The 54987-nt window shown below is 69.9% G+C and carries 53 protein-coding genes; 31 read left to right on the forward strand and 22 right to left on the reverse strand.

What is annotated here, in order from left to right; genetic code table 11:
- The 6 genes from MKK82_RS28885 to MKK82_RS28905 all read left to right on the forward strand — a co-directional run.
- Positions 1 to 160: DMT family transporter (locus MKK82_RS28885; RefSeq protein ID WP_243987078.1), on the forward strand; the 160-nt coding region annotated here is incomplete at its 5' end.
- A 179-nt stretch (positions 161 to 339) separates the two neighbouring features.
- Positions 340 to 714, forward strand: coding sequence for a DUF4440 domain-containing protein (locus tag MKK82_RS28890; protein WP_238291170.1), 375 nt, complete (start codon positions 340 to 342; stop codon positions 712 to 714).
- Positions 715 to 824: 110 nt separating this feature from the next.
- Entirely contained in the window at positions 825 to 1013 is a 189-nt protein-coding gene (locus tag MKK82_RS28895) for a hypothetical protein (protein ID WP_238291169.1), read from the forward strand.
- A gap of 624 nt (positions 1014 to 1637) precedes the next feature.
- The gene (locus MKK82_RS34085; protein ID WP_279603335.1) at positions 1638 to 1772 is read left to right on the forward strand and encodes a hypothetical protein; all 135 of its coding nucleotides are present in this window, start codon (positions 1638 to 1640) and stop codon (positions 1770 to 1772) included.
- Between the two features lie 363 nt (positions 1773 to 2135).
- Positions 2136 to 2300, forward strand: a complete 165-nt coding sequence (locus tag MKK82_RS28900; RefSeq protein ID WP_238291168.1) for a Flp family type IVb pilin — start codon at positions 2136 to 2138, stop codon at positions 2298 to 2300.
- A gap of 395 nt (positions 2301 to 2695) precedes the next feature.
- Positions 2696 to 2890 carry a hypothetical protein gene (locus MKK82_RS28905; protein WP_243987637.1) on the forward strand — a complete coding sequence of 65 codons (195 nt, stop codon included), beginning with the start codon at positions 2696 to 2698 and terminating at the stop codon, positions 2888 to 2890.
- A 776-nt stretch (positions 2891 to 3666) separates the two neighbouring features.
- Here the strand turns inward: MKK82_RS28905 and MKK82_RS28910 are convergent.
- Both MKK82_RS28910 and MKK82_RS28915 read right to left on the reverse strand, forming a co-directional pair.
- Positions 3667 to 4761 carry an NAD(P)/FAD-dependent oxidoreductase gene (locus MKK82_RS28910; RefSeq protein WP_238291167.1) on the reverse strand — a complete coding sequence of 365 codons (1095 nt, stop codon included), beginning with the start codon at positions 4759 to 4761 and terminating at the stop codon, positions 3667 to 3669.
- A 327-nt stretch (positions 4762 to 5088) separates the two neighbouring features.
- Positions 5089 to 5340 carry a hypothetical protein gene (locus MKK82_RS28915; protein WP_238291166.1) on the reverse strand — a complete coding sequence of 84 codons (252 nt, stop codon included), beginning with the start codon at positions 5338 to 5340 and terminating at the stop codon, positions 5089 to 5091.
- A gap of 170 nt (positions 5341 to 5510) precedes the next feature.
- Between MKK82_RS28915 and MKK82_RS28920 the strand changes: the two genes are divergently transcribed.
- Together MKK82_RS28920 and MKK82_RS28925 are read left to right on the forward strand one after the other, a co-directional pair.
- The gene (locus MKK82_RS28920) at positions 5511 to 5663 is read left to right on the forward strand and encodes a hypothetical protein (RefSeq protein WP_238291165.1); all 153 of its coding nucleotides are present in this window, start codon (positions 5511 to 5513) and stop codon (positions 5661 to 5663) included.
- A gap of 4 nt (positions 5664 to 5667) precedes the next feature.
- Entirely contained in the window at positions 5668 to 5874 is a 207-nt protein-coding gene (locus MKK82_RS28925) for a hypothetical protein (RefSeq protein ID WP_238291164.1), read from the forward strand.
- A gap of 198 nt (positions 5875 to 6072) precedes the next feature.
- Here MKK82_RS28925 and MKK82_RS28930 read toward each other — a convergent pair whose 3' ends face one another.
- Complete coding sequence (locus MKK82_RS28930; RefSeq protein WP_238291163.1) at positions 6073 to 6276, reverse strand: hypothetical protein; 204 nt, start codon at positions 6274 to 6276, stop codon at positions 6073 to 6075.
- A 1151-nt stretch (positions 6277 to 7427) separates the two neighbouring features.
- On the reverse strand, positions 7428 to 10577 hold the full coding sequence (locus MKK82_RS28935; RefSeq protein ID WP_238291162.1) for an efflux RND transporter permease subunit: 3150 nt from the start codon (positions 10575 to 10577) through the stop codon (positions 7428 to 7430).
- 135 nt (positions 10578 to 10712) lie between these two features.
- Here MKK82_RS28935 and MKK82_RS28940 point away from each other — a divergent pair, with 135 nt between their 5' ends.
- The 3 genes from MKK82_RS28940 (at position 10713) to MKK82_RS28950 (ending at position 12734) form a co-directional block, all read left to right on the forward strand.
- Positions 10713 to 11924, forward strand: a complete 1212-nt coding sequence (locus tag MKK82_RS28940; RefSeq protein WP_238291161.1) for an efflux RND transporter periplasmic adaptor subunit — start codon at positions 10713 to 10715, stop codon at positions 11922 to 11924.
- Positions 11925 to 11988: 64 nt separating this feature from the next.
- Positions 11989 to 12291: a DUF3862 domain-containing protein gene (locus MKK82_RS28945; RefSeq protein WP_238291160.1), complete on the forward strand. Its 303-nt coding sequence runs from the start codon at positions 11989 to 11991 to the stop codon at positions 12289 to 12291.
- Positions 12292 to 12407: 116 nt separating this feature from the next.
- Positions 12408 to 12734 (forward strand): hypothetical protein, encoded by a 327-nt coding sequence (locus MKK82_RS28950; RefSeq protein ID WP_238291159.1) that lies wholly within the window; start codon positions 12408 to 12410, stop codon positions 12732 to 12734.
- Positions 12735 to 12975: 241 nt separating this feature from the next.
- On the opposite strand, the gene MKK82_RS28955 is transcribed toward MKK82_RS28950, so the two are convergent.
- The 4 genes from MKK82_RS28955 to MKK82_RS28970 form a co-directional block, all read right to left on the reverse strand.
- On the reverse strand, positions 12976 to 15411 hold the full coding sequence (locus MKK82_RS28955) for a putative bifunctional diguanylate cyclase/phosphodiesterase (protein WP_243987639.1): 2436 nt from the start codon (positions 15409 to 15411) through the stop codon (positions 12976 to 12978).
- Complete coding sequence (locus tag MKK82_RS28960) at positions 15401 to 16798, reverse strand: cytochrome P450 (protein WP_243987641.1); 1398 nt, start codon at positions 16796 to 16798, stop codon at positions 15401 to 15403. Before MKK82_RS28960 ends, MKK82_RS28955 begins: the two co-directional genes overlap by 11 nt.
- 655 nt (positions 16799 to 17453) lie before the next feature.
- Positions 17454 to 18665, reverse strand: a complete 1212-nt coding sequence (locus MKK82_RS28965) for an MFS transporter (RefSeq protein ID WP_243987643.1) — start codon at positions 18663 to 18665, stop codon at positions 17454 to 17456.
- A gap of 19 nt (positions 18666 to 18684) precedes the next feature.
- Entirely contained in the window at positions 18685 to 19893 is a 1209-nt protein-coding gene (locus MKK82_RS28970) for an MFS transporter (RefSeq protein ID WP_238291156.1), read from the reverse strand.
- Positions 19894 to 20011: 118 nt separating this feature from the next.
- Here MKK82_RS28970 and MKK82_RS28975 point away from each other — a divergent pair, with 118 nt between their 5' ends.
- From MKK82_RS28975 to MKK82_RS28990, 4 genes are read left to right on the forward strand one after another with little or no spacing between them, the layout of a single operon-like run.
- Positions 20012 to 21220 carry a glycosyltransferase gene (locus tag MKK82_RS28975; RefSeq protein ID WP_243987645.1) on the forward strand — a complete coding sequence of 403 codons (1209 nt, stop codon included), beginning with the start codon at positions 20012 to 20014 and terminating at the stop codon, positions 21218 to 21220.
- A complete protein-coding gene (locus MKK82_RS28980; protein ID WP_373323373.1) occupies positions 21213 to 21722 on the forward strand; it encodes a DNA polymerase ligase N-terminal domain-containing protein in 510 nt (169 codons plus the stop codon). Before MKK82_RS28975 ends, MKK82_RS28980 begins: the two co-directional genes overlap by 8 nt.
- Before the next feature lie 14 nt (positions 21723 to 21736).
- A complete protein-coding gene (locus MKK82_RS28985) occupies positions 21737 to 22879 on the forward strand; it encodes an acyl-CoA dehydrogenase family protein (protein WP_243987648.1) in 1143 nt (380 codons plus the stop codon).
- On the forward strand, positions 22876 to 23472 hold the full coding sequence (locus tag MKK82_RS28990) for a class I SAM-dependent DNA methyltransferase (RefSeq protein ID WP_238291153.1): 597 nt from the start codon (positions 22876 to 22878) through the stop codon (positions 23470 to 23472). The genes MKK82_RS28985 and MKK82_RS28990 overlap by 4 nt, the downstream gene beginning before the upstream one ends.
- Positions 23473 to 23621: 149 nt before the next feature.
- On the opposite strand, the gene MKK82_RS28995 is transcribed toward MKK82_RS28990, so the two are convergent.
- Positions 23622 to 25517 carry a potassium transporter Kup gene (locus tag MKK82_RS28995; protein WP_238291152.1) on the reverse strand — a complete coding sequence of 632 codons (1896 nt, stop codon included), beginning with the start codon at positions 25515 to 25517 and terminating at the stop codon, positions 23622 to 23624.
- A gap of 487 nt (positions 25518 to 26004) precedes the next feature.
- Between MKK82_RS28995 and MKK82_RS29000 the strand changes: the two genes are divergently transcribed.
- Positions 26005 to 26409: a thioesterase family protein gene (locus MKK82_RS29000; RefSeq protein WP_238291151.1), complete on the forward strand. Its 405-nt coding sequence runs from the start codon at positions 26005 to 26007 to the stop codon at positions 26407 to 26409.
- A 343-nt stretch (positions 26410 to 26752) separates the two neighbouring features.
- Here MKK82_RS29000 and MKK82_RS29005 read toward each other — a convergent pair whose 3' ends face one another.
- The 9 genes from MKK82_RS29005 to MKK82_RS29045 form a co-directional block, all read right to left on the reverse strand.
- Complete coding sequence (locus MKK82_RS29005; protein WP_238291150.1) at positions 26753 to 27520, reverse strand: Crp/Fnr family transcriptional regulator; 768 nt, start codon at positions 27518 to 27520, stop codon at positions 26753 to 26755.
- Between the two features lie 82 nt (positions 27521 to 27602).
- Entirely contained in the window at positions 27603 to 27851 is a 249-nt protein-coding gene (locus MKK82_RS29010) for a hypothetical protein (protein WP_238291149.1), read from the reverse strand.
- Positions 27848 to 28627, reverse strand: coding sequence for a Crp/Fnr family transcriptional regulator (locus MKK82_RS29015; RefSeq protein ID WP_243987650.1), 780 nt, complete (start codon positions 28625 to 28627; stop codon positions 27848 to 27850). The genes MKK82_RS29010 and MKK82_RS29015 overlap by 4 nt, the downstream gene beginning before the upstream one ends.
- Before the next feature lie 557 nt (positions 28628 to 29184).
- Complete coding sequence (locus MKK82_RS29020) at positions 29185 to 29607, reverse strand: DUF6894 family protein (RefSeq protein ID WP_238289829.1); 423 nt, start codon at positions 29605 to 29607, stop codon at positions 29185 to 29187.
- Positions 29608 to 30939: 1332 nt separating this feature from the next.
- The gene (locus MKK82_RS29025) at positions 30940 to 31491 is read right to left on the reverse strand and encodes an inorganic diphosphatase (RefSeq protein WP_238289828.1); all 552 of its coding nucleotides are present in this window, start codon (positions 31489 to 31491) and stop codon (positions 30940 to 30942) included.
- Positions 31492 to 31605: 114 nt separating this feature from the next.
- Positions 31606 to 32538 carry a hypothetical protein gene (locus MKK82_RS29030; protein WP_243987651.1) on the reverse strand — a complete coding sequence of 311 codons (933 nt, stop codon included), beginning with the start codon at positions 32536 to 32538 and terminating at the stop codon, positions 31606 to 31608.
- Between the two features lie 290 nt (positions 32539 to 32828).
- Positions 32829 to 33227, reverse strand: coding sequence for a cupin domain-containing protein (locus tag MKK82_RS29035; RefSeq protein WP_243987652.1), 399 nt, complete (start codon positions 33225 to 33227; stop codon positions 32829 to 32831).
- A 34-nt stretch (positions 33228 to 33261) separates the two neighbouring features.
- On the reverse strand, positions 33262 to 34008 hold the full coding sequence (locus MKK82_RS29040; RefSeq protein WP_238289825.1) for an SDR family NAD(P)-dependent oxidoreductase: 747 nt from the start codon (positions 34006 to 34008) through the stop codon (positions 33262 to 33264).
- Positions 34009 to 34125: 117 nt separating this feature from the next.
- Entirely contained in the window at positions 34126 to 35040 is a 915-nt protein-coding gene (locus MKK82_RS29045; protein ID WP_238289824.1) for a LysR family transcriptional regulator, read from the reverse strand.
- A 603-nt stretch (positions 35041 to 35643) separates the two neighbouring features.
- Here MKK82_RS29045 and MKK82_RS29050 point away from each other — a divergent pair.
- The 4 genes from MKK82_RS29050 (at position 35644) to MKK82_RS29065 (ending at position 40653) form a co-directional block, all read left to right on the forward strand.
- Complete coding sequence (locus MKK82_RS29050; protein ID WP_243987653.1) at positions 35644 to 36618, forward strand: helix-turn-helix domain-containing protein; 975 nt, start codon at positions 35644 to 35646, stop codon at positions 36616 to 36618.
- 279 nt (positions 36619 to 36897) lie between these two features.
- Positions 36898 to 37167, forward strand: coding sequence for a hypothetical protein (locus MKK82_RS29055; protein ID WP_238289822.1), 270 nt, complete (start codon positions 36898 to 36900; stop codon positions 37165 to 37167).
- Positions 37168 to 37812: 645 nt separating this feature from the next.
- Positions 37813 to 39738, forward strand: a complete 1926-nt coding sequence (locus MKK82_RS29060; protein WP_238289821.1) for a heavy metal translocating P-type ATPase — start codon at positions 37813 to 37815, stop codon at positions 39736 to 39738.
- Between the two features lie 102 nt (positions 39739 to 39840).
- Complete coding sequence (locus tag MKK82_RS29065; protein ID WP_238289820.1) at positions 39841 to 40653, forward strand: universal stress protein; 813 nt, start codon at positions 39841 to 39843, stop codon at positions 40651 to 40653.
- A gap of 255 nt (positions 40654 to 40908) precedes the next feature.
- Here the strand turns inward: MKK82_RS29065 and MKK82_RS34090 are convergent, their stop codons facing one another.
- Positions 40909 to 41031 carry a hypothetical protein gene (locus MKK82_RS34090; RefSeq protein WP_279603336.1) on the reverse strand — a complete coding sequence of 41 codons (123 nt, stop codon included), beginning with the start codon at positions 41029 to 41031 and terminating at the stop codon, positions 40909 to 40911.
- A gap of 102 nt (positions 41032 to 41133) precedes the next feature.
- Positions 41134 to 41994, reverse strand: a complete 861-nt coding sequence (locus MKK82_RS29070) for a universal stress protein (RefSeq protein ID WP_238289819.1) — start codon at positions 41992 to 41994, stop codon at positions 41134 to 41136.
- A gap of 260 nt (positions 41995 to 42254) precedes the next feature.
- On the opposite strand from MKK82_RS29070, the gene MKK82_RS29075 reads away from it, so the two are divergent.
- The 6 genes from MKK82_RS29075 to MKK82_RS34310 all read left to right on the forward strand — a co-directional run bounded on the left by MKK82_RS29075 (position 42255) and on the right by MKK82_RS34310 (position 47681).
- The gene (locus MKK82_RS29075) at positions 42255 to 43805 is read left to right on the forward strand and encodes a PAS domain S-box protein (protein WP_238289818.1); all 1551 of its coding nucleotides are present in this window, start codon (positions 42255 to 42257) and stop codon (positions 43803 to 43805) included.
- Positions 43795 to 44403 (forward strand): response regulator FixJ, encoded by a 609-nt coding sequence (fixJ, locus tag MKK82_RS29080; protein ID WP_238289817.1) that lies wholly within the window; start codon positions 43795 to 43797, stop codon positions 44401 to 44403. The genes MKK82_RS29075 and fixJ overlap by 11 nt, the downstream gene beginning before the upstream one ends.
- 89 nt (positions 44404 to 44492) lie before the next feature.
- A complete protein-coding gene (locus tag MKK82_RS29085; RefSeq protein ID WP_238289816.1) occupies positions 44493 to 44885 on the forward strand; it encodes a response regulator transcription factor in 393 nt (130 codons plus the stop codon).
- Positions 44886 to 45495: 610 nt separating this feature from the next.
- Positions 45496 to 46182, forward strand: a complete 687-nt coding sequence (locus MKK82_RS29090) for a helix-turn-helix domain-containing protein (protein ID WP_238289815.1) — start codon at positions 45496 to 45498, stop codon at positions 46180 to 46182.
- Between the two features lie 161 nt (positions 46183 to 46343).
- Positions 46344 to 46520, forward strand: coding sequence for a hypothetical protein (locus MKK82_RS29095; protein WP_243987654.1), 177 nt, complete (start codon positions 46344 to 46346; stop codon positions 46518 to 46520).
- A 453-nt stretch (positions 46521 to 46973) separates the two neighbouring features.
- Entirely contained in the window at positions 46974 to 47681 is a 708-nt protein-coding gene (locus tag MKK82_RS34310) for a Crp/Fnr family transcriptional regulator (RefSeq protein ID WP_238289813.1), read from the forward strand.
- A 63-nt stretch (positions 47682 to 47744) separates the two neighbouring features.
- On the opposite strand, the gene MKK82_RS29105 is transcribed toward MKK82_RS34310, so the two are convergent.
- Together MKK82_RS29105 and MKK82_RS29110 are read right to left on the reverse strand one after the other, a co-directional pair.
- Positions 47745 to 48860, reverse strand: coding sequence for an acetate/propionate family kinase (locus MKK82_RS29105; protein ID WP_238289811.1), 1116 nt, complete (start codon positions 48858 to 48860; stop codon positions 47745 to 47747).
- A gap of 9 nt (positions 48861 to 48869) precedes the next feature.
- Complete coding sequence (locus MKK82_RS29110) at positions 48870 to 51413, reverse strand: phosphoketolase (protein WP_238289810.1); 2544 nt, start codon at positions 51411 to 51413, stop codon at positions 48870 to 48872.
- A 133-nt stretch (positions 51414 to 51546) separates the two neighbouring features.
- Here MKK82_RS29110 and MKK82_RS29115 point away from each other — a divergent pair, with 133 nt between their 5' ends.
- The 5 genes from MKK82_RS29115 (at position 51547) to MKK82_RS29135 (ending at position 54601) form a co-directional block, all read left to right on the forward strand.
- Positions 51547 to 51747: a hypothetical protein gene (locus tag MKK82_RS29115; RefSeq protein WP_238289809.1), complete on the forward strand. Its 201-nt coding sequence runs from the start codon at positions 51547 to 51549 to the stop codon at positions 51745 to 51747.
- A gap of 26 nt (positions 51748 to 51773) precedes the next feature.
- The gene (locus MKK82_RS29120; RefSeq protein ID WP_238289808.1) at positions 51774 to 52418 is read left to right on the forward strand and encodes a BON domain-containing protein; all 645 of its coding nucleotides are present in this window, start codon (positions 51774 to 51776) and stop codon (positions 52416 to 52418) included.
- Positions 52419 to 52575: 157 nt separating this feature from the next.
- The gene (locus MKK82_RS29125) at positions 52576 to 53391 is read left to right on the forward strand and encodes a universal stress protein (protein WP_243987655.1); all 816 of its coding nucleotides are present in this window, start codon (positions 52576 to 52578) and stop codon (positions 53389 to 53391) included.
- The gene (locus MKK82_RS29130; protein WP_238289806.1) at positions 53391 to 53726 is read left to right on the forward strand and encodes a c-type cytochrome; all 336 of its coding nucleotides are present in this window, start codon (positions 53391 to 53393) and stop codon (positions 53724 to 53726) included. The genes MKK82_RS29125 and MKK82_RS29130 overlap by 1 nt, the downstream gene beginning before the upstream one ends.
- A 14-nt stretch (positions 53727 to 53740) precedes the next feature.
- The gene (locus MKK82_RS29135; RefSeq protein ID WP_238289805.1) at positions 53741 to 54601 is read left to right on the forward strand and encodes a universal stress protein; all 861 of its coding nucleotides are present in this window, start codon (positions 53741 to 53743) and stop codon (positions 54599 to 54601) included.
- The last annotated feature ends 386 nt before the right edge of the window (positions 54602 to 54987 follow it).

Genomic DNA, 54987 nt, shown 5'->3' on the forward strand with positions numbered 1-54987 from the left:
CGCCCCATTCCTCGGCCTCCTCGTCACGGCCGGCGTGGTGACCTCGATCGTGCTGGACAACTTTGGCTGGGTTGGCTTCGAACGACATCCTGCCAGCGTCTGGCGGATCCTGGGTGGCTTACTCATGGTGGCCGGGGTGGCCCTCGTCGCGCTGTTCTGATCGCTGTCGCCCTCGAAGCCGCGGGCGTGATCGTCGTCACGGAAAACAGCGAGCGGCCGCGCGTGCAGCTGCGCGAGGCGTAGGGCAACGGACCCACCCCGTCGTCGCCGGATCGAAAGCGGAACGAACGTGCCGGCCGTCCGCTTTCCTCGACGATTCGAAGAACCAGGGAGAGCGCCGTGGACGATGATCGGGTGTGGTCGTTCGAGAAGAGCCTGTGGACCTGCGACGCTGATCACTATCGCGAGCTGGTCGACGACGAATGCCTGATGGTGCTGCCGCAGCCGCCGTTCGTCCTGAGCGGGACCCAGGCGATCGAGGCGGTCGCCTCCACGCCGCGGTGGTCCCAGATCGAGATCTCCGACGAGCGGATCAGCCGTCCTCAGGAAGGCCTCATCGTGATTGCCTATCATGCGAAGGCGAGCCGCGAGGGCGAGGCATACGAGGCACGCTGCACCTCGACTTACCGACGGCTGGAGCATGAGGTCTGGCGCGTCGTGCAGCACCAGCAGACGCCTCCGCTCGTGACACCGGCCGCGGAAGTCAGCGGCTGATCGGCGGGGTACGGCGCGGCCCGTTCGGGTCGCCCTCGAGGTCGCCCGCATCGGCTTCAACCCTTGGAACGGCGAAGAGCTGGGGCGGCGCGCCCTGATAGGAGCAATCCATGCTGAGCCCGGTCGAGGCCTTGCGGAAGCTACGCGAGGAGATGGTGATGGAACGCCGCAAGCTGGTGGATCAGCAGGAGAGTATCCAGAACGTACAGGCCGAGATTGAGGCGATTGATAAAGCTATCGCAGACGAAGAAGCCATGAAGAGCGGTGTCGACTCAAAATCCGGTCGCGTCTCAGTCTGAACTGTGAGCCCTGTTTGGGCCCTCTCGCAGTCTCGTCCCGCACCCTCGCGCGTCCCTCGCGCCGGCTCCTGCCCGGCGTCAGGCAGCACGCTTCCGTCGCCGATCAAGATCGTGTTCTCATCGACACGCACGGCGGACAAGACAGCGCCGCCCCGACCCCAGCAGGGGCGGCCATGATCCTGGCGTAGCCCTCATCGGCGCCCGACAGGCGACGCGACGTGATCGCGACAGCCGCCGCCATCGAAGCTGTCACGAGACACCCCAGCTTTGAAGAGGTGCTAACCCGGCTTGTTCAGATCAACACTCAGGATGGCGGCGGAGCGCCTCGACCCGACGGGGACAGCGCCCCCCCATGGGCCATGCCATTCGAGCGGCGCGGAGACCGTTCCATCGAAGTCCGCACCTTCGGCGAGGACGACCAGCCGATGGCGGATCGCCTCCGTCGCCGCGACCGCTCCCGGAATGTCGTCGGCTGAGCGTTCTGCGGCGCCGGTTCGTTCCCTCGACATCGCCTCCCGCGCGGCTATCCTGCGGGGATGCGCGATGGCCTACGTCCCTGGACGGCGCGCTGTCGGTCGCCCGGCCCGGGCGGCCTAGGTCAGTGATCTTCACCGGGAGAGACCCATGGCTTCGGAAAACAAGCGCGGCAACCGCGAGGCAAAGAAGCCCAAAGCACCGAAGGTGAAGACGAACGCCTCGGCGCCGTCGACCAAGGGGACTATGGTGACTGCCAAGCCCGCCTCAGCTTCGAAGAAGTAGCCGCAGCAGATCTATCGGCCGGATGACGCATCTCGTCTTCCGGCCCTTCGCTTGTTCTCCGCCATTCACGATTGCGTCGACACAACACCTCACCCCGCCTTCGCCATCTGCCGCCCAGGGTTCTGCACGACATCGCGGAAGCGGTTGCTCGGAGGTGGGCCGAACCTGCCCACAGCTCGCGGCCTTCGGCGGCTGCGATCAGCACATATGTTTGGGCGCAGATGCTCAAATCAATTGCGAACAATTTTCTCGACAAGCGCCCTTTATAACTCTATTTACATATCGCAATAGTCGGACTGAAAAGTAATCGGCCATTAAGACGGACGGCCGCATGCATCCTTGTGGCAAACACTGGGATGGAAGATGCGTCAGCTTGTTCAAAGATTCATGGCCGAGAATGACGGCGCGACGGCGATTGAGTACGGCATGATCGCCGCACTGATCGCGGTTGCCATCATCGGCACGCTTCAAGTTGTCGGAACGTCGTTGAGCACCAAGTTCACCGCCATCGCCGGAAACTTGAACTGAGTACGTCCGTCCTGAATCTGATGCTCTCTCACGCGCATGAGATTGCAGGGAGAGGCGCAGCCGCGACCGTACCGGTGCATGACGGACAGGGAAGCCCACGTCGATGACAGGTCGGGCGGCCTGACCGCTGCGCCGCTCTCGACACCTGCCGCAAGCGGCTCTGCACGCTCAGCCCCGCCCCGGTCTACGCACGGGGCGGCGGAGCAGCGGTAGGACGTCGGTCTGACAGGCGGGTCGCGATGGCCAGGGCCGATGGTCACGCGGGTTGCCGCCGCTCACAACCACGTGGCCGAGGCCGAGTGGAACCATCGTTGTCACGGGAGCATTCAAAGCAGCCAAGTATCAGCCTGCATGCCGGTACTGGCCTTTGTTAATACAGCGATTGAAATTAACTTATGCTAGGCAGCGCTGAAAATGAGGGCGGTCGAACTCAGCTCCCGCCCCCCGAGCAGAAGCGCAGCCTCCGTCTTAGATGGCTGAACCAATCCCTGCTCACGTCGCTGGTGTTGATCGCCCTCCTCGTCACCATCGCGTTCTGGTGCTGGGCCGTTTGGTGGGGCGCATCGAAGCTGATCGGCCTGATGATTTGACGGACCAGTCTTCGAGAACGATCGACCCCATAGATCCGATCTTGACGGCTGCTTACCCAGCGCCTCTCGGAAGCGCGGATCGGAGACCAACACCTCGCGCAGGGATCAGATCGAGCCGTTTCGCGCCGCGCTGTCGGCGCGTCTGCGACGTGCACGCGGATGATGCGGGCGCCCCACCGGCATCGGTCAGAGCCGCCACGCCGCAGTGGCGCCGGTCAGATCTGGAGCGCGGGGACCGCGTACGTAAGAGCCCGCCGCGACGGGGCCGGGCGGGCTTCTCTGAATCCAAGTGTCGAGGGGAATGAGCCTCGATCCAGATCGGACCGATAGCCGCTCCAGTCGAAGAACAGCCCACCGCGGCAAACTGCCAGGTGGGCTGAGTCGGGGTTGAGCTTGGAGCTCGCTCCATTGGTAGCAACGGCAGACGTCTCAGCACATCCCCCGTTCGGAGGAGGCCTGAAACGGAAAAGCCCCGCGCGGCGGCCGCCGGCGGAGCTCAGTTGTCCTCGTTCACGGGATGTAGAGGCTGTAAGGAGGCAGGTTGATCCGGCGCCCCCCGCCTCTCCTGAACGATCCCGGCGATGATGACGCCGATAAGTGCGCCGGCTCCAATCCACATCGGAGGCTCGCCGGCCTGTGTGCGGAGCATCAGGCGTCTTCGTCCGGCGCGGGCGGCATGCCGATCCCGCGCGCAGGCCGTGCCGCTCCAACTCCCAAGCGTAGGCCTTCCGTCGGCCCGCTCTCGCTCCGCGTCCCGCGTGCAGAGACCGGGTGTTTCAGGCCTCCAACCGGTCCGCTACGTCCTCGGCGATAGACAGGCTCGAGGTCAGTCCTGGGCTCTCGATGCCGAAGAGGTGAACCAGCCCGGATAATCCGTGCTCGGCCGGACCATCGATCCGGAAGTCGGCCGCGGGCTCGCCTGGTCCCGTGAGCTTCGGACGGATGCCGGCATAGTCGGGGAAGAGCGCGCCGTCAGGCACGCTGGGCCAGTAGCGTCGGATCGCCTGGCGGAAGGCCGCTTCGCGGGCGGGGTCGACCTCGTACATGTGGTCGTCCACCCACTCGACGTCGGGGCCGAACTTCATCCGCCCGGCCAGATCGAGCGTGAGGTGGATCCCAAGGCCACCCTCCACCGGGGCGGGATAGATCAGCCGCGTGAAGGCAGGACGGCCCATGCAGCCGAAGTAGCTCCCCTTGGCGAGAACGAGTTTAGGCACGCGTTCGGGCGGATAGCCGTCGGTCTCTCGCGCCAGTGCCTGAGCGCCGAAGCTCGACGTGTTCACGACCGCGTCGACCGGTATCTCGCCCGGATCCGGGCCGCCGAAGCGGGCGAGCCAGCCGCGGCCCTCCCGATCGAGGCGCAGGATCGGCGTGTGGAAGGCCATCGATCCGCCGGCGTCTTCGATCGCGCCCTGGAGCGCCAGCATCAGCGCGTGGCTGTCGACGATGCCAGTCGCGGGCGAGTGCAGGGCGGCGAAGCAGACGAGGTTCGGTTCGAGCGTCCTGGCGGCCGAACCGTCCAGCATCGCGAGATCCTCGACGCCGTTCGCGAGACCTTGACGGTGGATCGCCTCGATCTTCGGCACCTCGGCTTCGGCGGTCGCCACTATCAGCTTTCCGCACAGCCGATACGGCACACGATGGCTCTCGCAGAAGGCGACGAGCAGGCGCCGCCCCGCCACACAGTGCCGGGCCCGGAGCGAGCCCGAAGGATAGTACATCCCGCCGTGGATGACCTCGGAGTTGCGCGAGGAGACACCCGATCCGATGGCGCCGGTCTTCTCCGCGACGATGACGCTGTGACCGCGGCGCGCCAGTGCGCGCCCCACGGCGAGACCCACGATTCCAGCGCCGACGACGAGGACTTCCATAGCGCTGCGATAGCGGGGACGCGGTGCGTGCGGCAAGGGCCGAGCAGCGACGGACGCGAGGCGTCGGCCGATCCGTCAACTGGGCGAGCGTTCGGGGAGCGGGTCAGCGCGGAGGATGGCCGATGACCCGGAGCGCTCCACAGATTCGGCCCGGCGTCGAGCGTCCGCAGAGCGCGGACTGGGATTGCGGGTTCGGCCTGCGACCGGGCCTCGATCCGGTGCCTCGACGGCCCGGGTCCGAGACGCCTGGGTCCGAGACGCCTGGGTCCGAGACGCGGCCCAGTTCGGCTGCGGCATGCGGTGCCCCGCTTGCAGGGATACCGCGCCTCAGCTTCCTATGAAGAGGACGCCGAAACGGGCCCCTGTGCGCCTGACCACCCTGCAGCGCCGCGAGGTCTGGTCGATCGCGGTCAGGAGCGTGAAGGCCTCCGGAACGCCGTCTTCCTCGCCGGCCTCGAGCAGCGCGCCCGTATCGGACATATTCCACACCAAGCACCGCAGTCGCTTGCCGGTGTCCTCATCCACGATGTGGGCTGCGCTGAAGCAGTCCGTCCGCCCGGAGAACCGTTTCTCGTCCATCGCAAGCATCCCAGCCAGATCTACGATCACACTAATAGGACCGCTTATTGCCAAGGAATTGCGCACGGTTTTGGCAGTTCAAAGCCTTTCAATACATGCTTACTGCCGACTGAAAGACTGGGTTCGAATTGCTCGCGCCCCCGCCTCGCCCCCGCCGCCGGGCGACGAGGATGCGGGGCGACAAGCGCTCCTGCCCCGACGCCAATGCCCTGCGCCGCCTCGACCGGCTCTACGTCGGCAGCCTGATGGGCCTTGTCCAGGCTAGGATCACCGAGGCCGGGCACGCGGCGATCGACGCCGCTTGCAGCGCGTCCGGGGAGTAGCTCCATGGCCCGCCGCCTTACCAGCCTCGACCAGATCAGCCTCGACCTGATGGTTGCCGGAACCAGGGCGGCCGGCGTCCGCCGCACGAAGGCGAACGTGCAGGCCTGTGCCGAGCTGCAGATCGCCATCCGCGAGGCCCTGCGGGCCGTGCTGCCGCCGGACGATCCGCGACGCGACCCCGACTACCCGTTCGATCAGGCTGGTGCCTGAGCCATGGGCAGATCGCCGCCCCGTACCGCGACGGCACGCGCGGCATCGCGACCGGGGCGTCCCTGCGCGAAGCCGTGGGATACCCGCGGACCGGGCGCGATGAGCAGGCGGAGGCCTGGGCGACGCGCCCCCGCGAGCGCCGGGAGCGGTCGACGACTCGCGCCGCTCCCGCGACGGGAGGAGCCCGTGGCTGAGGGGCTACGTACCCTTCGGCCGATCGACGGGACCGGTCTCTTCGTCTTCGGACACGGTGCCGGTCGGACGATCCTTCCCCAAGGGTTCTCCGGCCGGGGGCGGCTGATGCGGGCCGCCGCCCTCGATAAGCTTCTTCCGGCTGGTCGCCTCGCCCTCGCCAACCTCTTTCCAGGACGGGGCCGCGCCGTCTTCCTCGTCGTCTGGCATCGCGCTGTCCCGGTCTTGCGTGGATGCGGCGGACGAGCAGGACCATTGTGTGCCCTGTCGCCCCTGGGCAGCAGAAACGCTGCCCGATTCGATCAGGTCTCTAGATGCTCATCGACAAGCATCTCCTCGAGCGCACGCCGCACCGCGCTGAAGCCAGCGGCGGCTGCGATCTCGCACGGTCGCAGCCTCGGAAGGCGCGGCTCCGGCTCGGCGCGAGGAAGCACAGCCGCCTCTTGGCCCGACCGCTTGACGCGCACGGCTACAGCGAAGGTGTGCTTTGGGACGCTGCCGCTCATCGCCGATTGCCCCCTAGACACGGCCTAAAGCCGGTTGGCACCCGCTTTTTTCAAGATGACTACTCGGATTGCAAGCGCAGCCGGCCTGCACAAACTACTGAATTCAGGCCATGCCAGCTTGTCAATAGTCTATTGGCCCGGGCAGGCGCGGACGAGATCGCGGGGGCTGCATGAGTGCGATCGCCGGCATCGGGCGGGCTTTCGCCGGCATCGGGCGGGCGATCGCCGCACGGGCACGTGCGGCCCGACAGGGTTGGTGCCGACATGACCGGCAGCCCGTTGGCGATCCCTTCGTACGGCCGGGGCGGAACTGGCGCACCGCCGAGCAACTCTACCGCTGCCGAAAATGCGGGGCACTGCACCAGGAAAGCATATTCTGATGCCCCGCCGCGGCTACGCCGAGGACACGTCGATCCCGATCGCGCAGAGCCGCCCGCAGAGCCACCCGCAGAATCCCGCCGGCGGCCAGCGAGCCGGCATGGGTCGACCCGGCGCTTGCCGCGGTTCTCCTCCACGACGGGGGAGAGTCCGGCGGCGGGGCGCTCCGACCCGGTGAGCGTCTGGTCCGTCCGCACCGACGGCCGCATGATCGCGCGCCCTCCATCCACCAACCCCACCGGGATCGCGGCGGACCACATCGGAGCGGCACGGACCGATCCGCCGGGATCGGCCGGCGGGTGTCGGTATGGCACGATGCCCAGCAGGTCGCTTGCTGTGGTGGCGACCGGGTTTATCGTCGCCAGCGCGGTGGCGGGCGCGCTGAACGGGCTTCCCGAGCGGGCCGGGGCGGTGTCGGCCCTGGTCGGCGCGATCCACCGCGGCAGCGGGATCTTGCGAGCCGTTCGAACCCGCGTGTCACTCGGCGGGCTGAGAGGCCGCGCTCTCGTACGCCCCTGAGGCGACGGGCTTGCCCAGGAGCCGCTCGAACGCGACGTAGAAGGTCGGCGTGACAAACAGGGTGATGAAGGTCGCCACCAGCAGGCCACCGATCACCACGGTGCCCATCGAGACCCGGGCATTGGCCCCGGCGCCGCTGGCGATGGCGAGCGGCACCGAGCCCATGATGAACGCGAACGAGGTCATCAGGATCGGGCGCATGCGCAGCCGCGCCGCGTCCTGGGCCGCCTTGAGGACGTCCTCGCCCTGTTTGCGCAGATCTTCGGCGAACGCGACGAGCAGGATCGAGTTCTTGGCTGCCAACCCGACCAGAAGCAGGAGACCGACCTGTCCGAAAATGTCGAGGGCGAGCCCCCGGATGGCCAGGAAGCCCACCGCGCCGAAGATCGCGATCGGCGTGCCGAGCAGGATCACGAAGGGCAGGCGCAGGGACTCGTACTGCCCGGCCAGCAGCAGGAAGATCATCAGCGTGCCGAGGCCGAAGATCAGCGGCGCGTAGCCGCCGGCAATCTTCTCCTGGTAGGCGACGTCGGTCCATTCCACCGCGTAGGCGGACGGCAGTTTGGCTTCGGCCAGGGACTCGATCGCCGCGATGGCGGTGCCCGAACTGGCATCGGCCGCCGTGTCCACCGCGATCTCGATGGTCGGGTAGGTGTTGTAGGACAGGACCGCGGTCGGGCCGGTGACGAAATGCGTCTGGATCAGCGAGCCGACCCGCACGGGCTCGCCGCGATTGTTGAGCACGGTGAGCGCCTCGACGTCCTCGATCGTCCGGCGGCCCGAGGCCTCGCTCTGCACGTAGACCTGGTAGACGTAGCCGAAGCGATTGAAGAGGTTGACGAAGCTCGAGCCCACATAGGTCCCGAGGGCGTCGAACAGGTTCTGGAGCGGCACGCCGAGCTGCTCGGCCTTGGCCCGGTCGATCTCGAGCCGCATTTGCGGGACGCCGTAGCTGGTCGTCGGGATGGCACGGCCGACCGAGGGCAGCTTCTCCATCTCGGCGATGAAGCGCTGGGCCGCCTCAGCGAGCCTGAGCCCGCCGGTACCACTCCGGTCCTGCAATTCCAGGGTGAGGCCGCTGCGTGAGCCGAGCCCGGGGAGCGGCGAGGGGTTCACCACCCGGATCTGGCCATCGGGATCGTGCTTGAAGCCCTTCTGCACCGTGGCGATGACGTCGGTCACGCTCGTGTCGCGCTCGCCCCAGGGCTTCAGCGTCGGGATCTGGAAGCCGTAGAACGGCGCGATCGCATCCGCGAGGATGCTGCGGCCGGTCACCCCGATCGTGTGCTCCACGCTCGGGATCTCCCGCAGGGCCTCGCCGACACGGTCGACCATCTTGTCGGTGCGCGCCACGGAGGCCCCCTTCGGCAGGACCACGTCGGCGAAGAAGTAGCCCTGATCCTCGTCCGGCACGAAGCCCGAGGGGCGCTGCATCGTCATCCACACGGTCAGGGCGGCGAAGAGCACGAAGACGATCGCGACCAGGGCGATGTGGCCCGTCAGCCAAGCGATCGCCGCAACGAGTCGGCGGCTCGCGCCCTCCAGCCCGGCGTTGAACCAGCGCAGGGGCGCGCGCCACCGGCTCTCGTCCTTGGCGCCCGGCGCCCGGTGCCTGAGGATCAGCCCGCACAAGGCCGGGGTCAGGGTGAGCGAGACCACGGCCGAGATCAGGACCGAGATCGCGATGGTCAGGGCGAACTGGTTGTAGAGCTTGCCGGTCAGGCCGGGGATGAAGGCCACGGGGACGAAGAGGGCGGCCAGGACGAGGGTGGTGGCGATGACGGGGCCCGCGACCTCGGTCACGGCCTCGCGCGACGCCTCGGGCGGCGCCATGCCGTCGTCCATCAGGCGCTCGGTGTTCTCGACCACGATGATCGCGTCGTCGACCACGAGGCCGACCGCCAGCACCATGCCGAGGAGGCTCAGGGTGTTGAAGGAGAAGCCGAGCAGGGCCATCGGCCCGAACGTGCCGACCAGGGCCACCGGCACCGCGATGGCGGGGATCAGGGTCGCCCGCCAGTTCTGGAGGAAGAGATAGGTGACGATCACGACCAGGACGAGCGCCTCGAACAAGGTCCGCACCACCTCGAAGATCGCCTCCTTGACGAATTCCGTGCGGTCGAGGGCGATCTTGTACTTCAGGCCCGGCGGGAAGCGCTTGGCGAGGTCCACCATCGTGGCGCGGGCGCCCTCCATCACCTGCACCGCGTTGGCATCGGGGTTCTGGTAGAGCCCGAGCGTGGCCGAGGGTGCCCCGTCGAAGCTCGAGCGGACGCCGTACTGCTCGGAGCCGAGCTCGACCCGGGCGACGTCGCGGATGCGGACCACGGAGCCGTCCGGATTCGCGCGCAGGAGGATGCTGCCGAACTCCTCAGGCTGGCGAAGACGCCCCTGGGTGACGAGCTGCAGCTCGAAGGCGGTCGCCTGATCGACCGGGGGCTTGCCGAGCGTGCCCGTCGTGATCTGGGCGTTCTGCTGGGTGATGGCGGTCGTGACCGCGCCCGGGCTGATGCCGAGCGCTTCCATCTTCAGCGGATCGAGCCAGATCCGCATCGCATACCGCTTGTTGGAAAAATTGACGATGCGGCCCATGCCCTGCACCCGGCGCAGGGGCTTGATCACCTGCGTCTCAGCCCAGTTGGCCAGGAACAGCTCGTCGTAGGGCGCTCCGTCTTCCGCGTAGAGGACGATGTTGCCGAGCCGCTGGCGCGAACTCTTCGTGATCTCCAGGCCCTGCGCGTTGACCGAGGGCGGAAGCTTGGCCTCGGCCCGGTTGGCACGCGTGAGAACCTCCGCCGCTGCGGCGTCGAGATCCGAGCCGACCTCGAAGGTGGCGTCCATGCTGACGCTGCCGTCGGTGTTGCTGGTGGAGTTGATGTAGAGCAGGTTCTGGGCGCCGTTGATCTCCTGCTCCAGCGGGATCGCGATCGCCTCGTAGGCCTGCTGCGCGCTGGCACCCGGATAGGTCGCCTGGATGTTGATGATCGGCGGGGCGATCTCGGGAAACTGCGCGATCGGCAAGGTCAGGCCGGCGACCGCGCCGATCAGCGTGATCAGTACGGAGATGACGCCGGCCAGCACCGGCCGATCGACGAAGCGGGCGAACATGCGGGGTCGTGACTTCCGGTCGTGCACCGCCGTCGTGGAGGCCGCGTTGCAACGTCTGGCCGGTAAGCGTGTTCCTCTGCCGCCGGACGCTCGCGATCGCGGAGGCCGGAGCCGTCGGTCTCGGGAGCGTCAACGGTGCGGACAGCAGTCAAGGTTGGTGTGGGAGCGGGGCTGATCGTCCTTGCGGGCGCGGGGGGCTGGTACGGGGCCGGACGTCCCTCGCCGGAGCGGATCGCCGCCGCGCTGCCTTTCCTCGGCAGGGAGACGCGCAAGGAGCCGGCCGAGCCGCCGCTGGAAGTCCGGGTCATCACCGTCCGCAAGGTGACGGTCCCGATCGCCGTCACGTATACCGGAACGATCATCGCCCAGCAGGATGCCACTCTGCAGGCGCGGGTCACCGGCAACGTGACGGAGCGCCCGTTCGAGCCGGGTGGCCACGTCAAGAAGGGTCAGGTGCTGTTCCGCATCGATCCCCGACCCTTCGACGTGGCGCTGCAGACGGCCAAATCCCAGCAGGCCCAGGCTCAGGCCCAACTCACGTTCGCCCAGGCGGAGGTGGACCGCACCGAGACGCTCGCCGACAAGGGCTACGCTACCGAGCAGCGGTTCCAGCAGCTCCAGGCGAACCGGACCTCGGCCGTCGCCCAGGTGCAGGGGGCGGAGGCCGCCATCGCGCGGCAGAACCTCAACCTGGACTACGCGGTCGTGAACGCCCCCTTCGACGGGCGTGCCAGCCTGTCGATCATCAACCCCGGCGATCTCGTCATCGAGAACCAGACGCAGTTGGTCTCCGTCGTCCAGCTCGATCCCATCGACATCCAGATGGCCCTGTCCTCCGAGGATTCAGAGGCGGTCCGGGCGGCGATGCGGGACGGGGGCGTCACCGTGTCGGTGCTCGGCGAGGACGGGAAGCCGGTGCGCGAGGCCAGGATCTACCAGCTCGACAACCGGTTCGATCCCCGGACGGCCCGCCGCTTGGTCCGGGCCCTGATGCCGAACCACGACGAGCGCTTCCTGCCGGGCCAGTTCGTCCGCGCCAGCATCCGGACGGGCACGAAGGAGAGGCTCCTGGTGCCGACCGCCGCCCTCGACTCGCAGCTCGCCCAACAGATCGTCTATGCGGTCGATGCCGGCGGCACGGTCCAGCAAAAGCCCGTGACAACGGGAGACACCTACGGCGAGAACACGGCGATCCTGGACGGGCTCGCGGATGGCGACCAAGTGGTCGTCGATCACCTCCAGGAGATGCGGCAGAACCTGAAGGTGGTTGCCCGGCCGGCGGGGGAGATCGCGCCGGACGAGAAGCTCGGCCCCGGGGACGCTCCCGCTACGGGCGAGCCCGGCTGAGCTCGACGCGCCCTGCGGTTCCGGGCGCGCCGCATCGGATTCCATCGTCACGGGACCGTTCCCAATGTCGAATCTTCGTCTTGCCCTCGCCGCACTTCTCCTCGGTGTCAGCGGCCTACCCGCCACCGCTCGCTCGGCCGATTGTCGCGTCACCCGGGACGCTTACGCTTCGCTGAAGCACGGAACCCGCTACAGCCGGGCGGTGAAGATCCTCGGCTGCCCGGGCCGACGGGTAACCCACATGGAGATCGGCACAGTTCAGCGGTCGACGTATTCCTGGCGGGGAACCGGCAGCACCGGGGCCAACCTGAATCTGTCCTTCCGCAACGGTCGGCTCACGAGCAAGTCGCAGCTCGGACTGCGCTGAGAGCGCCGGCACGATCCGAGTATCCAGCCCTGAAGCGAAGGGAACGACGGTGGCGCCAACGCATTGCCGGCGTGGCGTGAATGCACAGGCGCCCTTCGAAGGGACACGACCAAGCGATGCCCGCCAAATCCGTCACGGCCATTGTCTGCACTTATCCGCTCGGCCTCGGCCTAATCCTGGGCGCTTTGGCGGGTGGCCTCGCCGTGCCCGCGCCCGCTCTGGCCCAGTCAGCGCAGAGCCGGATCGATCAACCGACGCCGGGGACGATGCCGACAGCGCCGGATCGGGATCAATCCGGACGAGGCAGCGGCAGCGGTCAGGTCTCTCCCCCCCGTGCGATCCAGTCTTCGACCGAGGTGATGCGGCCGCAGGGGGCGGCGCAGGGTCAGGGCGCGCCGAGCCGCGCGAATCCCATGCAGCATCTGCCCGAAAACATGCGGTAGGTTCGGTCTTGGCTTGGCCGATATAGGCGCCGACATCCCGGCGAAGTTGCAATCGATAGCGCAGGCACGTGCAGGCTTGCGGTGCCGTTGCAACATGAGGACCGCCGCGTCGGCCCCTCCCCGCGTCGCCAATGCGGTGAAGCGGTCATTCCGGCCGTTCCTCACGTTACCGCGCCGCCGTCGCCGCGTGCGCGGGTTTGAACGCTCCGGTACGACGACGACATGCTGCCGAGAGACTGTTTCAGGCTGCGTGGCGGCTCGATCGCCGCGTGATTTTGATGTTCTGCGGTATGCTGTCGATCAGCTCCTGCACCTCCTGAGATGGACGAGCAGGGCTGTACAGAAAGCCCTGAGCGGAATTGCAGCGTCTCGCCCGTAGGAGCTCCGCCTGCTGCTCGGTCTCGACCCCCTCCACGGTGACGTCGATGCTCAGATCGCGCGCGATCACCATGACCGCCTTGATCACGGCCAGGCACTCGGGCCGGTTGCTCAGGTCGCGCACGAACGCCCGGTCGATCTTGATCTTGTCGACCGGAAATTGAGTCAAGTAGCTGAGCGATGAGTATCCGGTTCCAAAATCGTCGAGCGCGATCCGCACGCCGAGGGAACGCAGTGCCCGAAGATTGTCGAGCACGTGGGTGGTGTTGACCAGGAAGATGGATTCGGTGATCTCGATCTCGAGACGTTGCGGCTGCAAGCCGATCTCGCCGAGGAGCACCTCGACCTCTCGCGAGAAGTCGGGCAGCCGGAAGTGCGACGACGAGATGTTGACCGCGACGCGCATATGACTCGGCCAGTTCAGCGCTTCAGCGCAGGCCTTGCGAAGCGCCCACTGCCCGATCGCAATGACGAAACCGGTGCTCTCGGCGATCGGGATCAGCTCTGCCGGTGAGACAACGCCATGGTCGGTCCGCGTCCACCGCAGCAGCGCCTCGCACCCGACAACCTCTCCATCCTGCAAGTTCACGAGCGGTTGGTAGTGCAGGTCCATCTCGCCGTTGACGAGCCCGGCGCGCATCGCGACATCCAGTTCCCGCCAGCGGTGAACGCGCCGATCGAGATCGATATCGAACCTGCGCCACCGGCCTTTCCCGGCCTCCTTCGCGCTGTAGAGCGCGAGGTCAGCCTTGCGCAACAGATCCTCGGTGCTCATCGCATCCTGCGGCGCGTGCGCGATGCCGACGCTGACCCCGATCTCGGCCCGCATGCCGTCGATGGTGTAGGGCGCACACAGAGCCGCGACGACCGCTTCGGCCAGCGCCTCCGCCTCCGCCGGCCTCCGTCCGCGATGCACGATCGCGAACTCGTCGCCGCCGAGCCGGAACACCTGCGCCTCCGCCCCGACGGTGGAGCGCAGGCGTTCGGCGACCTGCTGCAGGAGAAGGTCTCCGGTGCCGTGACCGGCCCTGTCGTTGACGGCCTTGAATCCGTCCAGGTCCAGATAGAGGAGGCTGGCCGGCGCGGCCTGCGGGTCCGAGACCGCGGCGGCGCAGGCGATCGAGGTGACCTCATGAAACGCGACCCGGTTGGATAGTCCGGTGAGGGCGTCGCGCGTGGCCAGATAGGCGATGTGGGCCTCAGCCTCCCGGCTCTCCGTCACATCGGAACCGACACCCCGGAAGCCGGCGAAGCTGCCGCTCTGATCGTGGAACGGCTTGCCACAGAGCCTGAACCAGCGGGAACCGCTGGGCGTCTTGATCTCGGCGAGATGGTCGTGGAAGAGCCGAGCTTGTCGCAGGTGCTCGAGGATGTCCTCGGTCTGATCGGCGTCGCTCCGGGCCTCAATGCCTTGTCGTAGCACCACTTCGATTGACGATTGCTGGAGCGCTTCGACCGTGCAGCCGAGCGCTTCGGCAACACGCGGTGAGACGTGCTGGAACGTCCCCCACTCGTTAGTCTCCCAGAGCCAGTCGCTCGTGTTCTCCTCGAACTCATTGAGCAGCAGGCCGATGGTCTCACCCTGATCCTGCACCCGGACGCGGTCGAGGATGCGCTCGCGGGACAGGCGGCTCATGCGGGTCACGCTGAGCGCAACGAAGGTCGAGTAGACCAGGAGCAGGAGTGAGATGCTCAGCGCGATCGGCTCCCCGCAGCGCGCCAGCCCGAAGAAGCTGCCGAGAATGACCGGGACTGCGAAGAGGAAGGAGACCGACAGGAGCGGGCCGATGACATAGACATCTGAGATCAGGCCGGCCGCGATGGCGACAACCAGCAACCGCTCGTTGCTGTCCGCAGGGGCGAACAGCATTACGGGCATGGTCGCCCAGGCCAATCCCAAGACGAGGGCGAGGAGGCCGGCGACCCTGTAGCCGCGCGAGACGCCTTCCTCCGAAACCGCGTCCGCGTAGGCGCGACGGTAGAGCCTATTCGTATGGATCGTCGCCGCGATCGTGACCGCGATCACTGCGAGCAGGCCGACAAGATAGCTCTTCGGCGCCGAGTTCCAGAAGAACCATGTGACTGCTCCCGCTATGATCAGGTGCGTCACGGCCGAGTAGTTCGCCAGCTTCAAGGTCTCATCGAGGAGGCCGGCGCGCACCTGCAGGCGATACCGGGCCGGCAAGCCCTCGACCGTGTCCAGATGGCGGACGCTGGCGAGGAGCGAGGTGGTTTTTCCAGCCAGTTGGTCAGGTGCTCCGATTTTGCCGCGTCTTTCGCGAAGACGTTCAAAGGGCATGACGCGGAACAATCTTCATTGGCATGCCGCCCTTCGGGCGGAGCGTGACGCGAAACTGTGAGGGCGGCATCTCAGCCTTCGCAGGTACGAAGCGGAACGCCGGCAGGAGGGTGGCGAGAATCACGAGGCATTCCGTCAACGCCAGGCCCATGCCGATGCAGACGCGCGGCCCGGCCCCGAACGGCAGGAACGCGTAGCGATCGCGCGAAGCCGCCGCCCCTGGGGCGAAGCGGTCGGGATCGAACATCTGCGGCCTGTTCCAGAGCAGCTCATGGCGGTGAACCGCATAGATCGGGACATGGACCGACTCGCCGGCCCGCACGATTCTGTCTCCCAGGCGGATGTCTGCCGTCGCGCGTCGGACGATCAAGGGCGCCGGTGGATACAGGCGCAGCACCTCCAGCACGACCTGCCGCGTATAGGCGAGCCGGTCGGCAGCATCGGGATCGACGGCGGGATCCTGGTCGAGGCCGGAGATCTCTGCCAGCACGCGCTGCTCGATCTGCGGATGCTCCGCCAACATCCGCAACGTCCAGGTGAGCGCGAGCGCCGTGGTCTCGTGGCCAGCGGCCACGAAGGTCAGCAGATTGTCGACAAGGCTCTCGTCCGACAGAGCTTGGCCCGTCTCGGGATCCTGCGCTTGCAGGAGCAGGCCGAGAAGATCCGTGCCCGGCTCCCCCCGTTCGCGGCGGCGCGCGACCGTTCGAGCCACCTCGCTGCGCAGATAGCGCGCTGCCGCGGCGCCCGCTCGCGCGCCCGGATGGGGGGTCCAGTCGGGGGCATTCAGCATGCCCAGCGCGATCTTCCAAGTGGTCTGACCGAGGTAGGTGTCGATCGCCCGCCCGAAAGGCTCGACCTTCAGTTGGCTGTCCCCGGACACCATCGTCGCCACGATGACGTCGAAGGTCGTCCGCATCATCTCCGGCAGGATATCGCGTTCCCCAAAAGCCGATCCTTCCCTCAGCCACCGCTCGCGCGTGTCCTGTGCAGCCTGGGCGATGACCGGCACGAAGCCGCGCACGCGGTCGGGCCGGAACATCGGGGCCGATGTTCTGCGCTGTCCCCGCCAGTGAGATCCGTCGGCAGTCAGGATGCCGGATCCGAGGGCGGGCCCGAGCGCGCGGAGCATGAAGGATTCGCGCTCCAGCGCGCCGGCGTGATCGACCAGCAAGCTGTGGATGTGGCGCGGATCACAGACGTAGGTCGTCCGACTGCCCAGAAAGCGCGTTGTGACGAGCGGCTGTGAGTAGACGTCGTCCGGCCACGCCTCGATCAGGCTGCGCAGCATCGTGGCGAGCACGGACGGCAGCGCGATCGCTTCGGCGAAAGCTTCCCGGAACGGGATCCCGCCCGGCTCACAGACCCTGAACGTGCCTACGGATGTCATGCGGCAAACCTCACCGGCCCAGCATCCACGCCTGACGTTAAGTTTCTACAACTTTGCCTGGTTGAAGCGTGTCATAACATCGGATCTGCTGTTCGAATCAGGTCGATCCTTAAGGAGATATCACAAAACAGCCAAACGTATGTTGCTAGTGGCTCATGTCCAAGCTCGTGCGCCCCGATCTGAAGTTTCGCGAAGACAGGGGCAGCAGCCTCTGCCCGATGATAATCGTCGACCGCACTATTTCTGGACCGGACTCTCCGCTTTGGGCTCACTCCGGCCGCAAGCTCTGCGCTGCTCCCCAGGCGCTTCGTGGTCCAAATCAGTCAAGGGGATGCGCATCTGGAGGAGGCCTGCGCAACGGATCCCAGCGGGCGCACAGGGTAGCTTCACCATGCTTGTCCGATCCGTCCCCGTTGCAGGGCCCCGCTCTGACGCATGGCTTCCGGTCCCGGACGAGGACGGACGGATGGGAACGAAGCGGCCCGAGCCGGGGGACGGTGTCGCCAAGCGGCGACCGGTGGATGGGCTGGTCACGTAAGGCCAGCGCTCGACAAGCCATGCCAGTCCGCGCGCCTCCTGCTGCGGCGGCTAGTTCCTGGGGAACGAGCGAACGTCCGCCGAGATGCATCGATCAGCCCTCGATGGGAAGGCCGGTTTACGGCACCGATCCGATGGCCTTGGAGGCGCGTGGCAAGCCGATCGCCAGCGGTAGAGCGAGCACGCAGAGGATTGCCATGGCCCAGAACGCACCCGGGCCGAGGCGGCCATAGAGCGCCCCCCCGGCCGCCGTGATCACCGCTGAGGCAATGCCGAGTCCCAGCGTGCCGTAGAGGGTTTGAGCGGTGGCGGAGAGGCGTTCCGGCACGGTCGCGGTGATCAGGTGCATGGCGGCGAGGTGCAGGAGCGCGAATGTCAGTCCATGCAGCGGCTGAATCAGGACCAGCACGGGGACGGAGGCGGTGGTGGCCATCGCCGACCAGCGCAGCGCGCCGAGCCCTGCGGCAAGGAGCGCGGCGCGGGCGACGCCCAGACGCTCCAGCAGCCAGGGACCGGCGAGCACGAAGACGAGCACCTCCGACGCGACCGCCTCCGACCAGAGCAGACTGATCGTGCCCGGCCCGATGCCGGCCTCGCGCCACCGGATCACCGCGAAGCCGTCGTTCAGCGCGTGACTGCCGATGACGAGCGCGGCCACGAGGAGCATACGCCGGAACGGCGCCAGGGCCAGGAGTTCGCGGATGCCGCCACGGCCGAGGCTCGGCGTCACATCGCGTGGAGGAGCCGCCGGGACACGGGCCGCCGCGATCGCCATGACGAGGAACAGGACGCCGCTCGACACGATGATGCTCGCCAGCCCGGCTTGAGCGACGAGCAGCCCCGAGGACAGGGTCCCGAGCACGAACGCCGCCGAGCCGGCGCCGCGGACCCAGCCGTAGGAGAAGGTGCCCTCCCGCTCAGCGGCGGAGAGCGCGAGGGCGTCGGCCAGCGGTGCCAAGGCCGCGATGGCGCTGGCGTGCAGCACGCTCACCCCCAGCAGGGGCCAGAAGCCGAAGCCCGCGAGGTAGGCGAAGGAGATCAGCCCCGCCGCCGCGGCCGCCGTCGCGAGGACGGCCCGGGCGGCGTCGTAGCGGTCCGCGAGATGACCGGCGATGGGGCCTGCGCCGAGGCGCATCAGAGTCCCGGCCGCGAGCGCGATTCCGATCTCGCCCGGCGTCAGGCCCCGCTCGCCGAGGAAGCTCGGCAGGAACGGCGACTCCGTGCCGTAGGCGGCGTAAAGCGCGCCCTGCAGCAGCACGAAGGCCGGGAAGGAGCCCGTCAGGGCTCGGGCCAACGCATTCGAGGTGCTCGGTTCAGGCCGCGCATCCATGCCATCCGCTCCCGGACCGTCATACCGGCTCGGCAGACGCCTCCTCAGTGTGACCCGTGTGCTGTTCCTTGCCCAGAAACCGTCGGCCGACCATCCACACGAGGAGGCCGGCGCCGGCGACGCTCGCGAGGGCGAGGAAGGACGCCGCGAAGCCGAGGTACTGCGCGACGAGACCGGCCAGCAGCGGGCTCACGGTCGCACCCGCGCCGTAGGCGGTCATGACACCGCCGAGCCCGGCATTGGCGTGGCCCGTGCCCTCCATCATCTCGGCCACGAGGGCCGGGATGGCGACGCCGCCGAGCCCCATCGCCAAGCCTTCGAGTATCTGGACCGGGATGACCAGCAACCAGGATGTCGCGAACGCCGCGAGGATGCCGCGGGCCACGACGAGCCCGAGGGCGATGGAGAGGACATTGGCGTGCCCGTGCCCCTTCGCGACGCGGGCGGCGAGGAGCGCGGCTCCGACCATCGTGGCCTGCGCGACGACGGTCATGACGCCGGTGGTCAGGCTCGGGTCCGCGCCGGCCGCGGTGCGCGCCTGCGCCAGGAACGGCAGCATGGCGCCGTTCGCGGTCTGGTAGGCGAAGACAGTGCCCGCCAGGATCAGCAACGGCTTGGTTCCGAACAGAACGCGCAGCGTCGAGCGCTCATCCTGCGCGCCGCCCCGCGCCGTGCCGTGGTCAATGCTGCCCTTGTCGATGGTGAACAGGACGCCGCACGAGGCGACCGCCATGACCACGATGGCGATGGACACGTAGCCCAGCCCCAGCGTGTAGCCGAGCACGCCCGACAACGCGGCATTGGCGGCGTTGCCGGCGTGGTTGAACGCCTCGTTGCGCGAGACCCGGTGTCCGTAAGCCTTCTGCCCGACGATGCCGAGCGTGACGGCCGCGACCAGCGGGGCGATGCTGGTGTCGGCAACGCCGATGAGGAGTTGCGACAGGCCGATCAGCCAGAGGCTGTTCGTAGACACCAAGCCGACCGCGCCCATGGCGATGGCGAGGACGGCGGCCGCCAGGGCGGCACGCTTGTACGCCGTCCGGTCGATCAGCGCGCCGACCGGCGTCGTGGCGAGGAGGCCAGCGAAGCCCGCGAGGCCCATGGCGAAGCCGGTGGCGGCCGGGTCAAATCCTTGTTTCTGCAAGTACACGCCGAGAAACGGCCCGAAGCCCTCGCGCGCGCCGGCCAGGGCGAAGTTCAAGGCACCGAGGCTGGCGGCTGGCTGCATGGAGTTCGGTCTCCGGTCCGTGTGTGCGATGTCGCAGCCCCAGGTAGTGGCGCAGCGTCGCCCTACGTTGTTCTCGGGTCGCCGACAGTCGCGATGCGACCGGTCGGAGATGTGCACGTTGTCCGATACTGTACAATTGGTGCTCTCCCGCGAAGTCGGGAGCGGGGCAGCTCAGGTCCTACAGGCTGTTGTAGCCATCCCAGCCTGCAACGAAGCTGAGCGTATTGAGACTTGCCTGCGGGCCCTCGATCAGCAGGAAGACCTCCGGGGAAGCGGACTGGGGATCGTGCTGTTCCTCAACAATTGTACGGACGGCACCGCCCACGTGGTCGCAGCCCTGCGGCCGACGCTGGGCGTGCCGATCCATATCGTCGAGCGCATCTTCGCGGGCGCGAATGCCGGCTGGGCCCGGCGGGAGGCCATGGAGGCGGCAGCCGCGTGGCTGGAGGAGAGCGGCACACCGGACGGCGTGATCCTGACAACGGACGCGGATAGCCGGGTGCCGGCTGACTGGGTCGCCCGCAACCTCGACGCCATCAGGGCCGGAGCCGACGCCGTGGCCGGCAAGATCGCCCTCGACGCGACGGATGCCGCGCGCCTTCCCGCCGCCCTGCACGCGCGCGGGGCGCTGGAGGGTCGTTACGAGACGCTGCTCACTGAGATCGAGGCGCGGCTCAACCCTCTCGCGCATGATCCGTGGCCGCGGCACTGGACGACCTCGGGTGCCACGCTCGCGGTTCGTCACGCCACCTACCGGCAGGTCGGCGGCATGCCGCCGCTCGCGGTTGGCGAGGACAAGGCCTTCGTCTCGTCGCTGCTGTCGAGTGACGCGCGGGTGCGGCACGATCCGGATATCCTCGTCGTCACCTCCGGCCGGCTCGACGGGCGGGCGCCGGGCGGCGCAGCGGACACGATGAAGCTGCGCTGCGCGGTGCCGGAGAGCCCGTGCGACCCGCGCCTTGAGCCACTGCCGCGTGCGCTGTTCCGGTTCGCTTGGCGCCGTCGACTTCGGCACCTCTCCGTGTCCGGGCGATTGACGCACACACGGCATTGGGCGCCGTGGCTCGGCATCCGGGCGGGCGACGCGCAGGCCATCGTCCGGCTGCCTGCGTTCGGAGCTGTCCTGGCCGCGGTGGAGTTCACGAGCCCTCACCTCGTCTATCGGCCGCTTCGCCCGCGGGAGCTTCCGAAGCACATCCGCCTTGCGAGCTTGGTCCTGTTCCTGATGCGGGGGACGGAAAACCTCCTCCGCGGTGGTGCATCCAAGAACGCGCGTGCCGTGGGTCGGTTGGGCGCGACGTCGGTCGAGGGGCCCGGCAATGCCTGATGGCGGCGGCTTGATCTACCGCGTGCAGAAGCACGCCGCCCGCCGGTTGCACTACGATTTCCGCCTGGAACTCGGCGGCGTCCTCAAGAGCTGGGCGGTGACGCGCGGACCGAGTCTCATCGCGGGCGAGCGTCGTTTGGCGGTCGCGGTCGAGGACCATGGCATGGATTACGCCGACTTCGAGGGCGTGATCGCACCGGGCAGCTACGGGGCCGGCGTCGTGCTGCTGTGGGACCGCGGCACCTGGGAACCGGACGGCAACCCCGCTGCGGCGCTCGCATCGGGATCGCTCGCCTTCACGCTGCACGGCGAGAAGCTGGCCGGCCGGTGGCGCCTCATGCGGATGAAACCTCGGCCCCGCGAACGGCATGTCTCCTGGCTCCTGATCAAGTCTCAGGACGCGGCGGCGCGCCAGCCCGGAGCGCCGGACATCCTGGACGAGCGACCGCGCTCGGTTGCGACCGGTCGCACGGCCGAGGAGATTGCCGCCGCAGCGGCCTGACAGGAGGAAGGCACATGGACCAGAGGACGCCATCCAAGCTGGCCTACGATGCCGTCATGGCGGCGCGTGAGGTCGCCGCGACGTCCGCGACGCGGGCGGAAGCCGAGGATCGTGACGGCGGCTTCCCGGCCGACGATGTCGCCGACCTCGCCCGTTTGGGCCTGCTCGCCGCACCGGTGCCTTCGGCTGAAGGCGGCATGGGCCTCGGCGAAGAGCCGGGGGCAGGCGAACTCCCGGACGTCCTGCGCGTGGTCGGCTACGGCAGCCTCGCTCTGGGCCGCCTATACGAGGGCCACGTCAACGCGGTCCAGCTCGTCGCCCGATACGGTACCCCCGCTCAACGAACACGGCTGTTCGCGGACGCTCAGAAGGGGCACTTGTTCGGCGTCTGGAACACCGACCCGCCCGGCGATTGCCTGAAGCTGGGAGAGGATGGTCGGCTCCGCGGCGTGAAATCCTTCGCCTCTGGGGCGGGCTTCGTCACCCGCGCCCTGGTGACCGTCAAGCGTGAGCCGGGCACACCGCCGCTGATGCTCGTCGTGCCCTTGAGCCCCGGGAGCCGCGCCGACCTGACGGCTTGGCGGGTCCACGGGATGCGGGCGTCCGCCACCGGCACGGTCGACTTCGAGGGCATCGCCATCACGCAGGACGAGATCCTGGGCGGATGGGACGACTACCACCGGCAGCCCGCCTTCTCGGGCGGGGCATGGCGGTTCGCAGCGGTACAGCTCGGGGGCATCGAGGCCGTGTTCGATGCTTGGCGGGGCCACCTCTCGGCGACCGGCCGAGGTGACGACCCGCACCAGCTCGCGCGCTTCGGCGAGGGCGCCATCGCGGTTCAAGGCGCCCGACAATGGGTGGAACGCGCAGCCTTGACCGTCACGGAGGACGCTCTCGCACCGGAGCGCGTGGTCGCTTTCGTCAACTTGGCGAGATTGGCCGTCGAGAAAGCCGGCCTCGAAGTGCTGCAGCTCGCCCAGCGTTCGGTCGGCCTGCAGGGCTTCCTGCGCGAACACCCGCTGGAGCGGCTCTCCCGCGACCTCGCCACCTACCTGCGTCAGCCCGCACCAGATCGGGCCCTCACGACTGCGGCGGCCGAGATCCTGGGAGCCGGCGGCAGCGCCGGCGACCTCTTCGAGGGGTGGGACGCACGATGAACCGGCACACCGCCTCCCTGCCGCCGAGCTACTTCGACGAGCGCTACACCGCCGATCCCGATCCCTGGCAGTTCGCCACCAGCGCCTACGAGCACGCCAAGTACGCCGCCACGCTCGACGCGCTGCCGCGAGACCGATACGCCTCAGCCCTGGAAGTCGGCTGCTCCATCGGGGTGCTGACCGAGAGGCTGGCTCAGCGCTGCGACGCCCTCGTCAGCCTCGATCTGTCGGAACTCGCCCTGGCGCAGGCGCGCGACCGGTGCCGTAGCCTGCCGCATGTCCGCTTCGAGATCGCGCAGGTGCCGGGACAATGGCCGCCGGGCTTGTTCGACCTGATCGTACTGTCGGAGGTGGTCTACTACCTCGACGCCGGCGACGTGACGCGGCTGGTGGAGCGTGTCCGGACGAGCCTGAAGCCGGGTGGGGTCGTCGTGCTGGTGCACTGGACGGGGGAGACGCACTACCCGCTTTCCGGCGATGAGGCGGCCGAGTATTTCATCCACGATGCCGGAACCTTCTTGTACGTCACCCACCAAGGCAGGGATGACAAGTATCGGCTCGACGTCTTGGTGCAATCAGGGAGTTGCGACTGACGGACTTCTGAAAGGCAGCGAAAGGCCGCGCCTCAGATTTGAATGCGTGGAGCGGGATGGCGGCCATCGGCCACGGAAGGAGCCCCGCACCCCTTTCTCGGGCGCCGTCGACGAGTGCGGTCGGTTATCGGTGCTCAAGGCTCAGTCGCCTACATCTCGACCTGTGTTCCAAGCTCGACGACGCGGGGCGGCGGGATGCGGTAGTAGTCCGGTGAGCGCACGGCGTTTCTGGCCATGAAGGCGTAGAGCGGCTCCTGCCAAGAGCTCAGCTCTGGGCGCAGCGACGGGACCGGCTTCTCCCGCCCGATGAAGAACGAGGCCGTGTCCGGATCGACTCCAACCACGTCGCGATGCAGCCGCAGCGCCGCCATGACATCGGGCTTTTCGGCGAACCCAAACGTCAGCCAGACGAGGCTGAATCCTGATGGCAACGGCTCAACCGTCACGCGTTTCGTCTCAGAAACATGCGGCACGCGCTCCGTCGTCACCTTCAGCATCACGATGCGCTCGTGCACCACGCCATTGTGCCGGACGTTCAGCGCCAGCGCCGCGGGGACGATCTGGGTCTGCTTGGTGAGATAGATGGCAGTGCCGCGCATCCGGATCGGCGCGTCCGGTCCATCGAGCCCGGCGATGAAATCCGTCATCGTGACGGCATCCTTGTCGCGCCGCTCGAACGCGATCTCTCGGCCCTTTCGCCACGTGAGCATCAGCGTCAGCGCTACGCTGCCGACCAGGAGCGGAAACCAGCCCCCGGCCGGGATTTTGTGGACGTTGGCACCGACGAAGGTCAGGTCGAGAATCAAGAACAGGCCGGCCGTCGGAAAGACCAAGTAAGGCGGCCAGCGCCAGAGCCCGTTGGCAACGGTGGTCACCAGGAGCGTGGTCACCATCATGTCGCCAGCGACCGCGATGCCGTAGGCATTGGCGAGCGCGTCCGACGAGCGGAAGCCGAAGACGAGACCCAATACCACGGCGGCCAAGAGCCAGTTGAGCTGCGGCACGTATACCTGTCCGATGGACTCCTCGGAGGTCTGCCGGATCTCGAGCCGAGGAATGGCGCCGAGTTGGATCGCTTGCTGCACCAGAGCGAAAGCCCCGGAGAGGACCGCCTGACTGGCGATCACCGTGGCCAGTGTCGTGAGCCCGACGAAGGGGGCGAGCAGCCAGCCGGGAAACAGCAGGAAGAACGGATTGGCGGCCGCAGCGGGGTCAGTGAGGACCAGGGCTCCCTGGCCGAGGTAGTTGAGCACCAGCGCAGGCAGCACGAAGGCAAACCAGTTGATCCGGATAGCGCCTCGACCGAAGTGGCCCATATCGGCGTAGAGGGCCTCGCCGCCGGTGAGCGCCAGAAAGACCGAGCCGAGCACGGCGAAGGTGCTCGATGCCCCAGAATCGCCGACGTAGGCCAGCGCGTAGCGGGGATCGAGGGCGAGGAGCACGCGCGGCTGCTGCAGGAGGTGATACAGCCCGAACAGCGCCAGGGTCAGGAACCAGGCGGCCATAACGGGGCCGAACAGGAAGCCGACGCGGCCGCTGCCGCGGCTTTGGATCGCGAACAAACCAATCAGAACGACTGCGGCGATGGGCACAACGTAGGGCGTGACGACCGGAGTGACGAGTTGCAGTCCCTCGATCGCGCTCAGGACCGAGATGGCCGGCGTGATCATCGCATCACCGAAGAACAGGGAAGCGCCCGCCAGCCCGATGATGGCCAGGGTTGGCCGCAGTCTCCCCGCCACAGGCAATGCCAGCGACAGGAGCGCCATGGTGCCGCCTTCGCCCTGGTTGTCCGCCCGCATGACGAACACGACGTACTTGAGGGCGACGATGAGGAGGACGGCCCAGAACACCATCGAGAGGACACCGAATACGGTCGCCTCGCCAGCGGTCTCACCGGCAGCCTTCAACGACTCCCGGAAGGCGTAGATCGGGCTCGTGCCGATGTCGCCGAAGACCACCCCGAGCGCCCCCAGGAGCAGGGCAGGTCGCACCGGATGCTTAGCGGCGGCCGGGGTCGAGACAGCGCCGGCGGAGGAGATCATCGGGCTTCCTGTCGGGTGTGGGCCGCTGAGAGGCCGTCTCGGTGTCGAACGCCGAACGAGGCGCATGCCCCAGCAAAGCCCGACCGGCTCCTCCGCACGACACGGTATCGTGCTCGACAGCGGGCGGATCGCTGTTTGCAGTAGAGCTCAGGCGATCGTTGAAGCCAAGGTTCAGTCATCCCGCCTCTCGGGTCCCGCTCGGGGTGGGCGGCTCTGAGACTCGACCCGGGTCGCATCATGTGGACTCGATGGCACCAGCAGGTGTCCAGCGATTCTGGCGAAGGGCGACCCGGCGTCAACGGCTCAGCGCGGCCCCCGCGCGCGAGCATGACGGCCGCACGCACGGGAGGAGGCTGTCCGCTTTCCCGGCGAGACTGCTCCGGAGCGGACCGGCCGCTCCCGGCGAAGTCCGGCCGGCGGTTGTGCGGTTCTCCCAGCGCGCTCGGCGGTTCAAACCGGTAGGGTGGAGCGGATCTGGAGCGCGCGTATGCAAGACATCCCGTTGGGCACGAGGGGCAGCTTCGCCATGCTGGTCCGTCCCCCACATTTGGCAAGCCAGTTCAAGGACAGCACCTTGCCGCCGGTTTTTGCCACACCGATGATGATCCTGATGATGGAGAACGCGGCTCTGAACGCCATCCGCCAGTTCCTCGACCCCGGCGAGAGCGCCATCGGAACGAAGGTCGACGTGAGCCATATGGCGGCGACCCCGGTCGGGCACCGGGTGAGAGCGGAGGCCGAGGTCGTGGGCGTCACGGGACGTCAGATCCAATTCCGCGTTGCGGCCTGGGATGAGGCCGAGCAGATCGGGACTGGGACGCACGAGCGGGTGGTGATCGACCTGAAGCGCCTCGAGAAACGTCTCGCCAACAAGCGGCCCGCCTCATCATAGCGCGTGTGGGTGCCTGCCCGCGTTCGGGGCGGATCCGCTCCGACGCGGGCATGTCCCTCTCGGGCAGAGCCCGCTGGCGTCGAGAGAGCGCCGCAAGTCTCAGTCGGGTGGTCGTTCACCGGTCCGCGCTGGGACGGCAATGGACGGCGATGCAGGGACGCGGACGTCGTCTCCGCTCTCGCTTCGGGCCTTCCCGGGCCTCGATGGTGTTCGCCTGTGACCTGTTCGATCCGGCGCGGCGGATGATCGAGCCGCGCGGGCTACACAGCGTGGTTTCATGCCGGCGATCAGCACGGCGATCGCCGATCGAACGGCGTGTTGCCGGGCTGAGCTGCGTCCACCTTCAGGAAGTCGGAAGCTTAGCGCCGTCCTCGCTGCGCAGATGCAGGTAGGCCGGATCGAACTCCGCCGCCGCCTTCAGCCCCTCCCAGTCCTCCACCGTCAGCCGCCTGCCACGGACTGTGACCAAGCCGGCGGCCTTCAGATCCCGCATCGTGCGGTTCACATGGACCGGTGTGATCCCGAGCGCGTCAGCCAGCTCGGGCTGGGTCATGGGCATTGCGCAGGTTCGTTCAGGGGCCAGCCCGACGGCGTCTAGGCGCGTGATCAGCTCGCAGAACAGGTGGGCCAGGCGCGTGTAGGCCTCGCGGCGTCCGATGTTGAGCATCCATTCACGGACAAGGGCGGCATCGATCAGCGTCGAGCGCCAGAACACCTCCAGCAGCTTCGGTTGCTCCCGGAACAGCACACGAAGCGCGTCGTGCTCCACGAAGCCGATCCGGCTCGGGCTGACGGTCGCGATGCTGTTGTCGAGCACCTTCAGGTGCAGGCTCTGGAGGTCCGGCACGTCCCCGACGACGTGATAGGCCATGACCTGACGCTTGCCTGACGGCGTCGTCTTGTAGGCGGCCACAAAGCCCTCCAGCAGGGCGAAGCAGCGGGACGGCCGGTCGCCCTCGCGCACGATGTCCTGGTAGGCGTCGAAACGCGCCACATGCATGGGCAGGGCGCAAAGCGCGGCCCGCTCCTCCCGCGACAGGGGGAAGAGGGCGATGCTCTCCATCTTGCGCACGAACGGATGCGTGTCGGGCGGGTGAAGCGATCCGGTCATCACGTGCCTGCCCTTCGCGTGAGAACACCATGCTTCGGCGGTCAGAGCTCAACGTACCGCCGCCCGTCTACGTTGCGGCAGCTCAGGTGCCCGACGATCCAAGACGCGCGCAGATCCAGGCTTGCGCCTCGTCGATGTCGGCGAAGGTCGGACCCGAGATGTCGGTGACCCGGCCGAACCCGGCTTCCAGGAACCACTTCCCGGCATCCGTCTCATGCAGGTCGGAGAGTCGAACCAGGATCGCGACCAGAAACCCCTCGTGGAACACGAGCTGGCTCTCCTGGTCCTCGCTGCCCGTGGCAACCTGCACGGGCTGAAGCTGCAGGCTCATGCAGCATCCCTCCCGCCCAGATGCAGGTAGTTGGGCTTGAACTCGGCCAGGGTCTCCAAGCCGGCCAGATCCAGGATCCGCAGCTGCCGCCCGGACAGCGCGATCAGCCCCCGCTGCTTCAGGCTTCCGAGCGTGCGGTTGACGTGCACGCTGGTCAGGCCGGTCGTGTCGGCCAGATCCTCCTGGGTGATCGGCAAGGCGTAGCCGTCGCCGGCCGTCCGGCCGACCGCACGCAGCCGCAGCAAGAGCTCACACATGAGGTGCGCGATGCGCTCCTCGGCGGAGCGGCGGCCGACATTGACCAGCCACTCGCGCAGGGTCGCCTCGTCCACCAGCGTGGCGAGGCGCAGGGCATGCGTGATGCCGGGATGATCCCGCAGCAGCGCCTGGATGACGTCGAGGCTGATCCGGACCACGTGGCAGGCCGAGAGCGTGCCGATCGAGTGATCCATGGCCTTCAGCATGGCCACGTCGAGGTCGCAGTAATCGCCCGGCACCAGATAGGCCATGATCTGGCGCGCGCCGCTGGCCCGGAGCTTGTAGCGGCAGGCGATGCCGTCCAGGACCAGGTAGACGCCGTCCGGCTTGTCGCCCTCGCCGATCAGGTCCGTGCCGGCCGGGACGAGGTGCGGCTTGGCGCTGATCCGCTCCAGCACCGCCCGGTCGTCGGCCGAGAGCGGGGCGAGGCTCTCCAGCTTCAGGATCAGGGGGTTGGCGGCCCGGCCGTCCGGGCGTGAGGTGCCGTCCTCGGCACCGGCTGTGTCGTTGTCCTGCATCGCCTCTCACCCAAGTCGGGCCTCTCACCCAAGTCGTGCTTGCGACCGCCGAGGGGTGTGGGGCAGTCATTCCTCGATCCGCGGCGGCTGCCCGCCGGCGCAATCGGCGTCACACAAGCGTAGGCGCCCGCCGCCGGACCATCTCCTGCTGAATGTATAACCTAAATCAAAGTTCCCCAGCGGGATCAGCTTCCGACTGCACCAGTTGCATCGTCGAATTCTGTACAATACCCTTCCGGAGCCCGCGACGAACGGCCGGCGCGCCTCTCGAGCTGGCCACATGTAGCAGCCCGCTTCTGCGCGGACGGCTCGCGACGCCGCGGGAAGATCCGCCGACCGCCCGGCATCGCGACAGACCGGATGCGCACGAGCGGCACGGTGCTGCCGGAAGGCTGGCGTGACGAACGATCCGGTTCCGGCTCGGGCTTCACGGGCTTCTACGGTGAGGTCAGGGGGATTTGTGCCGGTCCGCTTCCACGTCGAAGATTCGGCCGGGCGGCCGCCCATCGAGCCGTTCGCCCCCTCTGAATGCGGCGTGCCCAGTGTCCGCACGGGGACTACCCTTCGGTCCGCCCAGGGTACGCGATCAGCGAGGAGGTGTGCTCAGTCCGCGCCCGCATCTCGGCGGCGGCGGCTCGCATCTCCGCGATTTCGGCACGCATTGCGGCAATCAATGCGCGGCCCTTCCGCACCTCCGCCAGATAGGCCCGCGGCTCCGGGCTCACAGGAGGCCGCTTCGGCTTGCGTCCGTCGTGCAGCCGTTCGCTGAACGGCACCTCCATCAACGCGGAACCGGCCGCATCACAGATCACGAACGCGCAGGCGAGCGGCGCGGTGCCTTCGTGCAGGAGATCCGCGCACAGGTCCGGGATGGTCCGGCACGCCTCCAAGTAGGCGGCGTCCAGGCTTGGCCAATCGAGGCCAACCCGGTCTCGTTCCAGGCCCTTGGGCGTGCAGAGATGGAAGTAGAATTGTGGCATCGGCTCGGCGCACCTGCTCTCAGCCAAACCGAGCGAGGCGCAGATGGTTCGGTCGGAGCCTGCGGAACGCTGCGGTGCGATCCGCGCACATCCCGGAGCGACTGCGCGCTGAGGCGCACGGTACCGCCCTGCCCGCGCGCGACCCGGTGCCGACAGGCACCCGTGGTCCGACGCACCGGGAAACTGCGTTCTGCAGGACGTTCGAGGATGTATCCAGGAAAGCGTTCCGGAGCGATCGCGGCGTCGAGATCCCCCGATCAGGCTGGGAAGGCCGCTCTGCACGAGGCGGACCCGATCTGGCCCGATGACGTCCCATCCGCTTTCGCGGCCTGTCTCGTCCGGAGCAGCCATTCCGCTTCCGGCCGGTGCCGAACGGGGTCCACCGGACGGCCTGGAAGCGGACCTTCGGCTCCGCGCAGCCCGCACCGTGTCCAGGAGGCGGGCCACCTCGGCCGAGAGGTGCTCTGACTGCCGCGAAAGCGCTCCTGCCGCCCCAGCACCTGGTTCGCCGCTGTCCCCGTCCCGTCGGCGGCCGCGAGTTCGGCGACGGTGTGCGTCGCTTCGCTCGTCCCGGATGCGGCGCGGCTGATGCTGCGCACAATCTCCTGCGTCGTGGCACCCTGCTCCTCGATGGCGGCTGCGACGTTCGTAGAGAGACCGCTTACCTCCGTCACTGTGCGGCCGATCTCCTGGATGGCGACCACGACCTGCGGGGTCGAAGGCTGGACCGGGCTCACGCAAGCCTCGATCTCCGCCCGCGGTCTGGGACGCGAGTTCTTTGACCTCCGCGGCGACGACGGCGAAGCCACGGTCCGCCCGCGGCCGTGCCGAACGTCTCGGAATCTCCCGACACGGCGCGCCCCGCGTCCTCCGTCCGACGCGCCTCGTCGGCCGCCTGCGCCGTCATCGCGGAGGAACGCGCCATCTGGCCGGAGATTTCCTGGAGGGTGGACGCCAGCGCCCCGGTCGCTGGTGTCACCGTCTGTACGGTGGCCGGGAGAGGTCGGGAGGGGCTGATCGGCTTCCTTCGCCCGCGCGCTCCGAAGCGGCCCCGCCGCTTTCAATCGACCCGGCTTGGCCGCCCTGCGCCCCGTTCGGCCCTTCAGCCGACCTCATCAGCGTCACAGAAGCGGACGTTGCGGCGGCTGTCCAACCGGGGGCGCCCCTAAACGCGGGATGCGGCGTTTCACGGGTCGCCCCGGCGTGGAGGCAGCCCAGGTCGATCGAGAGCTCGCGACCGGGCCGGCGGCCCCGTATGCTCCTGACGGCGGAGAAGGTTTCCGCTGCCGCGGCCCGCGCCGGTCGCCCCGATGGACGACCTGGAAGCTCCGGTCAGCCTTCCGCCTGCCCGAAGGCATCGGCGCCCCCACGGATGAGCGCGAATGCGGCCTCGGCGTCACCGCGCCGGAGCACCTTGAAGTCCTTGCCGGCAAGTTGGTTGTACTGCGCGAAAAACGCCTCCACCTCGTCGAGCATGCCGGGCCGCAGGTTGGACAGCGCCTCGACATGCGCGTGCGTGCGGGCCTTCACGGCCACGCCGACCAGCCGGTCGTTGCGCTCCCAGCTACCGTCGCGCTCCTTCTGTTCGGCCTCGATCACGCCGAGCAGGCGCGCCTCCAGCACGCAGCCGGGGAAGACCGGGGCATCCATCACCACGAGGATGTCGAGCGGATCGCCGTCGGCGCCCTTCGTGGAGGGGATCATGCCGAAATCGTAGGGGAAGCTCATGCCCTCCGGCAGGACCATCTTGAACTGGAAGGCATTGAAGGCCTCGGAGTAGGCGTACTTGTTCGGACTGCCCTTCGGCGTCTCGATGACCACGCGGACGGCGCCGTCCTCGCCAAGGGTGGGCAGGCGGCTCAGGGGCGGGGCGGGCTCGCTCACAGGGGGGGCTCCAGCGCGGTGCCAGGCAGCGCGACAGATGGGTGAACCGGGACGGAGGCCATCCGGGTCCCGGGCTGCCGCAGGACGCCTGCACGGTCTCCCGCAGGAGACCGCCTAGCGGCGCGTTTCCGCGCCCGGGGCAGGATCTCGGTTTTGCGATGATCGCGTCGCGCGAGCGCGCTCCAGGGAGGCCGCTCCGCGCCGCGCCGCGCGCAAGATCGCGAGGGCCGGCTGCCACCAGCCGCGCGCGATCTCGGCCTGAGTTGCGGCCTCCCGGGCGGGCCACGCGCGCACCAGCTCGTCATGCGTCGGCCGGCGCCACGTGGACCAGATCAACAAGCCGGCCCCGGCTTCCACGGCGGGATAGAACCGGGCGGCGACGACGGGCTCGACGACCTCGCCGCTGATCGCCTCGAACACCACGCATCCCAGATGGGTCTGCAGCACGCGTCCGAGCGGCGGCTGCGCCTCCCCGGGCACCGGGTACCGGTTGCGGCGGCGCTCGGCGGCCTCGGCCAGCCGTTCCGCGTGCTCGGGGGACGCCCTGCGGCTCGCCGCGCGCTTGCGCCGCTCCTCGGGCTCGGCTCGACGGGCGGCATCCTCGATGGCCGGCCACCGCCGGCGGAACTCCTCGAACGACCGGAACGGCACGCGCCACGCCTTCGAGGCCGGGTCCCACCGGGCCCAGGGCACCAGCCGCAACTCGGAGACGACGTCCCGGGAGTACGGCGTGCGCACCACGAGGTCGTCGGCAACCTCCAGGTAGGGGCTCGTGATCGGTTCGAAGGTGCAGGCATCGCGGCCGCGCGCGTCGGCATGGGCCAGAACGCCCGACCACTCGCGGCTCGACCACGCGTTCAGGCGCCGCTCCGCCGTGGCGCCCGGCACGAACCAGGCCCCCAGGTCGTCGCGCCACCGCGCGCGGGGGAACGCGGCCCGAAACCGCTCCACGGTCATGCGGTCGTACGGGAAGGCAGCCGTTGCCCCGGGTGCCCCGTCGCCGGCATCCCGCTGCGTCGCGCTGAACTGCTCCGTTTCTCCGGCCATCGGTCGACCTATGTTGGCCTTCGGCCGTGCCGACATGCCGAAAGCACCAGTCGCAAGTTCGAGAACGGGCAACCGGTTCCCGCCCCGCACGTCCGGCAAGGTCCGATCCTGCAGAGCCCCGGCGGCTGCACCCAGTGCACGCTCGGCGGATGGTGACCCGCATCCCGCCGGGTTTCGGCTTTCCGAAAGCGGCGGCAGTGCCGATGCGCGCAGCTTCCGGAAGGCCGGCGCGATGATGCGGCGCACCGCGGCGGCGCGCGGGCAAAGAATGCGGACCCTGCGGCCCACGTTCACGACCCGGCATACTGCCCTTCGGTGACCGGCTCCATCCACGTCACGGCCTTGCCGTCGAGACGCTCCTGGATCGCGATGTGCGTCATCGCCGTGGTGGCGGTGGCCCCATGCCAATGCTTCTCGTTCGGCTCGAACCAGACGACGTCGCCCGATACGATGTCCGCGATCGGACCGCCCTCGCGCTGAACCCATCCGCGTCCGAACGTGACGATCAGCGTCTGGCCGAGCGGGTGCGTGTGCCACGCGGTCCGTGCGCCCGGCTCGAACGTGACACTGGCCATCGCGACGCGGGCCGGATCGGGCGCGCTGTGGATTGGGTCGATCCGCACCGTACCGGTGAACCAGGCGGACGGTCCTGCGCCCGAGGGCTGACTTCCGCTGCGCTTGATGTCCATGGGATCCATCCTCCGTCCGTTGCGGTAACGCGCGTCAGAGCGACCAGCCGCCGTCGACCGAGATCGACGCTCCGGTGACGAACGCACCGAGGTCCGAACACATCCACAGGACGGCTTCGGCGATCTCCTCGGGCTTGCCCAGCCGCCCGACCGGCTCAAGATCGATCGCCTTCCGGATGTCGCCGCCCGTGAAGCGGTCCATCATGGGTGTCTCGATGTTCCCGGGAAGGACGGCGTTCACCCGGATGTTCGCCTTCGCGTAGTCGAGGGCGGCCGACTTGGTGAGGCCGATGAGGGCGTGCTTCGAGGCGGCATAGTTCGCGCCTCCCGCCACCCCCCTGATGCCCGCGCCGGACGATGTGTTGACCACCACGCCGCCGCCCTGCCGGAGCATCTGCGCGATCTCGTGCTTCATGCACACGAATGTGCCGCGCAGGTTGATGCCGAGGATGCGGTCCCACTCGTCGAGGGGGATCGCGTGGACCGGAGCGGCCCTGTTCTCGACCCCCGCGTTGTTGAAGGCGCAGTCGAGGCGGCCGAACCGCTCGACGGTTTCGGCGACCGCCGCTTCGACGTCCTCCGGCACCGACACGTCGCACCGGATCGCGAGCCCCTCCCCACCCGCCGCTTCGATCTCGGCACGAAGCCGATCGAGCGCAGGCTCGGTCCGATCGGTGATCGCCACCCGCGCGCCTTCCCGCGCGAACGCGATGGCAGCGGCGCGGCCGATGCCGCTGGCTGCCCCCGTGACGAAGGCGACTTTTCCGGTGAAGCGGCGCATGTCTCGATCCCTCGGCTGACCTCGATGGAGCAGACGTAGACGCTGCGCTGTGCGCCGATCAGCCGTTCCTCTCTCAACGGAACGATGAGCGGGGCTCATCGTCGGGCAGCGCGGCCTCTAGAACCCGAGCGGCGCCCTCTCGCGGATCAGGTCGATGAGGAGCCGCAATCCCGTCGGCAGTTGGCGACGGCCGGGATAGTAGAGGTGAAAGCCGGGTCCCAGAGGGGCCCAATCCGCCAGCACGACGCGAAGCTCGCCGCGGGCGACCGAGGGTCCGACGCACGCCTCCGGGAGATAGGTGAGACCGCCGCCCGCCGCCGCGAGCGACAGGGCGAACTGCGTGTTGTCGAGCGTCACCGCCCCGGGAACGTCGAGGGCGATCTGCCCGTCGGCCCCCTCGAACTCCCATCGGTAGAGGCTCTCGTCGCCGAGGCGGATGCGCAGGCATCGGTGTGCCGCGAGGTCGCGCGGATGATCGGGCGTCCCGTGCCGATCGAGGTAAGCCGGAGCGCCCACGACAACCCAGCGCAGATCGGCGGACAGGCGCCGGGCCACCATGTCCTGAGGGATTGTTCCGCCGTAGCGAATGCCGGCATCGGCGCCGGCTTCCACGACATCGAGCAGATCGTTGGACACCCTGACGTCGACCTCGATCATGGGGTGGCGGTCGTGGAAGAGAGGCAGCACGGGGGCGAGCAGCAACGTACTCGCGTGTTCGAGAACGTTGAGGCGGATCCGGCCGGTCGCCTTCGTCGGCTCCCGGTGCTGGTTGAGCACGTCGAGCGCGGAGCCGATCGCCGCGAACGGGGCGTCCAGCGAAGCCAGCAGGTCTTCCCCTGCTGCGGTCAGCGTGACGCTGCGGCTGGTGCGGTTGACGAGGCGGACGCCGAGCCGAGCCTCCATCGCCTTGAGCGCATGGCTGAGCGCGGAGGCACTGACGCCCAGTTCCAGACCGGCCCGCCGGAAGCTGCGGTGGCGCGCGATGGCGAGGAAGGTCCCGAGGTCGGCTAATTCGGCTCGATCGATCCGCATGGAGGCAGTGGCGCGCCTGCTGGCGGGAAAGCAAACCCGATCGCGTCCTGACCGAATTGGACCGGGACCCACCGGCTTTCCCTGCGACCCCGTCGAGTGGCTTTCCGCCCGTCCGCTCCCAGGCGGCCGACGCATCGGAGCAGATGTTGCGGTCCCGCCCCCCCATGACCCCGGTCGGACGCTTAGCTGACCGTGGCGGCATCCCGGAAGCGGAGATCTCGCCAGCGGAAGGCGCCGCTCCGATCACAGTGCAATCGTGTATTGAAATCTATTTTACGAGAAATTCCGCGGACCAATTCGATATTGTGGCACAATATTCCGCCGACCGGCGGACGTCGCCCGCGCGCATCTCCGGCGACGCCGCACTTGTCAGCATACAGGATCCCCAATCTATAACGGGGGATCGCCCCACGACCGCCCGGCGCCGTTCTGGATCTCCATTCTCCGATGCCATCACCGGTCACGACTTTCGGTCTTCAACCCCTGGCCAGCCGCCCATGCCGGCAGGTGACCCGGTTCGATCAGGTGCATTCTACCCCGCAGGGTCGCCGCGACGACGCCGTTCGACCGAATTCCCTTTGAGCCGACGCCCGTTCACACGCGATGCACACCGTATTCTCGACAGACGGGATCCACCCGCACAACACCTTCCGACGCTGGCGGGAAGTGCTCGGCGACCAGTTGGTCCCGGCCGAGATGCGGAGCGTCGGCGACGCGCCCTTCCAGGGTCGGATCCAGGCCTCGACGATCGGGCCGATGGCAGTCACCGAGATCGCGAACGGCGCGATGCGAACCGAGTCCACGGCCGACCACATCCGGCGGAGCGGGCGCGACGATCAAGTGGTCGCTGTCATGAGGCTTTCCGGCGGTTCCGCCTGCCAGCAGGGCGACCGCGAGACCGTATTCGGTGCAGGCGACCTCGTGGTGTTCGACCCCCGCCCGGGCGTGTCGGAGGCGCAGGCGGGCTGCTCCCTGATCGTCACCCTGCCGCGCGAGCGCTTCGAGGCCCTTCTGGGGCCGTCCCGGCTGTACACCGCGCTCACGGTCGGAGCCGACCTCGCCTCGACGACCCTGGCCAGCACCTTCATCCAGGAGCTGGTGCGCGTGGGTGATCGGCTCACCTCCGACGCGGCCGCGCGCATGGCGCTGATCGGGACGGACCTGATCGTGGCGAGCCTGGCCGAACGGATGGCGCAGGGGGTGCCGCGTTCCATCCACGGCACCGTCACGGTCCAGCGCGCCAAGGCCTATGTCGAGGCGAACCTGAGCGACCCGAACCTGGACCCACGGCAGCTCGCCGCCGCGATGGGCCTGTCGCTGCGGCGTCTGCAGGAGCTGTTCCACGAGCGCGGCCGGCACATCTCCGATTACATCTGGGAGCGCCGACTGGAGGCGGCCGCTCAGCGCGTCGCCGATCCGGCATGCGCCCACGTGTCGATCGGCACGCTGGCTTACGACTGCGGCTTCGCCAGCCAGGCCCACTTCGCCCGCCGCTTCAAGCAGCACCACGGCATGCCCCCTCGAGAATACAGGATTGCCTCCCTTCTCAACGGCCGCGGAGGCGGATCGGATTTGTAGATTTCGCCGCTCGAACGTCTGCTCTGTCCTTCGTGTCCCCCGAAGGCATTCCGTCCAAATCCTCCCCGCGCCGACGTTGTCCGACCGCCAACCGATGGCTGCGCATGGGAAGCGCCGGCATCCGCCGGCATGGGTCGGAAGCGGGTCGGAAGCGGGATGGCTGCTCGGGATGGCTGTCGGTTCGTCCGCTGCCGATCAGCCCCCCGTCGAAGCCGCCCTCGTCCCAGCTGACAGGTCAGGTCGATAGCGCCACAGGGGTGGACCTTTGAATCCTGCGACATGTTGATCCCGTATATCCATTCAATGGACCTCCGAGGTGTACAATTGGCAGAGCGACATTCGACCCAGAACGGGCAGCACGACTCGGCACGCCTGCCGATTTATTTCGCGTCGATTGGCAGCGTCGGCTTAATGCTGGCCGCCCTCGTGGTGACGATGACCGGTCAGATGGCGAATTCGCCCGTGATGGGCGAGGCGCTCGCGATCGGCGCGCCGGTCATCAAGAACGTCGCGCTCACGGCACCGTTTCCCGGGCAGATCGCTCGATAGGACGCCCGTCGAACCGGACCACGGCCGACGGGGCCATCGGCCTCGAAGCGCGCCGGTAGCACAGGGCCGTTTCCTGCCGTTCGCGGAAACGCGAGCGGCGTCCGCTGTCCGGTAGCAACGAAGTCACCCTGTCTGGCCGGCTCGGATCAGGACGACGGCGCAGGGGATCTCTGCCGGTACGTCTCCGAGCAGCGCCGCGCGCCTGATCAGCCTCGCAGCCAGGACGCATGACGCGTCATCAAGCGTCATGAAGCATCGCGCGTGCCCCGCGAGCGAGCTCCTGGTCGGCACCGTTGCCGGCCCGGCGGAGGCCCTTCGCACCCGTAAGGACTCCGATCTCGCCCGCCAGGGATCCGAACCTCCCGCCGATGCGACCCGCGGGGCGGGTGTGGATCACCGCCGCCTCGGCGGCAACGGTCGGGGACGCGCCGTCGATGGCGCGGTTCCCGATGACGTGTTCCGGTTCACCGATCCGGTCCGGGGCGATGCGGTGTCCGTCCGGCGGGCGGGTCCGCCATCCCGCGACGACCGGAACCGTGACGGCGGGCGCTTCCCGCGCGGTCCCCCGGGGACGCGTTGATCCAGCGCAAGGTCCACCGAGCCGGACCGGCCGCATCTCGGCGGTGCGAACGCATGGGGGCGCACATGACGACGGCGGCCGCGGGCTTGCCGGGGACGAAACGGCCGGCGCGCGCCGGATGGGTTCCGGGCCTGCGCGGATGGCTGGCCGTCCTGCCGCTAACCGGTCTCTGTACCGGCTTGGCGGCGCAGGCGGTCGGCCGAGCGGACGTCGCGGCGGCGGCCTGGACCCTCGCGACCCTGGTGGTCCTCGGGGCCCTCCTGATCCAGGTCGCGACGAGCCTGGCGCGGGGAGATGTCGGCCTCGACCTCGTCGCCCTGCTCGCGATGGGCGGCGCGCTCGCCCTGTCGCAGCCGCTGGCCGGCGCCGTCATCGCCCTGATGTACGCGGGCGGCCAGTCGCTGGAAGCCTACTCGACCGGCCGCGCCGGGCGGGCGATGACGGCGCTGCTCACCCGGCAGCCGCGCACCGCCCTGCGCGAGGAGGACGGCGGGTTGACGGAGGTGCCCCTCGCGGCGCTGGTCCCGGGAGACCGCATCCTGGTGCGCGTCGGCGACATCCTGCCGGTGGACGGCCGGGTCGCCGCGGGCCGCGCCGTGCTGGACCGGTCGAGCCTCACCGGCGAGGCGCTGCCCGTCACCATCCCGGCCAACGAGCCCGTGCTGAGCGGGACGGTGAATGTGGGCCAGCCGTTCACGCTGATCACGGAGCGGCCCGCAGCCGAGAGCACGTATGCCGGGATCGTCCGGCTCGTGCAGGCGGCGCAGGCCCGGAAGGCGCCGATGGCACGCTTGGCGGACCGGTACGGGCTCGCCTTCCTCGTCCTGACGCTGCTGCTGGCGGGAGGCGCGGGGCTCGCCACCGGCGACCCCCTCCGGGCGCTGGCGGTGCTGGTCGTCGCCACGCCGTGCCCGCTCATCCTGGCGGTGCCCGTCGCCCTCGTCTCCGGCCTCTCCCGCGCGGCCGGCATCGGCGTGCTCATCAAGGGTGGCGGCGCCCTGGAGATGCTGGCCAAGGTCCGCGTGCTGGTGGTCGACAAGACCGGCACCCTGACCCACGGCGCCACCCGGCTGACCTCCGCACGTATCCTCGGGGGCCTCGACGAAGGCGAGGTCCTGGGGCTGGCGGCGTCCCTCGAACAAGCCTCCGGCCACCCGCTGGCGCGGGCCCTGATCGAGGAGGCGGTCCGGCGCGGCCTGACGCTCTCGCAACCCGAGGCGGTCGAGGAGACGCCCGGGGAAGGCCTGACCGGACTGGTTGAGGGGCGGCCCGTCATCGTCGGGGGGGCGCACCTCATGCGGATGCACGGCGTCCCCTTCCCGTCGCGGGACGAGGCGGCAGGAATCCCGGCTGTCGCCGCGACGGTGCTGGTCGCCGTCGACGGCGCGGCCGCCGCCGTGCTGGCGTTCGCCGACCCGCTGCGGGCGGACGGCGGCAACGCCCTCCTGGAACTGCGCGCGTGCGGCATCGAGCGCGTGGTCCTCGCCACCGGGGATCGACGCGCCGTCGCGGAAGCGCTCGTGGCCGGCCTTCCGGTCGACGCCGTCGCCGCCGACCTGGACCCGACGGCCAAGACGGACACGGTGACCGCCGCGCGCCGGCTCGGTCCCGTGATGATGGTCGGCGACGGGGTGAACGACGCGCCCGCCCTGGCCGCCGCCGACCTTGGCGTGGCCCTCGGTGCCCGGGGGGCGGCGGCGGCGGCCGAGGCGGCGGACATCGTCCTGCTGGTCGACAGCCTGGCGCCCCTGCCCCGGGCCATCCGCATCGCCAAGCGGGCCCGCGCCATCGCGCTCCAGAGCGTGTGGGTCGGCCTCGGGCTCTCGCTGGCCGGCATGGTCGCGGCGGCCCTGGGATACCTCTCACCCCTGCGGGGGGCGCTCCTGCAGGAAGCCATCGACATCGCCGTGATCCTCAACGCCATGCGCGCCCTCGGCGCCCCCCGTGACGGGCGCGAGCAGACGGCGCCGATCGTCCCGGGCCGTCCGTGAAACGGGCCGCGCGGCGCCCGCGGGCTTGCGCTGGATCAAGGTGGATCGATCCGGCCCGGGCGAGGCTCCCCGCGTCAGGATCGGCGCACGGTGGAGGGGGCCATGGAGTTCGCGAACATCCTCGTTTCCGCCGACCTCGGCGACGCGGCACCGGACCGGGTGCGCCTCGCCGCCGGGCTGGCCCGACGCTTCGCGGCGACCCTCACGGGCGCGGCGGCCCAAAAGGTGCCGGCTCCCATCCTGGTGCGCGATGTCCACGACGCCGCCCGACAGGAAGCGCGCAACGAGGCGCTGGTCCGCGAGATCCTCGAACAGGCACGCGCCATGTTCGAGCGCAACGCCGGCGACGGGATAAGCACGGCCTGGCAAGCCGCCCTCGCCGGGGCCATCACGCATCTCGTCGAACAGGCGCGGGCCGCCGACCTCGTCGTGGTGGGCCGGCGCGGGCGCGGCGACGAGGACCCGGGTCCGCTGGGCGTGCCGCCCGGGCCTGTGCTGATGGAGGCGGGCCGGCCCGTCCTCGTCGTGCCGCCCCGCCTCGTGCACCTCAGGGCGGCCCGCATCGTCGTCGCCTGGAAAGACGGCGCGGAGGCACGGCGGGCCGTATCGGCGGCGCTGCCCCTCCTCCAGGGCGCCGACGCGGTCGCCGTCGCGACGGTCGGGGCCGACGGGCGCCAGGAGGGTTTGGAGGCCGTGGCCGGCCACTTGGCGCGGCACGGTGCGCCTGTCACCACCCACCTGTTGCGGGCGGCGGGCGGCGAGGGCGGCGAGATTCTCGACTTCGCCCTGCGGCAGGACGCCGACCTCATCGTGATGGGTGCCTACGGTCACGCGCGCCTGCGGGAATGGATCTTCGGGGGCGTCACGCGCGAGGCCCTCGAACGCGCGCCGGTCTGCTGCCTGATGTGCCACTGATGCGCTGGTCCCACGGTCCCCTCGGCGGATCGGCGCCGATCCTCTTGGCGGTCACCGGAAAGGCGGCCTGGGCCGCCCCGGCGGGCCGCGGACTGGCGTCCCTCCGGGCGGGCCGCGGGCGCGGCCCTGGGGTCGGCTCGCAGTCAGCCTGCCCGATGCCCGAGGCGCCGCCGTTCGGCACGCTCTCCGCACGCTCGTCGGCCGATTCCCCATCGGGGACGGACGTCGCGGGCGGCCCGTCCCGCGGCGTGAACGTCACTCGACGAAGCCCCAGCCCGCCTCCAGGGCGGCCCGGTCCTCCGCGTTCAGCGGACCGGGCCACGCGGTCCGGTTCGGTGCCCGCACCTGGGGTGGCGCCGCGTCGGTGGTCGACCGCACCGCAGGCGGTGGAATCGACGGCCCGCGTGTCCGCGATCGCAGGACCCGGGCGGTGGCGGCGCGGCGAGGCGGCTCTCGCTCTGTCATCGTCGGCCTCCATCTTCAGTGGGCGAGGAACAGCGGTGCCGGGCTGCCCCGCAGGAAGGAGCGCGTGACGCCGCCGAAGAAATACTCGCGGGTCGGGGCGTGCCGGTAGGCGCCCATCACGATCATGTCGGCCCGGAACAGACCGGCCTGGGCGCGCAGGGTCGCGGCGACTCCCTCGCCCTTCGGAAGGTCGTTGACGGAGACCTTCACCCCGTGGCGCGCGAGGTGGGGCGCGAACTCGGCCCCGGGCACCGCCGCGTGGATCTCCGCCTCGGTGCCGACGGAGACGATCTCGACCGCCTCGGCCGCGCGCAGGAACGGCAGCGCGTCGTTGGCGGCCCGCGCCGCCTGGGCGCTGCCGTCCCAGGCGACGAGGATCCGCCGTGCCGCGAAGGCGTCGTGTCCCGGCGGGACGGCGATGACCGGACGGCCGCTGTGAAACAGCGCCTTCTCGATCATCTGGCGGTCGAGATCGTAGGTCCGCGGGCCGATGTCCAGGACGGTGAGGTCGTGCAGGCGCGCGCGCTCGGCCAGCCGGTCCACGATCTCCGGATAGGGCAGGCTCGGCGCCTCCGTCGTGCAGACCACGCCGGCCTGCGCGGCGTCCCCGGCCGAGCGCGCCGCCACGGCGCTGGCCAGCGCCTGGAGCCGGTGGTCCGCGGCCGAGACGCCGGCGGAGTCGAAGCCGCCGGGCCAAGCGGCGTCGCCCGAGTGGCGCCAGGCGGACGACTGGAGGGTGAGGTGGGCGCCTGCGGCCTTGGCCAAGGTCAGGCCATAGCCGACGGCCGTGGAGGCCGCCTCGCGCTCGCCCTCGAAGGCGGTGCCGACGAGGACGTCGCGGAGGCCCGCGAGGGGCGCAGGGCAGGGTCCGGGCATGGACTTCTCCGATTCGTGCCGGCCCCATGGTTCGTGCCGTCCTGGGCGCGCGGCCTTGATCCAGCTCAAGCGGCCCGGGCGACGCGGTTTCAGTTTCAGTCCGGACCAAAAGCTATTCGGCGCCGGCTGCGAATACGGGTCGACGGCTGTTCCCTGTACCGGAATCGCAGTAATGACCGGACGCGCGACGCGGCCGACCGAGGCGCGGCGACAGGCGAGTTCCGCGACTGCCGCGCGCAGGGCTTCCCCGGGTGCGGTTGATGACGGACCTTATCGACAGGCCCAGCGCCGACCTGGAGCGTGACATCATGTCGGCGAGCGACGCGCTGCGGCAGACCCTCGACGAGGTGGGCATCTGCGTCTGGTCGCTGGATGTCCCGACCGGACGAGCCACCGTCTCTCCCACCTGCGCCCACCTGTTCGGAGTGCCGCCCGAGCGGCTGACCACCTTCGCGGACTCCCAGGCCTTGGTGCACCCGGACGACCGGCAGGCCCGGGCGGACGCCATCCAGCGGGCCTTGCGAGAGGGGGGCAGCTACGAGGTCGACTACCGCGTCGTGCGGCCCGACGGGCACGTCTGCTGGCTGCGCTCGCGCGGCCGGGTGAGCCCCGACACGGACGGACGGCCGGCACGGCATCGCGGGGTCGTCCTGAGCATCGACGGGCAGAAGCGGGCCGAGGAGGACATCCGGGCACGCGAGGCGCACCTGCGCTCGATCCTCGACACCGTGCCCGAGGCGATGGTCGTCATCGACGAGGCGGGCCTCATCCACTCGTTCAGCGCCGCGGCGGAGCGCCTGTTCGGCTACGCGGCCAGCGAGGCGGTCGGGCAGAACGTCCGCATCCTGATGCCGGAGCCGATGCAGAGCGAGCACGACGGCTACCTCGACCGCTACCGCCGGACCCGGGAGCGCCGCATCATCGGCACCAACCGGGTCGTGACCGGCCGGAGACGGGATGGCTCGATCTTCCCGATGGAGCTCGCCATCGGCGAGATGCGCTCGGGGGAGCAGGTGTTCTTCACCGGGTTCATCGACGACCTCACGGAGCACCAGCGCACCCAGGCCCGCCTCCAGGAACTCCAGTCCGAACTCGCCCACGTCTCCCGGCTGAGCGCGATGGGCGAGATGGCCTCCGCACTCGCGCACGAGCTGAACCAGCCGCTCGGCGCCATCGCGAACTACACCAAGGGCTGCCGCCGCCTGCTGGCGCGCCCCGGGCCCGAGGCCATCGCCAAGACGATGGAAGTCCTCGACAAGACCGCCGAGCAGGCGCTGCGGGCCGGCCAGATCATCCGGCGCCTGCGCGAGTTCGTCGCCCGCGGCGAGACCGAGAAGCGGGTCGAGCCGGTCGCGCGGCTGATCGAGGAGGCCAGCGCGCTGGCGCTGGTCGGGGCCCGCGAGCAGGGCATCGTCGCGCGCGTCGCCGTCGACCCCCGCGCCGGCTCCGTCCTGGCCGACCGGGTCCAAGTGCAGCAGGTCCTGGTGAACCTGCTGCGCAACGCCCGCGAGGCCATGCAGCAGGGCGACAGGCGCGAACTGACCGTCGCGGCGCGGCCCATCGGCCGGGACACGGTCGAGATCACCGTGTCGGACACCGGCCCCGGCATCGCCGAGGAGATCGCGGACAGGTTGTTCCAACCGTTCGTCACGACCAAGCAGAGCGGCATGGGCGTCGGGCTCTCGATCTGCCGCACCATCGTCGAGGCGCATGGCGGGCGGCTCGACGTCGGACGCAACGACGCCGGCGGGGCAACCTTCCGGCTGACGCTCCAGGCCGCCCACGCGGGAGACCCGCCCAATGGCAACTGACCTCGTGCACGTCGTGGACGACGATCCGGCGATGCGGGATTCCGTCGGCTTCCTGCTCGGGACCGAGGGGTTCGAGGTACGGCTCTACGAGGCCGGCACGGACCTGCTCGACAGCTTGGCGAAGCCGGCTGCGGGATGCGTCCTGACCGACATCCGCATGCCCGGTATCGACGGGCTGGAACTGCTGCGCCGTCTGCGGGCGGCGGGGCACACCTTGCCGGTGGTGATGATGACGGGGCACGGGGACGTGCCGCTCACGGTCGAGGCGATGAAGCTCGGCGCCTGCGATTTCATCGAGAAGCCGTTCGACGACGCGACGCTCATCCAGGCGCTCAGGTCGGCCTTGGAGCGGGGCGGGGCAGCCGGGGTGGTCGATCCGACGCTGCGCGAGTTCGTGCGACGCGTGGGGACCCTGAGCGAGCGGGAGCGGCAGGTCCTGGACCACCTCGTCGCCGGGGGCACCAGCAAGGAGATCGGCCGCACCCTCGACATCAGCCCGCGCACCGTCGAGATCTACCGGGCCAAGCTCATGGCCAAGACGCGGGCGGAGAGCCTGCAGGAACTGGTGCGCTGGTCGGTGCTGGCGGGCCTCGCCTGACGCCGGTTTGAGGCAGGTCAAGGCGACCGCCGGTCCTCGTCCGCATGGTGGCGCCTTCCAACCGGGGACCACGCCGACCGGCGACCGCCATGACGACAGACCCTGCCAGCCTCATCTACGTCGTGGACGACGACCCGGCCGTCCTGCACTCCACGCGTTTCCTGCTCGAGAGCGAAGGGCACCGTGTCGAGACCTTCGCTGACGGCCGCGAATTGCTGGCGGCCTTTCCCGGCCCGAACCCGGCCTTCGTGCTGCTCGACCAAATCATGACCGGCATGGACGGCCTTGAGGTGGTCGGGCGCCTGCGCGACCTCGACAGCCGTGTCCCGGTGGTCTTGATCACCGGTCATCCCGATCCGGGCATCCGGGCGAAGGCCAGTGTCGCCGGCGTTCCGCTGGTCGAGAAGCCCCTGGCGTTGGACGTGCTCCTGGGCGTGCTGGCCGATGGCGAGGCCGGCGGGGGCTTCACCGCCGGCGCCTAGGATCACCAGCCCGCCGCGGGACTTCGCGGGTGCGGCGGCTTGCGCGGATCGGCCCATGGCCCACGCGAGGGGATCTCGTGTGCCTTCCCCGGTCCGGCTGGCGTCCAGGATTGCGGGCGCGGCCTCGGGTGGCTTTGACCCAGGTCAACGGCCCGGGCCCGTAACGGCGCGCTTCGCCGTCCCTCGATTGCGTTGACCGCCGTCAAGGCCATGCCGGGCCCCGGCAGGATGCTCCGCCCGTTGGAACCGGCTGAGAGGTCTGTCATGCCGATCGAGCCCGCCACGCGCGTCATCGGCGCAGCCTTCACCTCCGGATGCGTAACGGTCCATGGGTTTCGCCGACATCCCGACGCGGTCACCCTAGTCCTGGCCCTGGTGGCCTACGCGTTGGCCACGACAGTCGCGTCGCTCCTCGCGGCGCGGTTCTCATGGGCCGCGGCTCCCGACCCCGGGGGTGGATGGATCTTCGTGCCCCTGAGCGGGGCTGAGCCTCCGCCGGCACCCTAGGTAGATCCCCTTACGCGGAGCTGCTTAAGAGACCGCCCGGAATTTCGCCGGGGCCACGACCCCGACAAGGTCTCCTCACCCCACGCGGACGAGGAGAGAAGCGATGGCCGCCGAGATCACCCTGCCCCCATCCGCGCGCGTGACCGCGAACGTCGCCGCCGGCGGCAAGCCCGGGATCGCGCTCTTCGCGGGCTGCCCCGAGCTCCTCGGCACCCCCTTCGCCTACGCCCGCGAGGAGGAGATCTACGGCGAGGGTGAGGAGGCCGAATTCGTCTACAAGGTCGTCAGCGGCGCGGTGCGCACCCACAAGGTGCTGAGCGACGGCCGGCGCCAGATCACCGGCTTCCACCTGCCCGGCGACCTGTTCGGGTTCGAGCAGGGCGAGATGCACCGGCACACGGCCGAGGCCCTGTCGGACACCCGGGTGCTGATCTTCCGCCGCCGGGGGATCGAACGCGCCGCGACCCGCAGCGCCGAGGTGGCCTGCCAGCTCTGGGCCATGGCGGCGAGCGGCCTTCGCTACGCCCAGGACCACATGCTGCTGCTCGGCCGGCGCTCCGCGGTGGAGCGCGTCGCGACCTTCCTCATGGAGGTCGACGAGCGTCTCGGCGGCACCGGCACCTTCGCCCTGCCGATGACCCGGCGCGACATCGCGGATCACCTCGGTCTCACCATCGAGACCGTGTCGCGCACCTTCTCGCACCTGGAGGAGGACGGGGCGCTGCTGCGCGCAGCCGGGCGCCAGGTCAGCCTCCGGCGCGCCCGGCTGCGCCGCTTCGTCGAGGATTGAAGGTTCCCCTCCCCCAGCGCCGGGGAGGAGCGCACGGCCCCGACGCGCGACGCGCGAGCGAGCCATCGAGGACCGCACCGTCGCCCTGCGCTGAGGAGGCGGCCACGCCCCGTGGAACGCCCGCGCCGGCGGCCGCTCTCGGCGCGACGGCGGAGGCCGGGATGGCCGGCCACTCTCTGCCGCGCTGTGCCTTGCTGTGCCGCGTGACCCTGGCGCCTTGCCCGGAGCATCCGGACGGCAGAGCCGGGCGCGGCTCCGAGAGCGTGGCACCGCTCCGACCGGACGGCCGCCGCGACGCGGCGCTCTGGCACGGGACGCGGGCGGCGCCGCCCGGCTGATCGGCTCCCCGGACTGGACGACCGAGGGCGACCGCCTCCTGTGCCGTTGGGTGCGGCCGGTCGCTCTCGGCGACTGCCGCTCCGGCCTCGACGTCGGACACGGGGATCGTGACGGCGGGTCGAAGCCGGCGCGCGTCGCGACGCCCCGACCCATCGGATGCCGGATCTGGTTCGAGCGGGGCGAGGCGAATGGTGCTCCGAACCGAGATTGTTTGATTCACCGCAAGGCGCGACCGCATCGTGCCCCCAACCTGTCTTCCGTCCTGTGGAACTGGAGGGCGCAGCATGTCCGTGGTTGACGGAGATACACCGTCGAGGCCGAACCAAGCGGCGGTCGCGGACCGGTGCGATGCCGCGCAACCGCCCGCTGGCTCGACGCGCCGACCGGCGCGCGCGCGCGGCCCGCACTGGCGCCAGGGGCAGATCGCCCGCGAACCTGCCCGTGCGTCGCGCGTGGATTGGACCCTCGCCCTCAGGCGCAGGCTGGATCGGTCCGGTGCCTCGGCCTCGGAGATCGACGCCCTCGCCGCGTCCGTATCCCGGGTCGTAGCGATCGAGGCCGACCGGGAGATCGTGCGCGAGGACGACGTGCCCGCCGAATGCCGGCTCCTTCTGGATGGCTGGACCTGCCGCTACATCCCCCTGGAGACCGCGAGGCCGCAGATCCTCGGCCTGCAACTGCCCGGCGACTTTCTGGACCTCCAGGGCCTCCTCCGACGGCGGATGGATCACGTGATCGCCTCGCTCACCCCGTGTCGCATCGGCGTCATCCCCCATGATGCCTTGAGGCGTCTCACGGCGCGGCATCCCCGCATCGCCAGGATGCTGCAGCTCGAAACGGCCTTCGAGCTGGCCACGACCCGTCGCTGGCTCCTGAACGCGGGGCACCGCCAGGCGTACGCGGGGATGGCGCACCTGATCTGCGAACTCTTCACGCGGGCGGCAGCCGCCGGCCTGACCGAGGCGTCCCGGTTTTCCATGCCGTTGACGCGGGCGGAATTCGGCAGCGCCCTCGGCCTGACGGCGGTCCACGTGAACCGTACCGTGAAGAGGCTTCACTGGGCCGGGCTCGTCACATGGCGAGGCCGGTGGATGACCATCGAGGACTGGGATGGGCTGACGGCGGTCGCCGATTTCGACCCCGCCTACCTGAAGCGGTAACCCGCGACGCCCGGACCGGAACGGTTGGCGGTCGCGCCGACGCTTCCTCGGTGACGGGCGCGCTCACATCGGCCCGAGCACGTCGCTCACCGACAGGGCGATCTCGCGCGCCTCGTTCGCGGGCGCGACGCGGACCGCGACCGCCGAGCCGGACGCCTCGATCCTCCCCGCGCCGCCGGCATTGGCCCCCTCGTCGAGGACGACGCCCGCGAATGCCAGCGCGCGGCAGACGTCGGTGCGAACCTGCGCGGCGTGCTCACCGATGCCGCCGGTGAAGACGATGGTGTCGACCCCGCCGAGGGCGGCGATGAGCGAGCCCGCCTCCCGCACGATCCGGTAGGTGAACAGATCCAGGGCCTCGCGCGCCGCCACCGCGTCGCTCGCCTCCAGGACCTGCACGTCGTCGCTGATGCCGGAGACGCCGAGAAGGCCCGACCGGGCGTTCAGGAGATCGGCCACCGCGTCGGGTGACAGGCCACGCTCCCGGATCAGGTACAGCACGAGGCCCGGGTCGACTGCGCCGCTGCGGGTGCCCATCATCAGCCCGTCGAGCGTCGTGAAGCCCATCGTCGTGGCGACGCTGCGCCCGTCCCGGATCGCGCACAGGCTGGCCCCGTGGCCGAGATGGGCGGCCAGGATCCGCCCGCTCGGGTAAGCCCGGGCGAGATGGGCGTAGGACAGCCCGTGAAAGCCGAAGCGCACGAGCCCCTCGTCGATGAGGGCGCGCGGCAGCGGGTAGAGTTGGGCCAGCCGCGCCTGCGTCCTGTGGAAGGCCGTGTCGAAGCAGGCGACCTGCGGCAGGTCCGGCCAGGTCTCTCCGACCGCCCGGATGCAGGCGAGCGCCTGCGGCTGGTGCGCCGGGGCCAGCGGCACGAGGCCCTCCAGCGCCAGCATGACGTCCGCATCGAGGCGGACCGGCGCCGCGTGGCGCGTGCCGCCATGGACGACCCGGTGCCCGGCCGCCGACGGCGCGGCGGGCAGCCGCTCGAACAGCCGGCGGGCGACGGTCGCGTGGTCGCCCGCCGGCGGGCGCTCCCCGTCGGAGGCGATGCCGTCGACCGTGATCCGAGGCTGTCGCCCGATATCGGCGACATGGGCGTGCCAGGCCGGTTCGCACGCACCCGGCCGGAACAGGGCGCAGCGCAGGCTGGAGGAACCAGCATTGAGGACGAGGATCATCGCCCCGCCTCAGGTGACCACCGTCCAGCCGTCGACGGTCCCGGCCCGACCGGGCTCGTCCGCGTCGGTCGGGCCGCACTGCATGATGTCGCCCTCGATCCGGCGGTCGTGGTCCTCGGTGGCGGACCGTTCCGGCCAGGTCCAATCTCGCACCTCCGGCAGGTCGTCGCCGGTCCGGCGGACGTGCTCGCGATGGGCGGCGAGCGCGTCCCGGAGCGCCTCCTCGGCGTGCTCGGCCCGGGCGCCCAGTCGCGGGACGGCCCGGATCGCGGCCTGGGCGAGATGATAGCGGTCGAGCCGGTTCAACACGCACATGTCGAAGGGCGTCGTGGTCGTGCCCTCCTCGATGAACCCGTGCACGTGGAAGTTGCCGTGGTTCGTCCGCTTGTAGGTCAGCCGGTGAATCAGCCACGGGTAGCCGTGGTAGGCGAACACCACCGGCCGGTCGCGCGTGAACACGCTGTCGAAGGTCGAGGCATCGAGCCCGTGCGGGTGCGTCTCGGGGGCGGGCAGCGTCATCAGGTCGACGACGTTCACCACCCGGACCCTGAGTTCCGGGAGGTGCCGGCGCAGCCAGTCCACGGCCGCGAGCGTCTCCAGGGTCGGAACGTCACCCGCGCAGGCCATGACCACGTCCGGGCCCGCATCGCCCTCGTTCGAGGCCCAGTCCCAGATCCCGGCGCCGGCCGCGCAGTGCCGGGCGGCCTCGTCCAGGGCGAGCCACTGCAGGGCGGGCTGCTTGCCGGCCACGACCACGTTGATGCGGTCGTAGGTCCGCAGGCAGTGGTCCATGGCGCAGAGAAGGGTGTTCGCGTCCGGCGGCAGGTAGATCCGCGCCGTGTCCCCGCGCTTGTTCGCCACGAAGTCGATGAAGCCGGGATCCTGGTGGCTGAAGCCGTTGTGGTCCTGCCGCCAGACGTGGGACGAGAGCAGGATGTTGAGGGACGGCACCGGCCGGCGCCAGGGCAGGTCGCGCGAGGACTTCAGCCACTTGGCGTGCTGGTTCACCATCGAATCGACGACGTGGGCGAAGGCCTCGTAGGTTGCGAACAGGCCGTGCCGCCCGGTGAGCACGTAGCCTTCCAGCCAGCCCTCGCAGAGGTGTTCGCTCAGCACCTCCATGACGCGGCCGTCGCGCCGGAGGTGGTCGTCGCCCGGCAGGATCTCGTCCTGCCAGGCGCGGCCCGTCACCGCGAACACCGCGTCCAGCCGGTTCGAGGCGGTCTCGTCCGGCCCCATGATGCGGAAGTTCCGGCTCGCCGCGTTCAGGGTCAGGATTTCGCGCAGGTAGGTCCCGAGCACGCGGGTGGCTTCGGCCGTGAGGCGGCCGGGCTCCGGCACGGCGACGGCGACGCGGCCCAGGTCCGGCAGGCGCAGCGGCGCGCTCCTGTGCGCGTTGGCGTGCGGGTTGGCCGAGAGGCGCCGCGGCCCCTGCGGCGGCAGCGCGGCGAGGTCGACGACGAGCGATCCGTCCTCCGCGAACAGCTCCTCCGGCCGGTAGGATCGCATCCAGGATTCCAGGATCGCGCGGTGCCCGGCGTTCTCCCGCACGGCCGCCACGGGCACTTGGTGCGAGCGCCAGGTGCCCTCGACCGGCTTGCCGTCCACCCGGTCCGGCCCCGTCCAGCCCTTGGGGCTGCGCAGCACGATCATGGGCCACCGCGGCCGCCCGGCCTCTCCGTGGCCGGCGCGCCTGCGGATATCCGCGATGGCATCGCAGGCCGCATCGAGGGCCGTGGCCATGGCTTGGTGCATCGGGGCCGGCTCGTCGCCCTCGACGAAGGTCGGCGCGTAGCCGTAGCCGACGAGAAGGCTGCGAAGCTCGTCGGCGGGCATGCGGGCGAGGAGCGTCGGGCTGGCGATCTTGTAGCCGTTGAGGTGCAGGATCGGCAGGACGGTGCCATCCGTCCTCGGGTCCAGGAACTTGTTCGCGTGCCAGGAGGCGGCGAGCGGCCCCGTCTCGGCCTCGCCGTCACCGATCACGCAGGCGACGGTCAGGCCCGGGCTGTCGAGGGCGGCCCCGAAGGCGTGCGCCAGGGCATAGCCGAGCTCGCCGCCCTCGTGGATCGAGCCCGGCAGCTCGGGCGAGGCGTGGCTCGGGATGCCCCCGGGAAACGAGAATTGCCGGAACAGGCGCGCCATCCCGTCGAGGTCTTGCGCCACGTCCGGGTAGATCTCGCTGTAGGTGCCCTCCAGGTACGCGTTGGCCACGAGCCCCGGCGCGCCGTGGCCGGGCCCCCAGACCGCGATCATGTCGAGGTCGCGCTGGCGTATGACCCGGTTCAGGTGCGCGTAGATGAAGTTGAGGCCGGGCGTCGTGCCCCAATGGCCGAGGAGCCGCGGCTTGACGTGTTCGGGCTTGAGCGGCTCGCGCAGGAGCGGGTTGGCCATGAGGTAGATCTGCCCGACCGACAGGTAGTTCGCGGCCCGCCAGTAGGCGTCGATCCGCTGGAGGCTGTCGGGTCCGAGCGGCCCCGGCACGAACGGCAGCGCGCGCCTGTCATCCCGATGTCCGCTCGCGTGGCGCTCCCTGGTTCCGTGCGTCGCGTCCATGCCGGCCTCCGGGCGGGTGCTGATCCCGGCGTCGACCGTGCCGGGGGGCCGGACCGGCGGCGTTGAGCTGGATCAAAGCGGGCCCGGCGATGGCCGGCAGAATGGCCTCCGTCGGGCAGGACGGGAGCGGACGATGACCCTGGTGCTTCGAACCACCTACATCCAGACGGTGCGCCGCGTGCGGGTACCGGTCGGGCTGGCGCCTCGGAACGACGCGGGCCGGCGGGTCGTCTCGGATGGCTATCGCTACCGGAGCATCGGCAGCCTGCAGGCCCTGGCGCTGGCCCTTGCAGCCTCGGCGGTGACGCCGGTGCTGCTCTGGCTCGCCCTTTGAACCCCACCGAACCGAGGAGACGGGCGATGGACGACATCACCGTGCGCCGGCACGTGCTCGACGAGCTGGAATACGCCCCGATGATCGACGCGGCGCAGATCGGCGTCACGGTCGAGAACGGCATCGTGACGCTCACCGGGCACGTCCGGAACTACGCCGAACGAGGCATCGCCGAGCGCGTCGTGCTGCGGGTCCGCGGCGTGCGCGGCGTGATCGAGCGGATCGAGGTCCGCTACCCGGATGATCCGAGGGTCGGCGACGAGGCCCTGGCCGAGCGCTGCGCCCGGGTGATCCAGTGGGACGCGCGCATCCCCCGGGACTCGGTCACGCTCAAGGTCGAGCAGGGCCGCGTCACGCTCCACGGATGCGTGCCGCACTACCACCAGAAGGCAGCCGTCGATAAGGCCCTGCGGCGGCTGGCCGGCGTCACCGACATCGTCAACCTCATCGCCGTGAAGCCGCCGGCCCGGGCCGCCGACGTGAAGTCCCGCATCCGCGCGGCCCTGCAGCGGAGCGCGCGGGACCCGGACACGATCCGCGTGCACGTCGATGGCGACACGGTCACCCTCGATGGATGCGTCGATGTCTGGCGCGAACGCGAGCTCGCCGAGCGGGCGGCGTGGTCGGCCCCCGGCGTTCGAGCCGTCGAGGACCGCCTGACCCTCGCCTGAGCTGCGCCGGTTGAGGCTCGATCCGCGCATCTTGAGCTCGGTCCTCCGGAGCACCCGGATTGCCCGTCGCGCCCCTTGAGATGGATCAAGGCCGACGCTGCGAACCCCGGCCACGCTCCCCAAGACGGCGCCGGAATTCCGGCAGCGGGAGACGGTCATGAAGATCTCCAACATCATGGTCTCGGTCGATCTCGGGGCCGCGGCGGCGGACCGCGTCCAGCTGGCGGCAAGCCTCGCCGGGCGTTTCGAGGCCACGCTGACCGGCGTCGCGGCGCGCCCGGTCCTGGCCCCCATGCCGGTCGGCGACATGCTGGAGGTCGAGCGCGTCTGGGCCATCGAGGAGCGCCTGGCGGACGAGCAGCTCGCGGCGGCCAAGGCCTTGTTCCAGCGCGAGGCCGGGGCGGCGCACGGGACGGGCTGGCGCTCGGCTCCGACCGCGCCTTTGATCTACCTCGCCAGCGCGGCGCGCGCCGCCGATCTCGTGGTCGTCGGCCGGAACGGCCCTGCAGACGGCGACCCGGGTCCGATGGGCGTTCCGGCTGGGGCGCTCCTGATGGAGGTCGGGCGCCCGGTGCTGATCGCGCCGCCGGGTGTGGAGAGCCTCGCGGCGCGACGGGTCGTCGTGGCCTGGAAGGATACGCGGGAGGCACGCCGGGCCGTTCACGACGCGTTGCCGTTCCTGACTCGGGCCGACGAGGTTCATGTGGCGGTGGTGGGTCCCGGCGCCGACCAGGAGGGCGGCGAGGACGTCGCCGCCTACCTGTCCGGCCACTGCGTCGCCGTCACCACGCACCTGCTGCACAGGCCGGAGATCGGCGCCGCGGACGAGATCCTTCGGTTCGCCCACCGCGAGGAGGCAGACCTGATCGTGATGGGCGCCTATGGGCACAGCCGCCTGCGCGAGTGGGTCTTCGGCGGCGCCACCCGCGAGGTCCTGACGACCACGCCCATCTGCTGCTTGATGAGCCACTGATGCGCCCGAAAGCCACCATTCCGGCGGGCGCTCTCGCGCTGCTCGCCATCCTTCTTCCCGCCGGCGCCGCCACGGCCTGGGACCGGCAGGTCAAGCAGGGCGAGACCCTCGCCCGGACCAACTGCGCCCGCTGCCACGCCGTGGGGCGGGTCGGAGCGAGCCCCCTGCGCGAGGCGCCGCCCTTCCGCGAGCTGCACACGCGCTACCCCGTCGAGGACCTCGGCGAGGCCCTGGCCGAGGGCATCCGCACGGGCCATCCGAGCATGCCGGAATTCCGGTTCGACCCGGATCAGGCAGAGGCCCTGATCGCCTACCTCAAGAGCCTGGAACGCTGAGCGAGGAGTTTCCGATGTACCTGCGCTGCCTCCTCGTTCCCACCGCCCCGGGCATCGACGCCACCCGGCGGCTGGACGCGGCCCTGCGGCTGGGCCAGCGGCTGCACGCGCATATCAACGTCAGCTTCATGGCGCCGGGCCCGGAGCACGTGCTCGCCGGCATGGCGAGCCTCGTGCCGATGGACTGCGCGACCATCGAGGCCATCGAGCGGGGCGTGCGGGAGGCCGCGGCCGACGGGCAGGCGGCCCTGCGCGCGTGGTGCGCGCGCCAGGGCGTGCCCTTCGCGGCGTCGGGCGGGCGCCTGGACGCCACCTTCGCGACCTGGACCGAACTCTCCGGCGAGGTCGAGCCGCTCCTGACCCTGGCGGGCCGCGTCAGCGATCTCGTCCTCGTCGACCAGCCCGACCCGGAGCGGCCGTTCACCGGTCGCGCGCTCGACACGGCGCTGTTCTCGGTGGGGCGCCCGACGCTGATGGTCGGCAAGACCCTCCCCGACGATCTGCTGGACCACGTCATGATCGCCTGGAACGGCAGCCTGGAGGCGACGCGGCTGATCGGGCAGTCCATCACGCTGCTGCACGAGGCGGGCCGGGTGACCGTGGTGCATGCGCGGACGGAGCGCTTCGAGGAGGCGCGGGCGGCCGACCTGTGCGCCTACCTGCGCTGGCATGGCATCGTGGCGGAGGCGGTCACCCGCGAGGCCAGCGAGCCGCACGCCGTCGGCGCGGCCATTCTTGGCGAGGCGGAACGGCGGAATGCGTCGTTGCTGGCCTTGGGGGCCTACACCCACAGCCGGGTCCGCGAGTTCCTGCTCGGCGGCGTCACCCGCCACGTCGTCGAGCACGCCCGTCTCCCGGTGCTCATGGCCCACTGAACTTGGGGCGGCCCGCATCGGGACGGGCAGGCCTGCGTCGAACCGTGCCTCGGTCCGTCGCGTCCGCGGCGGCGCCGCCGCCGTTCCGGGCGAATCCCGCACTTGGTCCGGTCGCACCGGTGGGCCCTCGGCGGCGGTTCGGGGACCTCGCGCTCGGCGCAGGCCGACGGCCAGACGCAGGGGCGGAGCGTGTTCCCGCTGTCGGGTTGCCGCTTTGGTGGTTTGGGGCCCTCCCGCGCGTGAAAGGCGGCGCCCAGGACCGCCTTCCGGAAATCCGGGGCGCTCCCGGCACGGGGAGCGACCGCGCCGGCCTCGTCCGGCCGCCTGGTCGGGGCTACGGGCCAGCGACCCGCGAGACGGCCGCCATCCTTCGGGGCGCGAGGCCC

It is taken from the genome of Methylobacterium sp. E-046 (genome assembly GCF_022829625.1).
Classification (GTDB): Bacteria; Pseudomonadota; Alphaproteobacteria; order Rhizobiales; family Beijerinckiaceae; genus Methylobacterium; species Methylobacterium longum.

What these genes read in the sequence shown, in the direction of transcription:
- MKK82_RS28895 (WP_238291169.1), top strand. Translation starts at nt 825, where the DNA reads ATGCTGAGCCCGGTCGAGGCCTTGCGGAAGCTACGCGAGGAGATGGTG.
- MKK82_RS28925 (WP_238291164.1), top strand. Translation starts at nt 5,668, where the DNA reads ATGGCCCGCCGCCTTACCAGCCTCGACCAGATCAGCCTCGACCTGATG.
- MKK82_RS28900 (WP_238291168.1), top strand. Translation starts at nt 2,136, where the DNA reads ATGCGTCAGCTTGTTCAAAGATTCATGGCCGAGAATGACGGCGCGACG.
- MKK82_RS29135 (WP_238289805.1), top strand. Translation starts at nt 53,741, where the DNA reads ATGTACCTGCGCTGCCTCCTCGTTCCCACCGCCCCGGGCATCGACGCC.
- MKK82_RS28965 (WP_243987643.1), bottom strand. Translation starts at nt 18,665, where the DNA reads ATGGATGCGCGGCCTGAACCGAGCACCTCGAATGCGTTGGCCCGAGCC.
- MKK82_RS29055 (WP_238289822.1), top strand. Translation starts at nt 36,898, where the DNA reads ATGTTGATCCCGTATATCCATTCAATGGACCTCCGAGGTGTACAATTG.
- MKK82_RS28935 (WP_238291162.1), bottom strand. Translation starts at nt 10,577, where the DNA reads ATGTTCGCCCGCTTCGTCGATCGGCCGGTGCTGGCCGGCGTCATCTCC.
- MKK82_RS29110 (WP_238289810.1), bottom strand. Translation starts at nt 51,413, where the DNA reads ATGGACGCGACGCACGGAACCAGGGAGCGCCACGCGAGCGGACATCGG.
- MKK82_RS29005 (WP_238291150.1), bottom strand. Translation starts at nt 27,520, where the DNA reads ATGACCGGATCGCTTCACCCGCCCGACACGCATCCGTTCGTGCGCAAG.
- MKK82_RS28960 (WP_243987641.1), bottom strand. Translation starts at nt 16,798, where the DNA reads ATGACATCCGTAGGCACGTTCAGGGTCTGTGAGCCGGGCGGGATCCCG.
- MKK82_RS29050 (WP_243987653.1), top strand. Translation starts at nt 35,644, where the DNA reads ATGCACACCGTATTCTCGACAGACGGGATCCACCCGCACAACACCTTC.
- MKK82_RS28930 (WP_238291163.1), bottom strand. Translation starts at nt 6,276, where the DNA reads ATGCCAGACGACGAGGAAGACGGCGCGGCCCCGTCCTGGAAAGAGGTT.
- MKK82_RS29075 (WP_238289818.1), top strand. Translation starts at nt 42,255, where the DNA reads ATGACGGACCTTATCGACAGGCCCAGCGCCGACCTGGAGCGTGACATC.
- MKK82_RS29120 (WP_238289808.1), top strand. Translation starts at nt 51,774, where the DNA reads ATGGACGACATCACCGTGCGCCGGCACGTGCTCGACGAGCTGGAATAC.
- MKK82_RS28945 (WP_238291160.1), top strand. Translation starts at nt 11,989, where the DNA reads ATGTCGAATCTTCGTCTTGCCCTCGCCGCACTTCTCCTCGGTGTCAGC.
- MKK82_RS28915 (WP_238291166.1), bottom strand. Translation starts at nt 5,340, where the DNA reads ATGGACGAGAAACGGTTCTCCGGGCGGACGGACTGCTTCAGCGCAGCC.
- MKK82_RS28990 (WP_238291153.1), top strand. Translation starts at nt 22,876, where the DNA reads ATGAACCGGCACACCGCCTCCCTGCCGCCGAGCTACTTCGACGAGCGC.
- MKK82_RS28950 (WP_238291159.1), top strand. Translation starts at nt 12,408, where the DNA reads ATGCCCGCCAAATCCGTCACGGCCATTGTCTGCACTTATCCGCTCGGC.
- MKK82_RS29045 (WP_238289824.1), bottom strand. Translation starts at nt 35,040, where the DNA reads ATGCGGATCGATCGAGCCGAATTAGCCGACCTCGGGACCTTCCTCGCC.
- MKK82_RS29010 (WP_238291149.1), bottom strand. Translation starts at nt 27,851, where the DNA reads ATGAGCCTGCAGCTTCAGCCCGTGCAGGTTGCCACGGGCAGCGAGGAC.
- MKK82_RS29015 (WP_243987650.1), bottom strand. Translation starts at nt 28,627, where the DNA reads ATGCAGGACAACGACACAGCCGGTGCCGAGGACGGCACCTCACGCCCG.
- MKK82_RS29115 (WP_238289809.1), top strand. Translation starts at nt 51,547, where the DNA reads ATGACCCTGGTGCTTCGAACCACCTACATCCAGACGGTGCGCCGCGTG.
- MKK82_RS29065 (WP_238289820.1), top strand. Translation starts at nt 39,841, where the DNA reads ATGGAGTTCGCGAACATCCTCGTTTCCGCCGACCTCGGCGACGCGGCA.
- MKK82_RS29020 (WP_238289829.1), bottom strand. Translation starts at nt 29,607, where the DNA reads ATGCCACAATTCTACTTCCATCTCTGCACGCCCAAGGGCCTGGAACGA.
- MKK82_RS28955 (WP_243987639.1), bottom strand. Translation starts at nt 15,411, where the DNA reads ATGCCCTTTGAACGTCTTCGCGAAAGACGCGGCAAAATCGGAGCACCT.
- MKK82_RS29060 (WP_238289821.1), top strand. Translation starts at nt 37,813, where the DNA reads ATGACGACGGCGGCCGCGGGCTTGCCGGGGACGAAACGGCCGGCGCGC.
- MKK82_RS29130 (WP_238289806.1), top strand. Translation starts at nt 53,391, where the DNA reads ATGCGCCCGAAAGCCACCATTCCGGCGGGCGCTCTCGCGCTGCTCGCC.
- MKK82_RS29125 (WP_243987655.1), top strand. Translation starts at nt 52,576, where the DNA reads ATGAAGATCTCCAACATCATGGTCTCGGTCGATCTCGGGGCCGCGGCG.
- MKK82_RS29085 (WP_238289816.1), top strand. Translation starts at nt 44,493, where the DNA reads ATGACGACAGACCCTGCCAGCCTCATCTACGTCGTGGACGACGACCCG.
- MKK82_RS28980 (WP_373323373.1), top strand. Translation starts at nt 21,213, where the DNA reads ATGCCTGATGGCGGCGGCTTGATCTACCGCGTGCAGAAGCACGCCGCC.
- MKK82_RS29000 (WP_238291151.1), top strand. Translation starts at nt 26,005, where the DNA reads ATGCAAGACATCCCGTTGGGCACGAGGGGCAGCTTCGCCATGCTGGTC.
- MKK82_RS28995 (WP_238291152.1), bottom strand. Translation starts at nt 25,517, where the DNA reads ATGATCTCCTCCGCCGGCGCTGTCTCGACCCCGGCCGCCGCTAAGCAT.
- fixJ (WP_238289817.1), top strand. Translation starts at nt 43,795, where the DNA reads ATGGCAACTGACCTCGTGCACGTCGTGGACGACGATCCGGCGATGCGG.
- MKK82_RS29090 (WP_238289815.1), top strand. Translation starts at nt 45,496, where the DNA reads ATGGCCGCCGAGATCACCCTGCCCCCATCCGCGCGCGTGACCGCGAAC.
- MKK82_RS28910 (WP_238291167.1), bottom strand. Translation starts at nt 4,761, where the DNA reads ATGGAAGTCCTCGTCGTCGGCGCTGGAATCGTGGGTCTCGCCGTGGGG.
- MKK82_RS29040 (WP_238289825.1), bottom strand. Translation starts at nt 34,008, where the DNA reads ATGCGCCGCTTCACCGGAAAAGTCGCCTTCGTCACGGGGGCAGCCAGC.
- MKK82_RS29095 (WP_243987654.1), top strand. Translation starts at nt 46,344, where the DNA reads ATGGCCGGCCACTCTCTGCCGCGCTGTGCCTTGCTGTGCCGCGTGACC.
- MKK82_RS29035 (WP_243987652.1), bottom strand. Translation starts at nt 33,227, where the DNA reads ATGGACATCAAGCGCAGCGGAAGTCAGCCCTCGGGCGCAGGACCGTCC.
- MKK82_RS28970 (WP_238291156.1), bottom strand. Translation starts at nt 19,893, where the DNA reads ATGCAGCCAGCCGCCAGCCTCGGTGCCTTGAACTTCGCCCTGGCCGGC.
- MKK82_RS34085 (WP_279603335.1), top strand. Translation starts at nt 1,638, where the DNA reads ATGGCTTCGGAAAACAAGCGCGGCAACCGCGAGGCAAAGAAGCCCAAA.
- MKK82_RS28985 (WP_243987648.1), top strand. Translation starts at nt 21,737, where the DNA reads ATGGACCAGAGGACGCCATCCAAGCTGGCCTACGATGCCGTCATGGCG.
- MKK82_RS29105 (WP_238289811.1), bottom strand. Translation starts at nt 48,860, where the DNA reads ATGATCCTCGTCCTCAATGCTGGTTCCTCCAGCCTGCGCTGCGCCCTG.
- MKK82_RS29030 (WP_243987651.1), bottom strand. Translation starts at nt 32,538, where the DNA reads ATGGCCGGAGAAACGGAGCAGTTCAGCGCGACGCAGCGGGATGCCGGC.
- MKK82_RS28905 (WP_243987637.1), top strand. Translation starts at nt 2,696, where the DNA reads ATGCTAGGCAGCGCTGAAAATGAGGGCGGTCGAACTCAGCTCCCGCCC.
- MKK82_RS28920 (WP_238291165.1), top strand. Translation starts at nt 5,511, where the DNA reads ATGCGGGGCGACAAGCGCTCCTGCCCCGACGCCAATGCCCTGCGCCGC.
- MKK82_RS29070 (WP_238289819.1), bottom strand. Translation starts at nt 41,994, where the DNA reads ATGCCCGGACCCTGCCCTGCGCCCCTCGCGGGCCTCCGCGACGTCCTC.